General features: G+C 67.9%; 50 protein-coding genes, 1 tRNA gene and 1 rRNA gene (1 of these 52 only partly in view). 29 read left to right on the forward strand and 23 right to left on the reverse strand.

The features are described from left to right. Window positions 1-440, reverse strand: partial view of a nucleoid-associated protein gene (locus F464_RS0107415; protein ID WP_018989160.1) — the start only. Its footprint begins 583 nt before the window's first position; the window shows 440 of its 1,023 coding nt (coding positions 1-440); the start codon lies at window positions 438-440; its stop codon lies off the left edge, out of view. Between the two features lie 67 nt (window positions 441-507). Next, window positions 508-1,059, reverse strand: a complete 552-nt coding sequence (locus tag F464_RS0107420; protein ID WP_018989161.1) for a hypothetical protein — start codon at window positions 1,057-1,059, stop codon at window positions 508-510. 451 nt (window positions 1,060-1,510) lie between these two features. Between F464_RS0107420 and F464_RS0107430 the strand changes: the two genes are divergently transcribed. Further along, the gene (locus F464_RS0107430) at window positions 1,511-3,223 is read left to right on the forward strand and encodes a PAS domain S-box protein (protein ID WP_018989163.1); all 1,713 of its coding nucleotides are present in this window, start codon (window positions 1,511-1,513) and stop codon (window positions 3,221-3,223) included. Window positions 3,224-3,237: 14 nt separating this feature from the next. Here the strand turns inward: F464_RS0107430 and F464_RS0107435 are convergent, their stop codons facing one another. The 4 genes from F464_RS0107435 to ftsY form a co-directional block, all read right to left on the reverse strand. After that, complete coding sequence (locus tag F464_RS0107435) at window positions 3,238-4,368, reverse strand: radical SAM/SPASM domain-containing protein (protein ID WP_018989164.1); 1,131 nt, start codon at window positions 4,366-4,368, stop codon at window positions 3,238-3,240. A 62-nt stretch (window positions 4,369-4,430) separates the two neighbouring features. Further along, complete coding sequence (ftsX, locus tag F464_RS0107440) at window positions 4,431-5,333, reverse strand: permease-like cell division protein FtsX (RefSeq protein ID WP_018989165.1); 903 nt, start codon at window positions 5,331-5,333, stop codon at window positions 4,431-4,433. Then, window positions 5,330-5,992 carry a cell division ATP-binding protein FtsE gene (locus tag F464_RS0107445; protein WP_018989166.1) on the reverse strand — a complete coding sequence of 221 codons (663 nt, stop codon included), beginning with the start codon at window positions 5,990-5,992 and terminating at the stop codon, window positions 5,330-5,332. The genes ftsX and F464_RS0107445 overlap by 4 nt, the downstream gene beginning before the upstream one ends. Beyond that, complete coding sequence (ftsY, locus tag F464_RS0107450) at window positions 5,989-7,068, reverse strand: signal recognition particle-docking protein FtsY (protein ID WP_040394586.1); 1,080 nt, start codon at window positions 7,066-7,068, stop codon at window positions 5,989-5,991. Before ftsY ends, F464_RS0107445 begins: the two co-directional genes overlap by 4 nt. Window positions 7,069-7,209: 141 nt before the next feature. Between ftsY and F464_RS0107455 the strand changes: the two genes are divergently transcribed. From F464_RS0107455 to F464_RS0107475, 5 genes are read left to right on the forward strand one after another with little or no spacing between them, the layout of a single operon-like run. Further along, the gene (locus F464_RS0107455; RefSeq protein WP_026295828.1) at window positions 7,210-8,586 is read left to right on the forward strand and encodes a M16 family metallopeptidase; all 1,377 of its coding nucleotides are present in this window, start codon (window positions 7,210-7,212) and stop codon (window positions 8,584-8,586) included. A 1-nt stretch (window position 8,587) separates the two neighbouring features. Next, window positions 8,588-10,003, forward strand: a complete 1,416-nt coding sequence (locus F464_RS0107460) for a M16 family metallopeptidase (protein WP_018989169.1) — start codon at window positions 8,588-8,590, stop codon at window positions 10,001-10,003. Further along, the gene (gene rsmD, locus F464_RS0107465; protein ID WP_018989170.1) at window positions 10,000-10,539 is read left to right on the forward strand and encodes a 16S rRNA (guanine(966)-N(2))-methyltransferase RsmD; all 540 of its coding nucleotides are present in this window, start codon (window positions 10,000-10,002) and stop codon (window positions 10,537-10,539) included. Before F464_RS0107460 ends, rsmD begins: the two co-directional genes overlap by 4 nt. After that, window positions 10,536-11,024: a pantetheine-phosphate adenylyltransferase gene (gene coaD / locus F464_RS0107470; protein ID WP_018989171.1), complete on the forward strand. Its 489-nt coding sequence runs from the start codon at window positions 10,536-10,538 to the stop codon at window positions 11,022-11,024. Before rsmD ends, coaD begins: the two co-directional genes overlap by 4 nt. Window positions 11,025-11,041: 17 nt before the next feature. After that, window positions 11,042-11,296, forward strand: coding sequence for a YfhL family 4Fe-4S dicluster ferredoxin (locus F464_RS0107475; protein ID WP_018989172.1), 255 nt, complete (start codon window positions 11,042-11,044; stop codon window positions 11,294-11,296). 86 nt (window positions 11,297-11,382) lie between these two features. Here F464_RS0107475 and F464_RS0107480 read toward each other — a convergent pair whose 3' ends face one another. Both F464_RS0107480 and mutM read right to left on the reverse strand, forming a co-directional pair. After that, window positions 11,383-13,353 (reverse strand): dynamin family protein, encoded by a 1,971-nt coding sequence (locus F464_RS0107480; protein WP_018989173.1) that lies wholly within the window; start codon window positions 13,351-13,353, stop codon window positions 11,383-11,385. Window positions 13,354-13,529: 176 nt separating this feature from the next. Continuing rightward, window positions 13,530-14,345: a bifunctional DNA-formamidopyrimidine glycosylase/DNA-(apurinic or apyrimidinic site) lyase gene (gene mutM / locus F464_RS0107485; protein WP_018989174.1), complete on the reverse strand. Its 816-nt coding sequence runs from the start codon at window positions 14,343-14,345 to the stop codon at window positions 13,530-13,532. A gap of 215 nt (window positions 14,346-14,560) precedes the next feature. Between mutM and F464_RS0107490 the strand changes: the two genes are divergently transcribed. From F464_RS0107490 to ychF, 8 genes are all read left to right on the forward strand, one after another. Next, complete coding sequence (locus F464_RS0107490; RefSeq protein ID WP_018989175.1) at window positions 14,561-16,276, forward strand: tetratricopeptide repeat protein; 1,716 nt, start codon at window positions 14,561-14,563, stop codon at window positions 16,274-16,276. Next, on the forward strand, window positions 16,273-16,863 hold the full coding sequence (locus tag F464_RS0107495; RefSeq protein ID WP_018989176.1) for an outer membrane lipoprotein LolB: 591 nt from the start codon (window positions 16,273-16,275) through the stop codon (window positions 16,861-16,863). Before F464_RS0107490 ends, F464_RS0107495 begins: the two co-directional genes overlap by 4 nt. Continuing rightward, window positions 16,845-17,699, forward strand: coding sequence for a 4-(cytidine 5'-diphospho)-2-C-methyl-D-erythritol kinase (gene ispE, locus F464_RS0107500; protein WP_018989177.1), 855 nt, complete (start codon window positions 16,845-16,847; stop codon window positions 17,697-17,699). The genes F464_RS0107495 and ispE overlap by 19 nt, the downstream gene beginning before the upstream one ends. 19 nt (window positions 17,700-17,718) lie before the next feature. Continuing rightward, a tRNA-Gln gene (locus F464_RS0107505) sits at window positions 17,719-17,795 on the forward strand. Window positions 17,796-17,870: 75 nt separating this feature from the next. Then, window positions 17,871-18,821: a ribose-phosphate pyrophosphokinase gene (locus F464_RS0107510; protein ID WP_018989178.1), complete on the forward strand. Its 951-nt coding sequence runs from the start codon at window positions 17,871-17,873 to the stop codon at window positions 18,819-18,821. A gap of 76 nt (window positions 18,822-18,897) precedes the next feature. Further along, window positions 18,898-19,500 (forward strand): 50S ribosomal protein L25/general stress protein Ctc, encoded by a 603-nt coding sequence (locus F464_RS0107515; protein WP_018989179.1) that lies wholly within the window; start codon window positions 18,898-18,900, stop codon window positions 19,498-19,500. 48 nt (window positions 19,501-19,548) lie between these two features. Further along, on the forward strand, window positions 19,549-20,169 hold the full coding sequence (pth, locus tag F464_RS0107520; RefSeq protein WP_018989180.1) for an aminoacyl-tRNA hydrolase: 621 nt from the start codon (window positions 19,549-19,551) through the stop codon (window positions 20,167-20,169). Next, a complete protein-coding gene (gene ychF / locus F464_RS0107525) occupies window positions 20,166-21,257 on the forward strand; it encodes a redox-regulated ATPase YchF (protein WP_018989181.1) in 1,092 nt (363 codons plus the stop codon). The genes pth and ychF overlap by 4 nt, the downstream gene beginning before the upstream one ends. Before the next feature lie 58 nt (window positions 21,258-21,315). Here ychF and F464_RS0107530 read toward each other — a convergent pair whose 3' ends face one another. Genes F464_RS0107530 through F464_RS0107545 form a run of 4 tightly spaced genes read right to left on the reverse strand, consistent with a single transcriptional unit; the run spans window position 21,316 to window position 25,022 of the window. Then, entirely contained in the window at window positions 21,316-21,993 is a 678-nt protein-coding gene (locus F464_RS0107530) for an RluA family pseudouridine synthase (RefSeq protein WP_018989182.1), read from the reverse strand. Between the two features lie 37 nt (window positions 21,994-22,030). Further along, window positions 22,031-22,456 (reverse strand): GtrA family protein, encoded by a 426-nt coding sequence (locus F464_RS0107535; RefSeq protein WP_018989183.1) that lies wholly within the window; start codon window positions 22,454-22,456, stop codon window positions 22,031-22,033. After that, a complete protein-coding gene (locus F464_RS0107540; protein ID WP_018989184.1) occupies window positions 22,453-24,099 on the reverse strand; it encodes a glycosyltransferase family 39 protein in 1,647 nt (548 codons plus the stop codon). The genes F464_RS0107535 and F464_RS0107540 overlap by 4 nt, the downstream gene beginning before the upstream one ends. Continuing rightward, window positions 24,096-25,022, reverse strand: coding sequence for a glycosyltransferase family 2 protein (locus tag F464_RS0107545; protein ID WP_026295830.1), 927 nt, complete (start codon window positions 25,020-25,022; stop codon window positions 24,096-24,098). Before F464_RS0107545 ends, F464_RS0107540 begins: the two co-directional genes overlap by 4 nt. Before the next feature lie 171 nt (window positions 25,023-25,193). Between F464_RS0107545 and F464_RS0107550 the strand changes: the two genes are divergently transcribed. Both F464_RS0107550 and gluQRS read left to right on the forward strand, forming a co-directional pair. Further along, window positions 25,194-26,135 carry a ChbG/HpnK family deacetylase gene (locus F464_RS0107550; protein ID WP_018989186.1) on the forward strand — a complete coding sequence of 314 codons (942 nt, stop codon included), beginning with the start codon at window positions 25,194-25,196 and terminating at the stop codon, window positions 26,133-26,135. Window positions 26,136-26,188: 53 nt separating this feature from the next. After that, the gene (gene gluQRS, locus F464_RS0107555; protein WP_018989187.1) at window positions 26,189-27,115 is read left to right on the forward strand and encodes a tRNA glutamyl-Q(34) synthetase GluQRS; all 927 of its coding nucleotides are present in this window, start codon (window positions 26,189-26,191) and stop codon (window positions 27,113-27,115) included. Window positions 27,116-27,122: 7 nt separating this feature from the next. Here the strand turns inward: gluQRS and F464_RS0107560 are convergent, their stop codons facing one another. The 6 genes from F464_RS0107560 to F464_RS0107585 all read right to left on the reverse strand — a co-directional run bounded on the left by F464_RS0107560 (window position 27,123) and on the right by F464_RS0107585 (window position 31,786). Continuing rightward, entirely contained in the window at window positions 27,123-27,833 is a 711-nt protein-coding gene (locus F464_RS0107560) for an SDR family oxidoreductase (RefSeq protein ID WP_018989188.1), read from the reverse strand. A gap of 40 nt (window positions 27,834-27,873) precedes the next feature. Next, complete coding sequence (locus tag F464_RS0107565; protein WP_018989189.1) at window positions 27,874-28,107, reverse strand: DUF2789 domain-containing protein; 234 nt, start codon at window positions 28,105-28,107, stop codon at window positions 27,874-27,876. 102 nt (window positions 28,108-28,209) lie between these two features. After that, window positions 28,210-29,367 (reverse strand): cardiolipin synthase ClsB, encoded by a 1,158-nt coding sequence (gene clsB / locus F464_RS0107570; protein WP_018989190.1) that lies wholly within the window; start codon window positions 29,365-29,367, stop codon window positions 28,210-28,212. Further along, window positions 29,364-30,113, reverse strand: coding sequence for an endonuclease/exonuclease/phosphatase family protein (locus F464_RS0107575; protein WP_018989191.1), 750 nt, complete (start codon window positions 30,111-30,113; stop codon window positions 29,364-29,366). The genes clsB and F464_RS0107575 overlap by 4 nt, the downstream gene beginning before the upstream one ends. A gap of 22 nt (window positions 30,114-30,135) precedes the next feature. Then, the gene (nadA, locus tag F464_RS0107580) at window positions 30,136-31,236 is read right to left on the reverse strand and encodes a quinolinate synthase NadA (protein ID WP_018989192.1); all 1,101 of its coding nucleotides are present in this window, start codon (window positions 31,234-31,236) and stop codon (window positions 30,136-30,138) included. Window positions 31,237-31,333: 97 nt separating this feature from the next. Next, the gene (locus F464_RS0107585) at window positions 31,334-31,786 is read right to left on the reverse strand and encodes a rhodanese-like domain-containing protein (protein ID WP_018989193.1); all 453 of its coding nucleotides are present in this window, start codon (window positions 31,784-31,786) and stop codon (window positions 31,334-31,336) included. A gap of 60 nt (window positions 31,787-31,846) precedes the next feature. On the opposite strand from F464_RS0107585, the gene F464_RS0107590 reads away from it, so the two are divergent. The 12 genes from F464_RS0107590 to F464_RS0107645 all read left to right on the forward strand — a co-directional run bounded on the left by F464_RS0107590 (window position 31,847) and on the right by F464_RS0107645 (window position 43,542). After that, window positions 31,847-33,025 (forward strand): cation diffusion facilitator family transporter, encoded by a 1,179-nt coding sequence (locus F464_RS0107590; RefSeq protein WP_018989194.1) that lies wholly within the window; start codon window positions 31,847-31,849, stop codon window positions 33,023-33,025. A 276-nt stretch (window positions 33,026-33,301) separates the two neighbouring features. After that, the gene (glnA, locus tag F464_RS0107595) at window positions 33,302-34,711 is read left to right on the forward strand and encodes a type I glutamate--ammonia ligase (protein WP_026295831.1); all 1,410 of its coding nucleotides are present in this window, start codon (window positions 33,302-33,304) and stop codon (window positions 34,709-34,711) included. Between the two features lie 134 nt (window positions 34,712-34,845). Then, window positions 34,846-35,313: a DUF4124 domain-containing protein gene (locus tag F464_RS0107600; protein WP_018989196.1), complete on the forward strand. Its 468-nt coding sequence runs from the start codon at window positions 34,846-34,848 to the stop codon at window positions 35,311-35,313. Window positions 35,314-35,372: 59 nt separating this feature from the next. Then, entirely contained in the window at window positions 35,373-36,443 is a 1,071-nt protein-coding gene (gene glnL / locus F464_RS0107605; RefSeq protein WP_018989197.1) for a nitrogen regulation protein NR(II), read from the forward strand. Window positions 36,444-36,488: 45 nt separating this feature from the next. Further along, complete coding sequence (gene ntrC / locus F464_RS0107610; RefSeq protein ID WP_018989198.1) at window positions 36,489-37,904, forward strand: nitrogen regulation protein NR(I); 1,416 nt, start codon at window positions 36,489-36,491, stop codon at window positions 37,902-37,904. A gap of 185 nt (window positions 37,905-38,089) precedes the next feature. Continuing rightward, window positions 38,090-38,899, forward strand: coding sequence for a biotin--[acetyl-CoA-carboxylase] ligase (locus F464_RS0107615; RefSeq protein WP_018989199.1), 810 nt, complete (start codon window positions 38,090-38,092; stop codon window positions 38,897-38,899). Then, entirely contained in the window at window positions 38,896-39,624 is a 729-nt protein-coding gene (locus F464_RS0107620) for a type III pantothenate kinase (RefSeq protein ID WP_018989200.1), read from the forward strand. Before F464_RS0107615 ends, F464_RS0107620 begins: the two co-directional genes overlap by 4 nt. A gap of 48 nt (window positions 39,625-39,672) precedes the next feature. Then, window positions 39,673-41,040 (forward strand): TrpB-like pyridoxal phosphate-dependent enzyme, encoded by a 1,368-nt coding sequence (locus tag F464_RS0107625; protein WP_018989201.1) that lies wholly within the window; start codon window positions 39,673-39,675, stop codon window positions 41,038-41,040. Window positions 41,041-41,083: 43 nt separating this feature from the next. Next, complete coding sequence (locus F464_RS0107630; RefSeq protein ID WP_018989202.1) at window positions 41,084-41,833, forward strand: SPOR domain-containing protein; 750 nt, start codon at window positions 41,084-41,086, stop codon at window positions 41,831-41,833. Beyond that, window positions 41,830-42,447, forward strand: coding sequence for a dephospho-CoA kinase (gene coaE, locus F464_RS0107635; RefSeq protein ID WP_018989203.1), 618 nt, complete (start codon window positions 41,830-41,832; stop codon window positions 42,445-42,447). The genes F464_RS0107630 and coaE overlap by 4 nt, the downstream gene beginning before the upstream one ends. A 122-nt stretch (window positions 42,448-42,569) precedes the next feature. Then, window positions 42,570-43,325, forward strand: coding sequence for a cell division protein ZapD (gene zapD / locus F464_RS0107640; RefSeq protein ID WP_018989204.1), 756 nt, complete (start codon window positions 42,570-42,572; stop codon window positions 43,323-43,325). A 13-nt stretch (window positions 43,326-43,338) separates the two neighbouring features. Beyond that, a complete protein-coding gene (locus F464_RS0107645; protein ID WP_018989205.1) occupies window positions 43,339-43,542 on the forward strand; it encodes a DNA gyrase inhibitor YacG in 204 nt (67 codons plus the stop codon). Here F464_RS0107645 and F464_RS0107650 read toward each other — a convergent pair. Together F464_RS0107650 and F464_RS0107655 are read right to left on the reverse strand one after the other, a co-directional pair. After that, a complete protein-coding gene (locus tag F464_RS0107650; RefSeq protein WP_018989206.1) occupies window positions 43,533-44,486 on the reverse strand; it encodes a Nudix family hydrolase in 954 nt (317 codons plus the stop codon). The two genes, F464_RS0107645 and F464_RS0107650, sit on opposite strands and share 10 nt — an antisense overlap. Further along, complete coding sequence (locus F464_RS0107655; protein WP_026295832.1) at window positions 44,483-45,358, reverse strand: ATP-binding protein; 876 nt, start codon at window positions 45,356-45,358, stop codon at window positions 44,483-44,485. The genes F464_RS0107650 and F464_RS0107655 overlap by 4 nt, the downstream gene beginning before the upstream one ends. 207 nt (window positions 45,359-45,565) lie before the next feature. Between F464_RS0107655 and mltA the strand changes: the two genes are divergently transcribed. Next, window positions 45,566-46,834, forward strand: coding sequence for a murein transglycosylase A (mltA, locus tag F464_RS0107660; RefSeq protein ID WP_198292236.1), 1,269 nt, complete (start codon window positions 45,566-45,568; stop codon window positions 46,832-46,834). A gap of 52 nt (window positions 46,835-46,886) precedes the next feature. On the opposite strand, the gene F464_RS0107665 is transcribed toward mltA, so the two are convergent. The 3 genes from F464_RS0107665 to rrf form a co-directional block, all read right to left on the reverse strand. Beyond that, window positions 46,887-47,609, reverse strand: coding sequence for a DsbC family protein (locus tag F464_RS0107665; RefSeq protein WP_018989209.1), 723 nt, complete (start codon window positions 47,607-47,609; stop codon window positions 46,887-46,889). 16 nt (window positions 47,610-47,625) lie between these two features. Beyond that, entirely contained in the window at window positions 47,626-48,789 is a 1,164-nt protein-coding gene (locus F464_RS0107670) for a UbiH/UbiF family hydroxylase (RefSeq protein WP_018989210.1), read from the reverse strand. A 142-nt stretch (window positions 48,790-48,931) separates the two neighbouring features. After that, window positions 48,932-49,045 (reverse strand): 5S ribosomal RNA (rrf, locus tag F464_RS0107675). Window positions 49,046-49,166: the final 121 nt, after the last annotated feature.

The following is a 49,166-nucleotide window of genomic DNA, read 5'->3' on the forward strand; positions in this document are numbered from 1 at the left end:
TCCAGCGCCCCCGTGACGGCGCTGCCGACCGCCTCGCCGACCACGGCGATCCACAGGCAGTCGGTCGCACCTTCGAGGATGCGCGCGATCACGACGTAGCCGCTGACCTCGGCGCCTTCCTCGTCCGCGCACAGGCGCAGCGCGTCCATCATGCGATGCGACAGCGCGGCGAATTCGAGGCGCTTGTCGACGACGTGTTCGCGCACGAGACGCGGCAGCGGCGTGTCCGCCCCGGCCTCCCCCGCCCCGTCCTCCGCGAAGCGCCCGTAGCCCCTGCTGCTGCGGTCCGCGTAGTGGCCGCACAGGCGCTCGACCAGGCGCACCGCGGCATCGTCGACGCGGCAGGCGCCGTCGCGCAGCTCGGCGCTCGCGGGACTTTCGCCGGAGCGGTGGAGCTTGTGGACGACGAGGTGGGTGATGGTGTGCTGGATCGGGCTCATGGCGGCATCTCGTGCAGGCGGGGGCGCGATTCTCGCACGCCCCGGCCCGCGCGGGACCGCCTTCGCGTCACTGATGCCAGGCGTTGAAGCGCGCTTCGGCCTGTTCGAACAGGGCCTTCACCTTCTCCACCTCCCACGGCTCTTCGGCGAGCGTTTCGTGGTCCCACAGGCTGCGCGGCTGCGGCGGGGCGAAGAAATCGCCGCCATAAACGTGGATCGCGCAGGTCATCTTGCCGATCGGGTTGAGCACCGAATGGATCGCGTCGCGCTCGAGCGAAGTGACGTCCCCCGCACCCAGCGAGGCCGCGCCGACCGCTTCGATGCTGCCCGCCTTCCGGCGCCAGAAGACGTTGTCCTCCCGCCCGGCGTAGATCCCGACCACCGAGTACATGTGGTGGTCGTGCGGCATCAGGCTCATGCACGGCGCCCAGACGAAGTTGATGATCGTGAGTTCCGGCGAACGGTGCAGCGCGTTGATACCCGCATGCTTCGGCTCGCCGAGCGCGGCCATGACCTCCGCGCCATCCGACACCGCCTCCGCCACCAGCTCGCGCAGGGCCGCGGGCCCTTCGGCCACTGCTTTGGCGCAGTCCTCGATGAATTGCTCCCTGTCGAACATGATCGATGCTCCAGTCTCGATCCACGTTCCCCTGGCGCAGACGACCCGCCGCCCCGCCCCGTGAATCCGTTCCGTCCCTTGCCGCAGGCTCCGCCCTCATGCGGGCAGTCCGCGATTCATTATTAATAGGACACACCGGCGGGCCGGTCCAGCGACGTACGCGGCCCGTCTCACCTCGATGTCTTTTCCAGTTCGTCGAACAGCCAGTCCTGGAAGCTGCGGATCCTGGGCAACTCGGCGCGCGCTTCTCGGGCACTGATCGCCCGCCAGCCCCACACGCCGTCCGGTTGGCTTACGATGTCTCTCTCGGATGCAGCCCGCAGCCCCGCCCCGGGGAACCGATCGGCGCTGCGCCGGATCAACAACAGGCACACCACAAGAACAGGACGACGGAGCGGGCGCGCGGGTACGGAACACCCGCAGGTTCCGCTACTGCCGCGGAGGGGCCTCGATGGAAGGACTCGGCACGTCGCACGCAGCGGAAATCGCCCGCCTCAAGGAAGAGCTTGCCCGCTGCAAGGCGGGCGAAGAGCAGGCGCGCCAGCTCATCGAGACGGCCCCCGACGCGATCGTCGTCGTGGACAACGGCGGCCGCATCCTCCTCGTCAATGCGCAGACCGAGCGCCTCTTCGGCTATGCGCGTGAGGAACTCGTCGGCCAGTCGATCGAGGTGCTGGTCCCGCAGCAATTGCGCGGCACCCACGTCGGCAAGCGCGACGCCTACATCGGCAAACCCTCCGTGCGCCCGATGGGCACCGGGCTGGACCTCGCCGGCCAGCGCAAGGACGGCTCGCAGGTGCCGATCGAAATCAGCCTCAGCCCGCTCGGCAACGGCGACAACGTGCTCGTCTCCGCGGCGATCCGCGATATTTCGGAGCGCCGCGCCGCGCAGGAGGCGCTGCGCCTGGCGCACGACGAACTCGAACTGCGCGTGCGCGAGCGCACTGCGGAACTCGAGCAGGCCAATCGCGCACTGCAGTCCGAGATGGCGGACCGCGCCGCGGCCGAGCGCGCGCTCCATCAGGCACAGAAGATGGAGGCCGTAGGGCAACTCACCGGCGGCATCGCCCACGACTTCAACAACCTGCTGACGGTCGTGATGGGCAACCTGCAACTCCTCGCACGCCGCGTGCAGAACGACCCCACAGCGGTCGAGCTCATCAAGGGCGCGACGGACGCAGCCTGGCGCGGCGCCGAGCTCAACCGGCGCCTGCTCGCGTTCTCGCGCAAGCAGCGCCTGGCCCCCGTGCCGCTGGATCTCAACGATCTCATCGCAGGCATGACCAGCCTGCTGCGGCGCAGCCTCGGCGAGCATATCAACATCAAGTTCCATCCGGCCACGGACCTGCCGCCGGCCCTCGCCGACGTCACCCAACTCGAATCGGCGCTGCTGAACCTTGCGGTCAATGCGCGCGACGCGATGCCCGACGGGGGCACCCTGACGATCGAGTCGGACGCCGTGAGCCTCGACGAACACTACGCGGCGCTGGAGAACGACGTGAAGCCCGGCGCCTACGTGATGCTGGCCGTATCGGACACCGGCTGCGGCATGCCGTCAGAGGTTCTCCAGCGCGCCTTCGACCCCTTCTTCACGACCAAGGAAACCGGCAAGGGCAGCGGCCTCGGCCTCGCGATGGTGTACGGCTTCGTCAAGCAGTCGGGGGGCCACGTGAAGATCTACAGCGAACCGGGCACAGGGACCACGGTGAAGCTCTTCCTCCCGATCGTCACCCGCCCGGCAGGCACACTGCCCACCGACGCCCCCGCTCCCCGCCCCGACGCGTCGGGCTGCGAGACCATCCTCGTCGTCGAGGACGAGGACGACGTGCGCGAACTCGTGTGCCGCGTGCTGGGGGGCCTCGGCTACCGCATGCTTCAGGCCCCCGAAGGCAGGACGGCGCTCGCGCTCCTCTCGCAGCATCCCGGCATCGACCTGCTCCTCACCGACGTCATCCTGTCCGGCGGCATGAACGGCCCGGAGATCGCCCGGCAAGCGCGGCAACTGCGCCCGGACCTGAAGCTGCTCTATACCTCGGGCTACACCGGCAACGCCCTGCTGGAGCTGGAAGCCATTCCCGGCGAGTTCCGCATGATCAGCAAGCCCTACGTGATCGAGGATCTCGCGCAGATGGTGCGCGAAGTCCTCGATACCCGGCCCGTATAGGCTTCAGGGCATCCTCAGGGCATGACCTCGACGTACTCGTAGATCTCGCAGTCCGAGATCTCGCGCCGCACCGGCAGCGCGGCCCGCGCGTACCACGCATGCGGATCGCGCCGGTCGATCTCGGCGCCCATGAACTTCACGAGCTCGCAGATCGGCTCGACGACCTGCTCGCGGTAGGGCGCATCGTCGAGCACATAGCCCACGTACAGGTTCTTCATGCAGTTGCGGCGGCAAAAGGACAGCGCCTCGCAGCCCTCGCAGGGCATCTCCGGCGCCGGCTGCAGCGGGCTCGGCCTGAGCCAGTTCGCGTTCAGGTCGCCGCTCTGCAGCTCGGGCAGATGCGTGAGATCCGGGCAGGGGAAGATGCGCCCGTCCGGCAGGATGTTGAGGATGTGCGTCGACGAGCGGCACTGCGTATGCCCGCTGCACGCTTCGCGCGCACGCGAGGGCAGCACCATGTTGCGCACCGTGCCCATCAGCGGGATGAAGGGATAGAGCCCGTCGGTCGTGAAGAACCTGTCGATCAGCTGCACCAGCGCCGCCTTCTTGCGCCGCATGTTCTCCGCATCGTAGAAACCCTCGGCCTGCGCGAACTGCCAATACACGTAGTCGAAGGTCGGCAGCAGGCTGTCGAGTTCCTCGAAGCTGATGTCCTCGTGCCCCCAGGTCACGCGCGCGGTGAGCTTGCCGCCGAGCTTGGGGCGGATCTTCGCGATGTTCGAGGTCACCTTGCGATACACGCCGCGGCCGCGGTAGTGGTCGGTCGTATTCTCGGCGCCATCCACCGACACCAGCACGTTCGACAGCTTCGCCAGCACCGCGTCGGGTAGGCGGTGCAGCAGCGTGCCGTTGGTCTGCAGCTGGAAGCGCCAGGTCGGGTGACGCTCCATCAGGCCGACGATGAAGGGGATGTTGAGCGTCGGCTCGCCGCCGTAGAAGGTGACGTAGATCTCCTTGTCGGCGAGGTGCGTCGCGACGAAGGCATCCAGCGTATCGAGCGAATACTGCGCCTTGCCCTGCGAGCCGACGACGTCGCCGACCGCGATCGAGCAGTATGAGCACTTCAGGTTGCACGTCAGCGTCGTGAAGATGTTCAGCTCGACGCGGTTGCCGACGATGGGCGAACGCAGTTCCGGCGCATTCATGTGCGATCCCGATGAAAGATTTCCCCCCAACATTGGGGGCGGAGATTATAGCGGCGCCCGGCTCAGGTCAGGCGCTCGGCTAGGTGCCGGCGCACCGAGATCGCGCTGCCGAACCAGCCGAGGAAGGCCGCGAAGCCGAGGATCGCCGCGCTCTCCAGCGGCCCCGGCCCGGTCAGCGCAAATACCGCACCGTAGGTCTCAGCGAGGCTCGCGACCGGACGGCCCAGCGCCTGCACGGTCGCCCACACGGTCGCGAGCGCCACGCAGCCGCCGAGCAGGCCCTGCAGGCTGCCGAACCAGTAGAACGGACGGCGGATGAAGGGATCGGTCGCCCCCAGCAGGCGGCTCACGTCGATCTCGTGCCTTTGCGTGAGGATCTGCAGCCGGATCGTGTTGAAGGTGACGATCACCAGCGCAAAGCCCAGCAGCCCCGCGAGCAGCAGCACCGCCGAACGGCCCAGCCCCAGCAGCGCGTGCAGGCGCTTCACCCACGCGGAATCGAGCTGCACGTGCGCGACCCCCGGCCAGGCGGCGAAACGCGCGTACAGGCCGTCGTAGACCGCGGGATCCTCGCCGCGCGGCGTGACGATGAAGGCATCCGGCAGCGGATTGGCGGTGAGTCCGCCGAGCACGTCGCCCAGCCCGCTCTTCTCGAGCTGGCGCAAGGCCTCGTCCTTCGTCACATGGCGGTAGCCCGCAAGCTGCGCATCGCCACGCAGTCGCTTTTCGGCCGCGGCGATGTCCTCGGCGGACGCGTCCTGCGCCATGAAGACGCTGATCTCGGGGGCCCCCGACACGCCGCGCGCCAGCGAGGCGACATTGTCGATCAGCAAATAGCCCGCGGCCGGCAGCGACAGCGCGATGCCCACGACCAGCGCCGACAGCAAGGTGCCCAGCGGCTGCGAGGCGAGGCGCTGCAGCGCCTGCATAAAGGCCCGGCCGTGCAGGTAGAACCAGTTCATCATGCCCCCGCCCCCTGCAGCAACCCCTTGCTCAGCACCAGGCGGCGCGGGCTGTGCTGCGCGAACAGGCGCTCGTCGTGCGTCGACACCAGCACCGTGACCCCCGCAGCGTTGAAGGACTTGAACAGGCTCGCGATCTCGTCCGCGTAGGCGGTGTCGAGGTGGGCCGTCGGTTCGTCGGCGATCAGGATGGACGGGCGATTCACGATCGCCCGCGCAATCGCGACGCGCTGCTGCTCGCCGCCCGACAGCCCCGCCGGCAGCTCGCGGCCGCGCCCGGCCAGCCCGACGCGCTCGAGCGCCGCCGCCACGCGCTTCACCGCATCGCGCGGCGGATGCCCGGTGATCACCAGCGGCAGCATCACGTTGTCGTGCACGCTGCGGTCGTACAGCAGGCGGTGCTCCTGCAGCACCAGGCCCAGGTTGCGGCGCAGGTAGGGAATCGCGCGCGGGCGCAACGCAGAGACGTCCTGCCCGTTGATGCTTACGCTGCCCGAACTCGGCCGCTCGATCGCGGCGATCAGCTTCAGCAGCGTGCTCTTGCCCGCCCCCGAGTGGCCCGACAGCACCGCCAGCTCGCCGTGGCGGATCTCGAAGCTGACCCCGGCCAGCGCCGTATAGCCGCCGGGATACTGCTTCACGACTTCATTGAAGACGATCATGCCGCGCCGCCGGCTCCTGCGACGGGTTCGAACAGCGCATCGACGAACTCGCGCGCCTTGAACGGCTGCAGGTCGTCGATGCCCTCGCCGACGCCGATGAAGCGCAGCGGACGCGGATACTGGCGCGCGATCGCCGCGACAACGCCGCCCTTCGCAGTGCCGTCGAGCTTCGTGACGACCAGCCCGGTGACGCCGATCGACGCATCGAAAGCCTTCACCTGCGCCAGCGCGTTCTGGCCGATGTTCGCATCCAGCACCAGCAGCACCTCGTGCGGGCCCGAAGGCTCGGCCTTCGCGATCACGCGGCGTACCTTGGCGATCTCCTCCATCAGGTGGAGCTGCGTCGGCAGCCGCCCCGCGGTGTCCGCCAGCACGACGTCGATGCCGCGCGCCTTGGCAGCGTTGATCGCGTCGAAGATCACCGCCGCCGCGTCGCCGCCTTCCTGCGCGATCACCGTCACGTTGTTGCGCTCGCCCCAGGTCGTCAGCTGCTCGCGCGCCGCCGCACGGAAGGTGTCGCCGGCCGCGAGCAGCACGCTCTTGCCCTGCAACTGGAAGTATTTCGCCAGCTTGCCGATCGAAGTCGTCTTCCCGGAGCCATTCACGCCCGCGATCATGATGATGTAGGGCGAATGCCCGGAAACCTCCAGCGGCTGCTCGAGCGGGGCAAGGATCGCGAGGAGTTCCTCGGCCAGCGCCCCCTGCAACTGGTCCGCGGTCTCGAGCTTGTCGCGCTTCCAGCGCTTGCGCAGCGCGTCCAGCAGGTGCTGGGTCGCATCCACGCCGCAGTCGGCCATCAACAGCGTCGCTTCGAGCTCTTCGAGCAGATCCTCGTCGATCTTGCGCCGACCGAACAGGCTCGCGAGCCCGCCGCCGATCTGCAGCCGCGTGCGGGACAGGCCCGCCTTGAGGCGGTCCGTCCACGAACGCTTAACCGCCGGCTCCGCCGCGGGCGCCGGAATCGACGCCGCCATCGACGCCGATGAGGGGGCCTCGACTGCGGCCGGGGGCGCGGGCTCGGCCTGCGGCTGCGCCGCCGGTTCGGGCTTCGGGGACTTCTTCAGGAAACCAAACATGCTCACTTGGGTCTCTTGTGAGGTTTTAACGACGGCGGACGCCAGGCCGCCAATAACGCTAAGATGCGGCTTCGCGCCGAATCGGATGCCCGGATCGCGGGTCACGTGAACCGCAAATTCTACCAGATGCAGGACATGTCCATGTTTCGCCAGACCTTTCCACGCGCAGCATTTGTGGCCGCCGCACTCACGGTGGCGGCCGGCCCGCTGCAAGCCAATCCTTACGAGACCACGCTTGCAAACGGCATGAAAATCATCGTCAAAGAGGACCGCCGCGCCCCGTCCGTCGTCCATATGGTGTGGTACGGCGTGGGGTCGATGGACGAACCCGCCGGCGTCTCCGGCATCGCCCACCTGCTCGAACACATGATGTTCAAGGGCACCGACAAGGTCGGCCCGGGCGAATTCAACAAGCGCGTCGCCGCGATCGGCGGCCGCGACAACGCCTTCACCTCGCACGACTACACGGCCTACTTCCAGCAGATCCCGTCCTCGCGCCTATCGGACGTGATGCAGCTCGAAGCCGACCGCATGAGCAACCTGAAGATCAACGACGCCAACTTCAAGCCCGAGCTCGAGGTCGTCAAGGAAGAGCGCCGCCTGCGCACCGACGACCAGCCCCGCTCGCTCGTCGGCGAGCAGCTGATGGCGACCGCCTTCCAGGCCAATCCCTACGGCCGCCCGATCATCGGCTGGATGACCGACCTCGACACGATGACCGCGGAAGATGCGCGCAAGTGGCACAGGACCTGGTACACGCCGGGCAACGCGCGCCTGGTCGTCGTCGGCGACGTCGACCACAAGGCCGTGTTCGACATGGCGCGCAAGTACTACGGCCCCATCAAGCCGCACGCGCTGCCGCCGCGGCGCATCACCGCCGAACCCGAGCAGCTCGGTCCGCGCGAGACTGTCGTAAAAGCGCCGGCGGAGCTGCCCTACATCGCGCTCGCGTGGCGCGCGCCGACCCTGCGCGACCCCGAGAACGACCGCGACGTGCACGCCCTGAAGGTGCTCGCGGCGATCCTCGACGGCTACGACGGCGCCCGCCTGCCGCGCCGCCTCGTGCGCGAAAGCCAGGTCGCCGTATCCGCCGGCGCGGGCTACGACGGCTCCGGGCGCGGCCCGCAGCTCTTCACCCTCGACGGCTCGCCGGCCGCCGGCAAGACCGTCGCCGACGTCGAGGCCGCGCTGCGCGCCGAGATCGAGCGCATCCAGAAGGAAGGCGTCGCCGAGGACGAACTGCGCCGGGTCAAGACGCAGACGGTCGCCGGCCAGGTCTACAAGCGCGACTCGCTGATGGGGCAAGCGATGGAGATCGGCTTCCTCGAAGCCACCGGCCTGTCCTGGCGCGACGACGACAAGCTCCTCGAAGGCATCCGCAAGGTCACCGCCGAGGACGTCCAGGCCGTCGCCCGCAAGTACTTCACCGACAACACCCTCACCCGCGCCCGCCTCGATCCGCTGCCGCTGCCCGCCGACGCGAAGCCGCACGCAGGCGTTCCGGGAGCGAGACACTGACATGCAGACGAAGCCCATGACCGCGTTGCGCCTCCTCCGCCCGAACTTCCGCAGCTTCCGCACCCTGCTCACCTTTGCCGGCCTCGCCGCCCTGCTCGGCCCGCTCGCGAGCCCGCACGCCGCCGCCGGCCCGGACATCAAGCACTGGAACGCCACGACCGGCGCGCGCGTGTATTTCGTCGAAAGCCGCGCGCTGCCGCTCATCGACATCCAGATCTCCTTCCCCGCCGGCAGCGCCTACGAACCCGAAGGCGGCACCGGCATCGCCGGCCTCACGCGCGGCCTGCTCGACGCCGGCACCGAAGGCCTGAACGAACAGGAGATCGCCGAACGCATTGCGGACACCGGCGCGCGCATCGGCGGCGGCGCCGACACCGACATGGCAACACTGTCGGTGCGCACGCTGTCGAGCGCCACCGAACGCGACGCCGCGATCGCGCTCGCCGCCCGCCTGCTCGCGAAGCCGACCTTCCCCGCGGACATCCTCGAACGCGAGCGCGCCCGCGCGATCGCCGGGCTGAAGGAAGCGCTCACCCAGCCCGACACCCTCGCGTCGCGCCGCTTCATGGCGATGATCTACGGCAGCCACCCCTACGGGCGCTCGGCCACCGTCGAGTCGCTGCAGGGCATCACGCGCGAGCAGCTGCAAGCCTTCCACCGCACGCACTACACCGCCCGCAGCGCCGCGGTGACCATCGTCGGCGACGTCAGCCGCGATGACGCCGACGCTATCGCGCGCCAGCTCACCGAAGGACTGCCCGCCGGCGCCGCGCCCGCGCCGATCGCCGCGCCGCAACTGCCCGCGCGCAGCACCGAGAACATCGCCCACCCGTCGGCGCAGGCCCACATCCTGATGGGCATGCCCGGCATGAGCCGCGACGACCCGGACTACTTCCCCCTGCTCGTCGGCAACTACGTGCTCGGCGGCGGCGGCTTCGTGTCGCGCCTGACCAAGGAGGTGCGCGAGAAGCGCGGCTTCGCCTACAGCGTGTCGAGCTACTTCATGCCGCTGCGCGTCGCCGGCCCCTTCGAGATCGGCCTGCAGACCCGCGGCAGCCAGGCCGAGGAAGCGCTCAAGGTCACCAATGGCGTGCTCCAGGACTTCGTCGCCAAGGGCCCGACGCCCGGCGAACTCAAGGCCGCGCGCGACAACCTCGTGAACGGCTTCGGGCTGCGCCTCGACTCCAACCGCAAGATCCTCGACTACGTCGGCATGATCGCGTTCTACCAGCTGCCGCTCGACTGGCTTGAGACCTACCCGAAGAAGGTCGCGGCGGTCACGGTCGAATCGGTGCGCGACGCCTTCGCCCGGCGCGTGAAAACGGAGAACCTCGTCACGGTGGTCGCCGGCGGCGACGGCGACAACGGCGCGGGCAGCGCAGCGCCGGCGGCAAAGAAGGCAGGCCACGGCAAGTGAGCCGGGTTCGCATCGTCGGCGGCGAATGGCGCTCGCGCCTGCTCGAAGTCGCCAACGTCCCCGGCCTGCGGCCGACGCCCGACCGCGTGCGAGAGACGCTGTTCAACTGGCTGGGGCAGGAGCTCGACGGCATGAGCTGCCTCGACCTCTTCGGCGGCTCGGGCATCCTCGGCTTCGAGGCAGCCTCGCGCGGCGCGGAACGCGTCGTGATCGTCGAGTCGGACGCCCGCGCATTCACCGCCCTGCGCCAGGCCGCAACGAGCCTGCAGGCGTCACAGGTGGAGCTGATTCGCGGCGATGCGCTAAAATTCGCGCAAACCACCTCCGACAGGTTCGACGTGGTGTTCCTCGACCCGCCCTACAACAAGGGCTGGCTCGAGCGGCTGGAGCCCTTGCTCGGCCGGCTGCTGAAGCCGGACGGCTGGATTTACGCCGAATCTGAAGCCGCAGTAACTGAACTGGCAGGATTGAGCACGGTCAAGGCGAGCCGTGCCGGCCAGGTGCATTTTCATCTTCTGCATGGGAGACAGGAATGAAGGAAGGGGTGGCGATCTATCCGGGGACCTTCGACCCCTTCACGCGCGGACACGAGGATCTCGTGCGGCGCGCGTCGCTGCTGTTCAACAAGGTCGTCGTCGCCGTCGCCGAAAGCCGCGGCAAGGGCCCGATCTTCACGCTGGAAGAGCGCGTGCAGATCGCCAGCGACGTCGTGGCCCCGTTCGGCAACGTCGAGGTCGTCGGCTTCGACGGCCTGCTCATGGATTTCCTGCGCGCCCAGAACGCGCGCCTGATCCTGCGCGGCCTGCGGGCCGTGTCGGACTTCGAGTACGAATTCCAGATGGCCGGAATGAACCGGAAGCTCTTTCCCGACGTCGAAACGGTATTCTTGACGCCGGCGGAGGAATACATGTTCATCTCGGCCACGATGGTGCGCGAAATCGCCCGCATGGGTGGCGATGTCAGCAAGTTCGTGCAGCCCGCCGTCTACCAGCGGCTGCTGCAGAAAGTTTCAGTGAAGTGAATACGAGGAATTGAAAGATGGCTTTGATGATTACGGACGAATGCATCAACTGCGATGTGTGCGAGCCGGAATGTCCCAACGGCGCGATCTCGCAGGGTGACGAGATCTACGAGATCGATCCGAACAAGTGCACCGAGTGCGTCGGCCATTTCGACGAACCGCAGTGCCAGCAGGTCTGCCCGGTCGACTGTATCCCGCTCAACCCGGATGTCGTCGAGACCAAGGAACAGCTCATGGAGAAATTCGTGCGCCTGACCGCTGCGAAGGCCTGAGCACCCCCGGCCGGCGCCGGAGGATTCAAAAGAAAGCGGACCGCAACGGTCCGCTTTTTCGTTCACGCGCACCCACCCCGGGAACCTCAGGCCGCGCGCCCCTGCGCGATGTCAGCCGCAGTCCCGGCTTGTACAGGGGCCCCCATCGCCGCGCGGATGTCGCCCGCGATCTCCTTCAGTTCTGCAAGCTGCGCGAAGGCCGCAGCCTCGGCCTGCTCCAGCTCCGCGACACGCTCCTCCAGCGTGTCGGTCGCCTGGTGGATGCGCTTGACGCTTTCGAGACGGCGCTTCAACTGCAGCTGGTACTCGCGCACCTGGGTCTCCAGCGGCGACATCACCGCGCGCAACCACTGCTCGACGTCGCGGTTTGCGACCTCGAAGGTCCGCCGCGCCTCGACGGCGACGGTCTCGAAGAATTTCTGCGTCAGCGTGTGCTTCTCGGTCGTCACGAGCGCCAGCGCGGAATTGATCTGGCGGTTGAACGCCGACTCCAGCCGGTCGAGTTCGCGCTCGTAGCGCAGCGTCGAAAAGGCCTCGGGCGCGGCGAGCTTGAGCCCGTGCTCGACGCTGAAGCGCTTGTACATGCTGTCGAGCATGTGCGTGATCTCGGCGATCTCGTCGGCCGAACGCGAGAGATTTCCGCGCAGGGACTGGAAGAAGCTCTCCATCGCCTGGCGCAGCCCCTTCGTGAAGGTCGACTCCAGCATCGCCTCGCGCGTGCGGCGCGTCTCGTCGCGCAGCGTGTCCATGCCCAGATGGCCGAGCAGGTTGTTCGTCAGGGTCGAGAACACGCTGCGCACCGCGTAATACTTCTGCAGACCCTGCTCGAACTCGGTCTTCTCGCTGCGGATCTTGCGCATCATGTACTCGATGACGCTCTGGTTCTTGCCGCGCAGGTCGGTCAACTCCTGCAGCTGCTCGCGCAGGCTGGCAAGTCGCGCCCCGAGCAGCGTATCGGTCTGGCTCGCCAGGTCGTTGATCTCCGAGAGCGCGCTTTCCCGCACGATCTCCTGCTTGGTCGGCAGCAGATCCTCGGCCAGTGCCCGCTCCAGCTCGCCCAGGCGGCTGCGCTCGACGAGCGCGGCATCGCCGGAAATCCGCCCGACCAACCCTTTCTGCGCGGACACCGGGAACACCGTCGCCTCGGGAACCTCCAGTGTTTCCGCGACCGAGCTCACCTGGCGCGCGATCTCCGCGTCGATCTGCGCCGCATCGCGCAAACCGTCCCACAGGCCGTCGATCTTGTTCAACACCACGAGGCGGCCCTTGCGCCGGCTCTGCCCGCCCTGCACATACTCGCGCCACACGGCCATGTCGCTCTGCGTGACGCCGGTGTCGGCCGCCAGCACGAAAAGCACCGCATGGGCGTTGGGCAGCAGCGACAGCGTCAGCTCCGGCTCCGCGCCGATCGCGTTGAGCCCCGGCGTGTCGAGCACCACCAGCCCCTGTTCGAGCAGCGGATGCGGGAACTGGATCACCGCGTGGCGCCAACTCGGAATCTCGAACATGCCGTCGGCGCCCGGCTTGAGGCCGGTTTCGCCCTTCTCGTCGATGTCGAAGCCCAGGCGCGTCGCCAGCTCGCTCGACACCCGCTCGGTTTCGCCGACGCGCGCGAAGGCCTGCTGCAGATCCGTGAGCGACTCCGCGTCAAGCCGCAGCACCATCCACTCTTCCGGAAACTGCTTGAGTTCGCTCACGCTCGCGTGCGTCGCACGCGAGCGGATCGGCAGCATGCGGATCTCGGCCCGCGCGCCGGGCGTCCATTGCAGCTCGGTCGGGCACATCGTCGTGCGGCCGGCGCTCGACGGCAGGACGCGATCGCCGTGCCCGGAGAAGAAGATCGCATTGATCAGCTCGGACTTCCCGCGCGAGAACTCGGCGACGAAGGCCACCGTCAGCTTGTCGTCGCGCAGGCGGTCGAGAACGTACTGCAGCCGCAGGTCGGCCTGCACGTCGCCGAGTTCGTTGCGCGACAGCCATTGCCGCAGGCGCGCGACCGCCCTCGCCGCATCGGCACGCCACTGGCTGTAAGCGGAAAATTGATCCACGAGGGTCATGAATGTCTCGCTTGCGCAGTCCCGCAGTCGGGGCGCGCACAGGTTTCAGATCGCGGGAGCATAACGCCGAATCGGGCGCCGTCCAATCCGTGGAAGCGCGAGCTCGACCGGCGGCATGCCGACGCCGACGAACGACGCCCCTGGCAGGCGCCGCACCCTCACCACCACCATTACGGTCACATGCGCTGGCAGCGCGGGCAGAAGAAGGTCGAGCGCTGGCCGACGACCACCCGCTGCACGCTCGTCCCGCACACGCGGCACGGCAGCCCCTCGCGGCCGTAGACGAAATACTCCTGCTGGAAGTAGCCCTTCTTCCCATCGCCGCCGACGAAATCGCGCAAGGTGCTGCCGCCCGCGGCGATCGCCGCCTGCAGCGTCTCGCGCACCGCCTCCACGAGCCGCCCGATGCGCCGCGGCCCGACGCTGCCGGCCGGCGCCAGCGGATGGATGCGCGCCCGGAACAGGCTCTCGGACGCGTAGATATTGCCGACCCCGACGAGGCGGTGGCCGTCCATCAGCGCCTGCTTGATCGGCGCCCGCACGCCCTGGAAAGCGCGGCGCAGCCACGGCCCGGTGAACGCGTCCCCGAGCGGCTCGATGCCGAGGCGCGCGAGCAGCGGATGCGCCAGCGCGTCGCCCGGCTGCCACACCACCAATCCGAAACGCCGCGGATCGCGCAGACGCAGCGCCCGGTCGCCGAAGACCAGGTCCACATGGTCATGCACACCCGGCGGCTGGTCGGCATCGACCACCCTCAGGCTGCCCGACATGCCCAGATGCACGATCACGCTGCCAGCGGGAAAATCGAGCAGCAGGTACTTCGCCCGTCGCCTCACGCCCTGCAGCGGCGCACCGACCGCGCGCTCGGCCAGGTCCGGCGGAACGGGCACGCGCAGGCGGCCGTTACGCACGCTCACGCCGGTCATGGTCCGACCGTCGACCGCCGGGCGTATGCCGCGGCAGGTCGTTTCGACTTCAGGCAATTCAGGCATTAACGACACTCGAAAGCAAGGGGGACGCACCCCGGAAACCGGCCCGCATAACCGCCGCGCTTGCCCGCAAACGAAGAAACTGCATAACATCGGGCGAACGCATCCGCATTCGGGCCTTCTAACGGACGACTGCCGACGCACCGCGGCAACAGCATACGTCAGACACGACCGCAGGGCCGGTTTGAAGTTCGTGCAATTCCCTCTGGGCCAAGTACATGAATCGCCTCATCTCCTTGTTTGCATCCGGTCTGGGACTGGCCATCGCACTGGCCTCCCCGGCCCCTGCGCAGGCCGCGCCCGTCCCTGACGAGGCGGCAACCGCTTCCTCGCTACCCGCTCAGGACCTCAGCGCCCGCATCCTGTACACCTTCCTGCTGGCCGAAATCGCCGGCGCACGCGGCGAAATCAGCATCGCGGTGCAGGCCTACGCCGACCTCGCGCAGCGCACCCGCGACCCGCGCATCGCGCGCCGGGCGATGGAAATCGCGCTGTTCGCGCGCGACATGCCCGCGGCGATCGAAGCCGCCCGCATCTGGTCCGACGCCGACCCGAGCTCCGACGAAGCACGCCGCATCCTCGCGGGCCTGCTCGCGGGCGGCGACGGCCAGCTCGAACAGGTGCAGACCCAGCTCGCCCGCCTGCTCGCACAGTCACCCGAAAACGTCGGCAACCACCTGATGGGACTCAACCGCGCCCTCTCGCGCGTGCAGGACAAGGAAGCCGTCAAGGGCATCGTGATGCGCCTGACGGAGCCCTACACGAGCCAACCGGAAGCCCATTTCGCACGCGCCCAGGCCGCCGTCGGGGCCGGCGACATGATGGAATCCGTCGCCTCGATCGACACCGCGCTGCGCCTGCGCCCGGACTGGGAACCGGCCATCCTGTTCAAGGCGCAGCTCCTGTCGCAGTCCGGCGCGATGCAGGAGGCCACGAAGCTCGTCCGTGAATACCTCGAACGCCACCCCGACAGCCGCAACGCCCGCCTCGCCCACGCGCGCGCGCTGGTATCGACGCGGCAGTTCGAGGCTGCGCGCAAGGAATTCCGCCAGCTCCTCGACGGCGCTCCCGACGACCGCGAACTGATGTACGCCGTGGGCCTGCTGTCGGCCCAGCTGGAAGACTACGACGCCGCGACGACCCAGCTCGAACGCGCGCTGAACGCCGGCCACCCCGACGGCGACAGCATCCGCCTCAACCTCGGCCAGGTCGCCGAACGGCGCAAGGACAGCGAAACGGCCCTGCGCTGGTATCGCGCCGTCGAACCGGGACCGCAGCACTTCGACGCCCAGCTGCGCATCGCCTCGGTGCTCGCACGCGACGGCAAGCTCAAGGAAGCCCGCGAGCACCTGCGCGGCGTCAAGGTCGAAGAGTCCGAGCGCAAGCGCCTGCTGCTCGCCGAAGCGCAGCTCCTGCGCGGCGCCGGGAAAGAGGCCGAAGCCTTCGAACTCATCGACGGCGCCCTGCGCGACAACGCCGAGGACACCGACCTGCTGTACGAATCGTCGATGCTCGCCGAGAGCCTCGGCAAGCTCGATATCATGGAAGGGCGGCTGCGCAAGCTGATCGCGCTGCGTCCGGACTTCTCGCACGCCTACAACGCGCTGGGCTATTCCCTCGCCGATCGCGGCGTGCGCCTGGACGAGGCCGAAGCGCTGATCGTACGCGCGCTCGAACTCACTCCCGACGACCCCTTCATTCTCGACAGCATGGGCTGGGTACGCTTCCGGCGCAACGACGTGGACGGAGCCCTCGCCCATCTCGAAAAGGCCTACGGCCTGCGCCAGGACCCCGAGATCGCGGCCCACCTCGGCGAAGTGCTGTGGTCCCTCAAGCGCCAGTCCGACGCGTCGCGCGTCTGGGATGAGGCGCTGAAGAACAACCCCGACAACGATGCGCTGAAGTCCGTCGTCAAGCGCCTGCGCGGCCAATGAAGCGCACCGCCTGCCGGACAGCCGGACGGGCTGTCGCCGCGGCGCTCGTCGCGCTGCTCCTGGCCGCCTGCGCGAGCCCGGCGACCCGCGGCCTCACGGCCGTCCCGCGCCCCGTCGCCACCGCGTTCGAACTCGAAGGGCGCCTCGCCGCGAGCGACGGCGAACGCGCCGCGAACGGCTCCCTGACCTGGTCGCATACCCCGGTCGCCGACGAATGGACCGTGTACAGCCCCCTCGGCCAGATCGTGGGCCAGCTCGTGCGCACCCCGCGCGGCGCGATGCTGCTCACCGCCGACGGCCGCACCGAACAGGCCGACGACGCCGATGCCATCCTGCCGCGCCTGCTGGGCGTTCCGGCACCAATCGACGGGCTCCAGCACTGGGTGCAGGCCTCGACCCGGCCCGGCGCGCGCGTGCTGAGCCTGGACGAGGCGGGCCGCCCGGCACGCATCGCCGACGCCGGCTGGATCATCGACTACCCCGAGTACGCCGGCCCCGCGGCCGACGCCGCGCCGCGCCGCATCGACGCCGCCTGGGGCGACGCCCGCATCCGGCTCGTCATCGACCAATGGACGCCCCGCCGTTGACCCGCCTCGAACACTGTCCCGCCCCGGCCAAGCTGAACCTCTTCCTGCACGTCGTCGGCCGCCGCGCCGACGGCTACCACCTGCTGCAGACCGCCTTCCGCCTGCTCGACTGGAGCGACCGCCTCAGCTTCGCACTGCGCGAGGACGGCGCCGTGCACCGCACGACGGAGGTCGCGGGCGTGCCCGAGGAGCAGGATCTCGTGGTGCGTGCGGGCCGGCTCCTGCAGCAGGCGAGCGGCTGCCGCCTCGGCGCCGACATCTCGATCGACAAGCGCCTGCCGATGGGCGGCGGCCTGGGCGGCGGCAGCTCGGACGCCGCGACGACCCTGATCGCCCTGAACCGCCTGTGGGGAACCGGCCTAAGCCGCGCCGCGCTGGCCAAACTCGGACTACAGCTCGGCGCCGACGTCCCCTTCTTCATCTTCGGGCGCGATGCCTTCGCCGAGGGCGTGGGCGAGGAATTGCAGCCGCTGACGCTGCCCCCGGCGTGGTACGTGGTCGTCGCACCGCCGGTGCTGGTGCCCACGGCAGAAATTTTCCGCGCGGGGGAGTTGACGCGCGATACGGAACCAATCAGAATTATGGACTTCGCAGCAAGCACCACCCGTAACGATCTGCAGGCAGTAGCATGCAATCGATACCCAGCGGTAGGTGCTGCAATCGAGTGGCTGGCGCAGTTTGCGCCCGCGCGGATGACCGGATCAGGCGCCTGCGTGTTTGCCGAGGTTGGCGGCGAGATGGAAGCGAACGACATCGTGAATAAATGCCCGGCGCCGATGCGGGCATGGAAGACGAAGAGTCTGGCGAGACATCCGCTGAGCGACTGGCTCGATTGAGCAGGCGAAAAGGTTTCATTGGGGAGTCGCCAAGTTGGTCAAGGCACCGGATTTTGATTCCGGCATTCGAAGGTTCGAATCCTTCTTCCCCAGCCAATTTATCCGGGCAGGCCTCGCGCCTGCCCGAGTCGTTTTTACCCTCGCCATTCTAGCGGCATCGGAGATTCGGACATGGCCTACGGCAGCCTGATGGTCTTCACCGGCAACGCCAACCCCAAACTCGCGGCGGATGTCGTTCGGAGACTGGGCATTTCCATCGGCTCGGCCACGGTGGGCCGCTTCTCCGACGGCGAGGTCAACGTCGAACTGCTCGAAAACGTGCGCGGCAAGGATGTCTTCATCCTCCAGCCGACCTGCACGCCGACGAATGAAAACCTGATGGAGCTGATGGTCCTCGTCGACGGCCTCAAGCGCGCGTCGGCCGGCCGCATCACCGCCGCCATCCCCTACTTCGGCTATGCCCGCCAAGACCGCCGCCCCCGCTCCGCGCGCGTGGCGATCACCGCCAAGGTCGTCGCCAACATGCTGCAGGCCGTCGGTGTCCAGCGCCTGCTGACGATGGACCTGCACGCCGACCAGATCCAGGGCTTCTTCGACATCCCGGTCGACAACGTCTACGCCGCACCGGTTCTGCTCGCCGATCTCGACAAGCAGAAGTACGACGACCTCCTGGTCGTGTCGCCGGACGTCGGCGGCGTCGTGCGCGCCCGAGCCTTCGCGAAGCGCATGGAATGCGACCTCGCGATCATCGACAAGCGCCGTCCGAAAGCCAACGTCTCCGAAGTGATGAACATCATCGGCGAGGTCAAGGACCGCACCTGCGTGATCATGGACGACATCGTCGACACCGCCGGTACGCTGTGCAAGGCCGCCACCGCGCTGAAGGAACACGGCGCCCGTCGGGTGCTCGCCTACTGCACGCATGCCGTGCTGTCCGGCCCCGCGGTTTCGCGCATCTCCGACTCCGACCTGGACGAGCTCGTCGTCACCGACACGATCCCGCTGCGCGACGACGCCAAGGCCTGTCCGCGCATCCGCCAGGTCTCGGTCGCTTCGCTGCTCGCCGACACGATGCTGCGCATCAGCAACGAAGAGTCGGTCAGCTCGCTGTTCATGGAATGAATTTCGTCCCCGGCACCGCCGGGGACTCAACCCATCCGTCTGGTCGCGGACGGATCGTTTCAACCAGGAGTATCCAATGCAAATCGAATTCAAGGCCACCAAGCGCGTTGAACAGGGCACGGGTGCGAGCCGCCGCCTGCGTCGCGCCGGCCAGATCCCGGGCATCATCTACGGTTCGGGCGAAGTCGAGACCATCTCGATGGACCACAACGAGCTGTACCACCTGCTGCGCAAGGAAGCCTTCCACGCTTCGATCCTGTCGGTCGACGTCGAAGGCGCGAAGCAGGCCGTCCTGCTGCGTGACACCCAATGGCATCCGTTCCGCCAGCAGATCCTGCACCTGGACTTCCAGCGCGTCGATGCGAGCCAGAAGATCCACCTCAAGGTGCCGCTGCACTTCGTCAATGGCGACCTGAGCCCGGCCGTCAAGCTCGGCGGTAGCATGATCTCGCACACCATCACCGAAGTCGACGTGGAGTGCCTGCCGGGCAACCTGCCCGAGTTCATCGCAGTCGACCTGGCAAACCTGCAGTCCGGCGAGTCGATCCACGTCTCGCAACTGCCGCTGCCGGCAGGCGTCGAGCTGGTCGCCCACGGCGAAGGTGATCCGGTTGTCGCGACCGCGCTCACCGTCAAGGGCGCCGCTGCTGAAGAAGGCACCGAAGGCGAAGCTGCCTGAGGCTGACGCCTCGGGACGCACGACCGGAATGACGCAGGAACCGACACGATGAGCGCCGCAGCACCGCGTCTCATCGTCGGCCTCGGCAATCCCGGCGCCGAATACATCGAGACCCGGCACAATGCCGGGTTTTGGTTTTGTGAGCGCCTCGCCGAGCAGCTCGGCGTACGCTTCAATCACGAATCCCGCTTCCACGGTCTGGTCGCCAATGCCCGCGACGCCGGCGTCTGGCTGCTGATGCCGCAGACCTTCATGAACCGCTCGGGCCAGGCCATCGGGGCGCTCGCGCGCTTCTACCGCATTGCCCCGGCCGAGATCCTCGTCGTGCATGACGAACTCGACATCCCCCCCGGCCAGCTGCGCCTGAAATTCGGCGGTGGCCTCGGCGGACACAACGGCCTGAAGGACACGTCGGCCCACCTCGGCACGAACGACTACTGGCGCCTGCGCATCGGCATCGGCCACCCGGGCGACCGCAACGAGGTCGTCAACTTCGTGCTGAAAGCTGCGCGGCGCGAGGAACAGACGCTGATCGACGAAGCCATGGAACGCGCCCTCGCGACCTGGCCGATGATCGCCCGCGGCGAGTGGAACACCGCCAGCACCCGACTGAATGCCCGCCCGGCCGCGCCGAAGCCGGCCAAACCCAAGGACGAATCGCGCCCATGAGCCTCAAATGCGGAATCGTCGGCCTGCCCAACGTCGGCAAGTCGACCCTCTTCAACGCCCTCACGAAAGCCGGCATCGAAGCGGCCAACTACCCCTTCTGCACGATCGAGCCCAACGTCGGCATCGTCGAGGTGCCCGACCCGCGCCTCGTCGCGCTGTCCGGGATCGTCAAGCCGCAGAAGGTGCAGCCCGCGATCGTCGAGTTCGTCGACATCGCCGGCCTGGTTGCCGGCGCATCCAAGGGTGAGGGCCTCGGCAACCAGTTCCTCGCCAACATCCGCGAGACCGACGCGATCGTGCACGTCGTGCGCTGTTTCGCCGACGACAACGTCGTGCACGTCTCCGGCACCATCGATCCGATCCGCGACATCGAGGTCATCGACACCGAACTCGCGCTCGCCGACATGGCCACCGTCGAGAAGGCCGTTAACCGCTACAAGCGCCCCGCCGCGGCCGGTGACAAGGAAGCCAAGATGCTCGTCGCGGTGCTGGAGAAGTGCCTCGCCCAGTTGAACCAAGCGAAGCCGGTGCGCGCGCTGGACCTCGGCAAGGAGGAGTGGGCGAGCATCAAGCCCTTGTGCCTGATCACCGCGAAGCCCGTGCTGTACGCGGCCAACGTCGCCGAGGACGGCTTCGTGAACAACCCGCATCTCGACGCCGTGCGGGCCCACGCGAAGGCCGAAGGGGCCGAAGTCGTCGCGCTGTGCGCCGCGATCGAGGCCGAGATCGCCGACCTCGACGACGCCGACAAGAAGGACTTCCTCGAATCGATGGGCCTCGAGGAACCGGGCCTGGATCGCCTGATCCGCGCCGGCTATACGCTGCTGGGCCTGCAGACCTACTTCACCGCGGGCGTCAAGGAAGTGCGCGCGTGGACGATCCACGTCGGCGACACCGCCCCGCAGGCCGCGGGCGTGATCCACACCGACTTCGAACGCGGCTTCATCCGCGCGCAGACCATCGCCTATGACGACTTCATCGCCTACAAGGGCGAAGCGGGCGCAAAGGAAGCCGGCAAGATGCGAGCCGAAGGCAAGGAATACGTCGTCAAGGACGGAGACGTGCTGAACTTCCTGTTCAACGTCTAAGCTCCAGACGACTCCCCCGAAAAGCCCGGTCCGCCGGGCTTTTTCATTGGTGCCGCACTCAGAACGGCACGGGGCTGACGAACTTCATCCGCTGTTTCGTTTCCGGGTGGTCGAAGGAGAGCATCGCCGCGTGCAGGTGCAGCCGCGCGTGGTGCACGGCGCTTTCGGGCGGGGCGTAGAGCGAGTCGCCGAGGATCGCGTGGCCGATCGTCATCATGTGCACGCGCAACTGGTGCGAACGCCCGGTGACAGGTTCGAGTTCTACGCGCGAAACGGCGTCCGTGCCCATGCCGCTGCGCTCGAGGACGCGGTAGTTCGTGAGCGCGCGCCGGCCATTCACGGGGTCGACCATCTGGCGCGGACGGTTCGGCCAGTCGACGATCAGCGGCAGATCTACTTCGCCGTCCTGCGACAGCACGTGGCCGTGCACGAGCGCGAAATAGCGCTTGTCCACCTCGCGCTTCTCGAAGGCCATGCTGAGCCGGCGGTGCATCTCCGCCCCGCGCGCGAGGACGATCAGGCCCGAGGTGTCGAAGTCGAGCCGGTGCACGATGCGCGCGTCGGGCCAGGTCTTCTGGATGCGGGCGATCAGGCAATCCTGCTTGTGCTCGCCACGCCCGGGCACGGACAGCAGGCCGGCGGGCTTTTCGGCGACGATGATGTAGTCGTCGACATGGACGATCCGGGGTTCGAGATGCGGCACGATGGCGGAGATGCGAAAAAAACGGCGCGGCACGCGGAGTGCCGACGGCGGTGGAAAGGAAGCGGGTATTTTACTGCTCGTTGCGCGTGCCGGCGGGGCGCTTGCGGAAGGTCCACAGCGCGTGGCCGACGTAGTGCCAGCCGAGCAGGATAGCGGTCGTGACGATCTGGGCGATCAGGTAGTGCACGCCGGCGAGGTCGACGAACAGATACATCAACAGCGCATTCCAGCACAGGCCCATGCCCGCAACCGCGAGGAAACGCGGCAGCGCCTCGGCGTGGGCGCGGTCGGAGCGGAAGACGAGCCTGCGGTTCATCGTGTAGTTGACGAGCGCGCCGACCAGGAAGCCCGCGACGGACCCGGCAACCGGGGCCATGCCCGCAGCTTCGACCAGCGAGACGAGCACGGCGTAGTGTGCGCCCGTCCCGACCGCACCGACGGCGGCAAAGCGCACGATGCGGGCGAGGTGCCCGCGTAGATGACCGGTCTCGCTCATTGCGGCGGGCGCGGCTCGCGATCGGCACCGGCGAGCATGCGGCGGTCGCGCACGACGGCAAGAACGACGCCTTCACGCGCGACCTCGCCGATGATCTTGCCTTTCACCGCCGTATCGCAGTCCATGTGCGTGGGCGAAAGGAAGAAGTCCGCCACACGCCAGTCACGCGTCACCTCCAGCCCGGGCGCGAGCCAGGCCGTGCCCTGCACCGACTCGGCGCACACGGCCACCGTCCAGGTCCCCTGCGCCGTCCCTTCGGCCGCGACGTAGGCGTTGAGCATAACGGCCGCCTCGCGTAGCGCATCACCCCAGTAATCCTGCTCCCAGCGCCCTTCGGTGCCGCGCAGGCCACCGGTAAAACCGTTGTAGGCCACGTACTCGTATGGATGCAGGCGCACGAGGGTCACGAGGTGGGTCACGGCCAGCAGTCCGCAGCCAGAAAGTGCGACGAGCCGCGCCTTCGGCCAGCGCGACGCGCGCTTGATCGTCGCACACAGCCCGGCAGCCGCGAGCACCGCAAGCGGCGGCAGCAGGAAGGTGAAATGCCGGATGCCGTTATACAGCGGTGGTGCGGCAAACAGCGTGTAGGCGAGCGGGAAGCCGGCTGCGAGCGTCACGGGAAGCCAGCGTAGCGCCTGTGCACGACTCTCCGTCGACACAACCACAGCCGGCAGCAACCGCAAGGCGCTCAGCACGGCGAGCGCGACGCCGAGCAGGAACAGTTCCGGCAGGCGCACGAGCAGGTAGCTCGCAAGGTAACGGCCGGGCACATCGCCGTTCTTCATCACCGCGCCGTCGAGGATCGTGTACAGCTCGAACGAGAAACGCGAGAAGGTCGTCATCGCCTTCACGAGGTTGCCGCCCGACTGGACCGCCCACGGCCAGAAGAGGCCCAGGAACGCGAACGCGAGCGCCGCCGCGGGCAGCAGTGCAAGGACCGCGCGGCGCAGCACGGCAAGGCGGCCGCGCAGATCCTCGCCGTTCAGCCAGGCGGCGGCGAGCACGGCGACGCCGAGATAGAACACCGCGAACACGGCGCCGACGCGCAGGCCGAAGGCGCAGCCGATCGCGATGCCGAGTCCCACGAGATCGCCTGCCTTCACCGCCGGCAGGCGCATCGCGAATCGCGTCGTGAAATACAGCGACCACACCATCGTCGTCGCGAAAGGCACGTCCTTGGTGTGTGTGAACATCGCCCCTGACCATGCGCCGGTCAGCGCCAGCAGCACGAGGGCGACCAGTCCCGCGACCTCGCCCATCAGCAGGCGCGCGAGCAGCCAGGTTCCCGCCAGCCCCAGCAGGCCGAAACCCGCGGACAACAGGTGACGCAGATCCCACACGTTCATCGGCACGAGGGGCTCGAGAGCCGCGGCGATCAGGTCGAAGAGGCCACCGTAGAGATAGAGGTTCTTGTAGGCGAAGGCGCTGCGGTCGGCAAAACCCGAGGCATAGAAATCGAGCAGCAGGCGCCCGTAGACGTGCTGCACCTCTTCGTCGTTGCTGATGCCGTGCTGGTCGAACGCAATCAGCACGTAGGCGCCGAGGATGGCGAAGACAACTATGGCGAGGCGGAAGGCGAGCCGGGACGTGCGCAGGCCTGCGGGCGCGGTCGACGCGCCCGGAACTGCGGCGGGAGTGCTCACTTCGCCGCCTCGTCGAAACCGATGCGTTCGGACACGAGGTACAACGGACGCTGCTTGACCTCGGTGAAGATGCGCCCGACGTATTCGCCGAGCACCCCCAGGCTGATGAGCTGGATGCCGGACAGGAACAGCACCGAGACGATGATCGACGCGTAGCCCGGAACGTCGATGCCGAAGATCGCGGTACGCACGACCAGCCAGCCGCCGTACAGCACCGACAGGCCGGAAATGCAGATGCCGGCCATCGACCACACGCGCAACGGCAGCGTGCTGAAGGCCGACAGGCCGTCGATCGCGTAGCGCAGCAGGCGCATCAAGGACCACGCGGACGCGCCGGCGGCGCGCTCGGCCGGCTCGAAATCGATCGTCTCCTGGCGGAAGCCCACCCAGCTCGTGATGCCCTTCATGAAGCGGGTGCGCTCGGGCAGGCTGTTGATCGCATCGACGACCGCGCGATCGAAGAGGCGGAAGTCGCCTCCGCCCTCCTCCAGCGCGACTTCCGACACCCGCTTGAAGAGCCTGTAGAAACCGCGCGAGAGCTGGCGCCGCAACCACGGGTCGGTGTCGCGCGAGCGGCGCACGGCCGTGACCATCTTCGCGCCCTGGTGCCAGCGCGCGAGCATTTCGGGAATCAGCTCGGGCGGATGCTGCAGGTCGCCGTCCATCAACACCACGATGTCACCGCGCGCCGCACGCAGGCCGGCCGCCATCGCCGCCTCTTTGCCGAAGTTGCGCGCGAAGCGGATCGCCCGGATCGCCGGGTCGATCGCCGCCAGCGCCGCGACCTCGTCGAAGGTCGTGTCGCGACTGCCGTCGTCGACGAAGACGAACTCATGACCGGCCAGCGGCAGGTTCCCGACGACCGCCTTCAGGCGCTCGTGCAGGGCCCCGAGCGAACCGCTTTCGTTGTAAAGCGGGATCACGACCGACAGCAGCGGCGTAAAGGCGGGGAACGGAGCGGCGCGCACGGCGGCGCGGGGGGTGGGAGCAGGCACGTTATTCCGGCGGATGATGAATGGGCGAGGCGCCAAACCTCGGAGGATAAACGCAAACAGGCGCTGGCGCGTTGACGTGAGAGCCGCTATAAGGGGGCGATGAACGAACAGCCCTCCTCCGACCGCCGACATACCCGCCCGATCATCGTCTGCGCCGACGACTACGGCATCGCGCCGGGCGTCAGCGAAGCGATCGCCGGGCTGATCGCGGCCGGACGGCTGTCCGCGACGAGCTGCATGACGCCGCTACCGGACTGGAAACGGCATGCGGGCCTGCTGCGTGAAACCGTCGCGGCGCATCCGGCCGACGTCGGCCTGCACCTCACGCTGACCGATCACGCCCCGCTCACCGCTGCGGCCGGGCTCGCTCTGGCAGGACGGCTACCGTCGATGGGTCGGCTGCTTCCGCGCGCGCTCGCACGGTCGCTGCCGCGGCAGGCGATCCGCGACGAACTGCGTGCCCAGCTCGACGCCTTCGAGGACGCCTGGAACGCACCGCCCGCCTACATCGACGGGCACCAGCATGCGCACGTGCTGCCGGGCATCCGTGAAGTGCTGGTCGCGGAACTGCTGGCACGTTACCCGTCCGGGTCCGTGTGGGTGCGCGACTGCCGGGAGCCGCTCGCGCGCTGCGTGCGCCGTCGCACAGCCCTGCCGAAGGCCTTGCTGATTTCCTCGCTCGGCCTCGGCCTGCACCGGCTGCTGCGCCGCCACAGCCTGCCGGCGAACGACGGCTTCGCCGGTCTGCACGACTTTTCCGGGCGAGTCCCGTTCCGCACCCTGATGCAGTCATTCCTTGCCGGCAGCGGCCCCCGACCGCTCGTGCATGTGCACCCGGGCCGCGTCGATGACGAACTGCGTGCCTGCGACGTGCTCACGACGCCACGCGAGACCGAACTCGCCTACCTCGCGTCGCCCGAGTTCGCCGAGGACCTGGCCTCAGCCGGGCTGCACCCGGCGCGTTTTGCCGATTTCCGCCACCAGGAGCCTGCAATGAGCAGTGGCAATCCGACCGACACGGGCAGCGAATCGATCAGGTAAGCCCGCAGCGTCCCGACTCGAGCAACCGCCGGTCCGCATCCACGACACTTCCCATGCCGCCAGCACCGCCCCCCTACATCGGCCGCTTCGCGCCCTCCCCGACCGGGCCGCTACATTTCGGCTCACTCGTCGCAGCAATCGGCAGCTATCTGGAGGCGCGCAGCCGCCGCGGCAGCTGGCTGCTGCGCATCGAGGACGTCGACGCACCCCGCACCGTGCCGGGCGCAGCGGAAGGCATCATCGCGACGCTCGCGCGTTTCGGCTTCGAGTGGGACGGCGAGATCGTCTGGCAAAGCCGGCGGCTGGACGCCTACCGCGCCGCCTTCGAACAGCTCACGGCCGCCGGCCATATCTTTCCCTGCGCCTGCACGCGCCGCGAAATGGCCGATTCCGCGCTCGCGCGCGACGGCTCGCGCATCTATCCCGGCACCTGCCGCAACGGCCTGCCGCCCGGCCGCAGCGCCCATGCGTGGCGGGTGCGCGCGGAAGGGACGGTCGCATTCGACGACCGCATCCAGGGCCTGCAGGAAGAGGATCTCGTACGGGACGTCGGCGACTTCGTCGTGCTGCGCGGCGACGGGCAGTTCGCCTACCAGCTCGCGGTCGTCGTCGATGACGCGGCCGCGGGCGTCACCGACGTTGTGCGCGGCGCCGACCTCCTCGGCTCCACCGGCCGCCAGATCCACCTGCAGCATCTGCTGGGCGTGGCCACACCCGGCTATGCGCACCTGCCGGTAGTCGTCAATACGGCGGGCGAAAAGCTCTCCAAGCAGACGCTCGCCGCGCCGATCGACGCCCTGCCGGCCAGCGCCGCCCTGGCAGCCGGACTGGAATTCCTCGGCCACACGCCACCGGCCGAACTCGCGCACGGGCCGCTGGCCGCGTTGTGGGCCTGGGCGACCGCGCACTGGCAGCTCGATCGCGTGCCCCGCCGCGCCCACGCGCAGGCACCCGCCGGCCTCGCCGCCACCGGGTCCTGACGCCGTCCTACCACGGGATCGGCTGGCAATCGCGGAAGAAGCCGCCGCTCGGCCCGTCCTCGGGCAGCGTCGCTGCCCACACCACGCATTCGACGCCCTCCTCGGGCAGACGCGGCGCCTCCGGCCCGCCGAGATCCGTGCGGCACCAGCCGGGGCACACCGAATTGACCTTGATCGGGGTTCCCGCAAGTTCGGCCGCCAGGATGCGCGTCAGCGCATTGAGCGCAGTCTTCGACATGCGGTAGGCGGGCGTGCCCGCGTCCATTTCCGCCAGCTGCCCCATGCTCGACGCGAGATTGACGACCCGCCCCGCGCGGCTCGTGCGCATCAGTGGCACCAGCGCCTGCGTGAGGCGCAGCGTCCCGATCAGGTTCGTCTCCAGCGTCTCACGCACCTGCTCGAGCGGCAGCTCGAGGATGCTGGTCGAATGGCGATCGACGAGGATGCCGGCGTTGTTGATGAGGACGTCGACGCGCCCGAAGCGCCCGGCGATCCAGTCCCGCAGCGCCTTCACCGAGGCGTCGTCGGTGATGTCGAGCTGGCGCGGCTCGACGACGTGGCCGCTGATGGCGAGCTTCGAGCGCAGCGGCTCCAGGTCGTCAGGGTTGCGTGCGGTGGCGATGACCCGGTAGCCGTCCATCGTTGCGAGCCGGTGCGCCGCCGCGCGCCCGAGCCCGCGGCTCGCCCCGCTGACGACCGAGATGATGCGGTCTTCCATGATGGATCTCCCCGCCGCGGCCGAACCGCGGGAACGGGCTTCAGGAGCGCAGGCGTGCGCTGAGCTGGTCGACGATCTCCGCCCAGTCCGCGTCTTCCGTCAGCTCCTCGCTGAGGAAGGCCGCCTGCTGCGGCGACCAGAACGGTGCCTTGGCGAGTTCCACGCCGCACGGCAGGGGTGCGTGCGCGGCGATGAAGCGCTCGATCGCGGATTCCTCGGACGGCAGCCCGAGCTGGGCAAACAGATTGCTCATCGTGTGGAGCGGCTGTTCCATCGCACACCTCCTGGAGATGGCGGCACCCGGGCGACACGCACCGCACGGCGCCGAACAAACCTTCGACTTTGCCGCACCGATCGAGTTCAGCCCGGCACGGCCTCAGTTGTGCCGGCCGTAGCCCGCCACGCCGATTGCCAGACGCACGACCTGATACGCTGCCCAGCTCGCCGCCCTGCGCAGCGGTGACACGCGCACCCAGTCCCCGCTGCGCAGCTCGTGCGCGCCGTTCGCCCGCGCCCGCGCGAGGCTGCCTCGCAGATCCGCGGCAAAGCCGGCATCGTCGATCACGACATTCGCCTCGCGCGCGAGCAGCAGGCTGAAGGGATCGATGTTGCTCGAACCGACCGTCGCCCACTGCGCATCGACCACGGCGACCTTGGCGTGCAGGACGCTCTGTCGGTACTCGAACAGGCGGATGCCGCGGGCGAGGAAGAAGGGGTACAACGCGCGCGTCGCGTACTGCAGCATCGGATGATCCGACACCCCCTGCAGCAGCAGGACCACCTCCACGCCGCGTCCGGCGGCATCGACCAGCGCCTGGCGAAAGCGCCGCCCGGGGAAGAAATACGCACAGGCGATCACCACCTCGCGCCGCGCCGCGCCGACCGCGTCGAGATAGGCCTCCTCGATGTCGCGACGATGGCGCAGGTTGTCCCGGATCAGGAAGCACGCACGCACGCTGCCCGCCGCCTCGGTGCGCGCCGGCGCAACAAGCGGCTGCGGACGCCGCCGCCGCAGCCCGGCCCACGCGACCAGCCGCCACACGTGATGCATCGAGTGCAGGATCGGCTCCACCAGCGGCCCCTCGACCCGCACCGCGTAGTCGTAGCGCGGATGGGGCGGTCCGTCGTGCGTCAGGTCGTCGACGATGTTGATGCCGCCGACGAAGGCCACGCGCCCATCGACGACCGCGAGCTTGCGATGCAGGCGGCGCAGGCGGTGGCGGCGCATCGCCAACACGCGCAGCTCGCGGCGGTAGATCTGCACGCCGACGCCGCCGGCGACGAGCCCAGGCATCACCGAACGCACGAAGGCGCGGCCGCCGAAGCCATCCACCAGCACCCGCACCGCGACGCCGCGCTCTGCCGCACGCGCCAGGGCTGCCGCTACCCGGGTTCCGGCCCCGTCGTTTTCGAAGATATAGGTTTCCAGGAAGATCTCGCGCTCGGCGCCTTCGAGCGCCTGCAGCAAGGCGGGAAAAAAGTCGGCGCCGTTCTCCAGCAGGGTGATCGCATTGCCGCCGACGAAGGCGCTCACCCCGTGGGACCCAGCTCGGCCGTCAAGGCTGCGTGATCGGAGATCCGCGACCAGGGCGGGCCGGAATGCACGTCGGCCTGCTTCACCGAAAACCCCCGCACGTAGATGCGATCGAGCCGGAACAGCGGCATCTTGCTCGGGAAGCTCCGCGGCGGACGGCCGCGCCCGGCCTCGAACGCATCGCGAACGCCCAGCCGCTCGACCAGCAGGTCCTGCGCCCGGTTGCGCCAGTCGTTGAAATCGCCCGCGATGATCAGCGGCGCCCCGTCGGGCGCCAGGCGCTCCATGCGCCCGGCCAGCGCCTCCATCTGCCTCCGCCGGCTACCCGCGAAAAGACCGAGGTGCGCGCACACGCAGTGCACCGGCGACTCGATCTCGGGCACCTGCACCTCGCAATGCAGCAGCCCGCGGCGCTCGAAACGGTGGTCCGAGACGTCCTGGTTGCTCGTCGAGACGATAGGAAAACGGCTCAGGATCGCATTGCCGTGGTGTCCGTGGTCATACACCGCGTTGCCGCCGTAGGCGGTCTGGTGCCACACGTCCTCAGCGAGGAACTCATGCTGCGGCGGCTCGGGCCAGTTCGGGTGGCGGCTCGCATGCCCCATATGAAGGCCCTGCACTTCCTGCAGGAACACGAGGTCGACGTCGAGGCTGCGCAGGCGGTCGCGCAGTTCGTGAATCACCATGCGGCGATTGAACTGCGAGAACCCCTTGTGGATGTTGTAGGTGCAGATGCGCAGCTTCATGGTCTGGCCTCCGCACCGTTCGTCAGGACACCGCGAGCATCCGGTCCAGCGCCACCTTCGCGAGTTCGGCCTCGTGCGGGGGCACCTGGATGTGATTGACGACCTTGCCGTCGGCGAGGTTCTCCAGCGTCCACGCCAGATGCTGCGGGTCGATGCGCTGCATCGTCGAGCACATGCACACCGTCGGCGCCATGAACTGCACGATCTTGCCTTCCGGCTTCACTTCCTCGGCCAGGCGGTTGACCAGGTTCAGCTCCGTGCCGACCAGCCAGCGCGTATTCGGCGCAGCGTTCTTGATCACGTTGATGATGTACTCGGTCGAACCGACGTAGTCCGAGTTAATGCACACGTCGAGGCTGCTCTCCGGGTGCGAGATCACGAGCCCCTCCGGATGCTGCATGCGCCAGCGGCGGATATGGGTCTCCTGGAACATCTGGTGCACCGAGCAATGCCCCTTCCACAGCAGGATCTTCGCGTTGCGGATCTGCTCCGGCGTCAGGCCGCCGTATTCGAGGTCGGGATCCCACACCACCATCTGATCGACCGGAATACCCTTCTTGTAGCCCGTCCAGCGCCCGAGATGCTGGTCGGGGAAGAACAGTACCTTCTCGCGCTGCGCGAACGCCCAGTCGAGGATCACCGGCGCATTCGTCGAGGTGCACACGATGCCGCCGTGCTCGCCGCAGAAGGCCTTCAGGTCCGCCGCCGAGTTGATGTAGGTCACCGGCGTAATCAGCGCATCGGGCGTGCCCAGCACTTCGCGCAATTCGCGCCAGCAGCGCTCCACTTTCGCCAGGTTGGCCATGTCCGCCATCGAGCAGCCGGCCGCCAGGTCAGGCAGGATCGCCTTCTGGTGCGGCTGCGACATGATGTCCGCGACCTCGGCCATGAAATGCACGCCGCAGAACACGATGAACTCCGCATCCGTCTGCGACGCAAGGCGGGACAGCTTGAGCGAGTCACCGGTCAGGTCCGCGTGCTGATACACGTCGGCGCGCTGGTAATGGTGGCACAACAGCACGGCGCGCTCGCCGAGGCGCGCGCGCGCGGCGTGGATGCGCTCCTGGGCCTCGTCGTCGCGCAAGGCATTGAATCGGTCGAAACTGATGGTGGCGGTCTGCATCGTCTTCGGTACTTCGGTCGCAAGATTCGTCAATCAAACCGGCTCTGCGCCGGCGTGTCAAATGGGCGAAGGGGGCAAACGGGGCGAATGGGCGCGCTCAGCCCTGCTGCCACGGCAGCCCGGCATGGCGCCAGCCGCCGATGCGGTTGCGCTGGCCGTTCGCGTCGCGGTCACCCTCGAAACCCTCGAGCACGTTGTAGCAGCTCCGGCAGCCGGCCTCCGTGACGGCCCGTGCCGCCTTGTCGGAGCGTGCGCCCGAACGGCACATGAACATCACGAGCGCCTCGGGATCGACCTCGCGCCTGAATTGCGCAAGGAAGTGCGAATTGGGCACGTTGCCCGGATAGCCCATCCACTCGATCTCCACGGCACCCGGGATGCGGCCGACCCAATCCCATTCGGCACGCGTGCGCACGTCGACGAGCTTCGCGCCCGGCGCGAGCTGCCACACTTCGTAGGCCTCGCCCGGCGTGAGCGCACCCGCATACGGGAGCTTCATCTCCTGCGCGCGCTGCTGGGCGAGGCGGAGCAGGTCGGTCAACTTTCCCATTGCATCCATCCGGATAGAATTGCTCGATCGGAACCCGAGTATACCCATACCGCAGGCGCCATGGACCACCCGACATCAGGCAAGTCGCGCCGCAGCGGCGCAGCCGAGGCACGCAGCCGCGGCATACAGCGCGTCGCGCTCGTGGCGATCGCCACGAACATGGTGCTGTCCGTCGGCCAGATCGCAGTCGGACTGTACGCCCACGCGTTCAGCCTCGTCGCCGATTCCGCACACACGCTCTCCGATCTTTTTACCGACCTGCTCGTCCTTATGGCCGGGCGGCGCGGTGGCGAGCCGGCCGACCGCGACCACCCCTACGGCCACGGCCGCATCGAGACCGCCGCCTCGCTGCTGCTGGGGCTCGTGCTCACCGGAGTCGGCACGGGCTTCCTGTGGAGTTCGGGCCTGCGCCTGCAGCACATGGACGCCGCGCTGCCGCTGCACCCCGTCGCCCTCGGCATGGCCGTCATGACGCTCTTCGCGAAGGAACTTCTGTTCCGCTACACGCTCGCCGCCAGCCGACGCCTGAAGGCCCCCGTACTGGAGGCCAACGCCTGGCATGCACGCTCGGACGCCGCGTCCTCGCTGGTCGTCGCCGTCGGCATCGGCGGCAGCCTGGCCGGCTACCCCTTTCTCGAACCGCTCGCGGCCGCCCTCGTCGGCTTCCTGATCCTGCACATGGGCCTGCGTCTGGCCTGGAAGGCCGTGCGCGAACTCATCGATACCGGCCTCTCCGAGCAGGACGTCGCACGCATCCGCAACACCATCCGGGCAACTCCGGGCGTCATCGGCCTGCACGACCTGCGCACCCGCCGCATGGCCGATCGGGTGCTGTGCGACGCCCACATCCAGGTCGACCCGCGCATCACCGTGTCCGAAGGCCATCAGATTTCCGATGCGGTGTACTTCCGCGTACACGCAGCCCACCCCGAAGTGCGCGAGGTGCTGGTGCATGTCGACGCCGAAAACGATGCGACCCTGCAGGGCGCCGGACTCGCCCCCCTGCCCGAACGCACCGAAATCGTGCATACCCTCGAAACCCTGTTCGACCGCCCCCTCGCGACACCGCCGCGCGTGCTGATCCACTACCTCGGCGACCGCATCGAAGCCGAGGTGATCCTCGGGGCCGCCGACCTCGGCGAAATCCCCCCCGACGAGTTGCGCCTGCGCATTGACACCCTGCTCGCGGAACGGCCTCACTACCGGGCCATCACCATCCTGGGCCGGATTGCACCATGACGGTGCATCTACGAACCAACGCGCACACTTTCGGTGCGCTCACGCCCCTCTCGCCGCTTCGCGCGCACTCGCCGCGCCTTCCTCCCGGCATTCCACCGCTTCGGCCGCCAATTTACTCGCCCCGTTCGCGCGCGTCCGCGATACGCGCAGTCGCCCTTGTGGCAAAATGCCCGGCAAAGTCGAACTTACGTATGGCACGGATACTGCTTACCTTCGCTCCATCGGAAGTTTTCCGTTACCAACAACCGCTTTCGCCTCTTCTCATCAGGAGTGAATATGAACGCTCAAGACGTCATGAAGATGATCCAGGAAAACGAAGTCCGCTTCGTCGACCTGCGTTTTACTGATACGCGTGGCAAGGAACACCACGTCGGCCTGCCCGTTTCGGCGTTCGAGGAAGATCACTTCGAGCACGGCCACCCCTTCGACGGCTCCTCGCTGGCCGGCTGGAAGGGCATCCAGGCCTCCGACATGATCCTGCTGCCGGAAGCCCGCACCGCCTACATCGACCCGTTCTTCGACGAGACCACGCTGGTCCTGACCTGCGACGTCATCGAGCCGTCCGACGGCAAGGGCTATGACCGCGACCCGCGCTCGATCGCCAAGCGCGCCGAAGCCTACCTGAAGAGCACCGGCCTGGGCGACACCGCCTTCTTCGGCCCGGAGCCCGAATTCTTCATCTTCGACTCCGTCGAGTGGTCCGTCGACATGTCGGGCGTGTACAGCAAGATCATCTCGGAAGAAGCCGCGTGGTCGACCGCCGACAAGTTCGAAGGCGGCAACACCGGCCACCGTCCGCGCGTCAAGGGCGGCTACTTCCCGGTTCCCCCGGTCGACAGCCTGAACGACGTGCGCGCCGCCATGGTGCTCGCGCTCGAAGCTGCCGGCGTGCCGGTCGAAGTGCATCACCACGAAGTCGCGAACGCCGGCCAGTGCGAAATCGGCACCAAGTTCAGCACGCTGACCCAGCGCGCCGACTGGACGCAGATCCTGAAGTACATCGTCCATAACGTCGCGCACCAGTACGGCAAGACCGCCACCTTCATGCCGAAGCCGATCGTCGGCGACAACGGCTCGGGCATGCACGTGCACCAGTCGATCTGGAAGGACGGCCAGAACCTGTTCGCCGGCAACGGCTACGCCGGCCTGTCGGAAATCGCGCTGTACTACATCGGCGGCATCATCAAGCACGCCCGCGCGCTGAACGCGATCACCAACCCCGGCACCAACTCGTACAAGCGCCTCGTGCCGCACTACGAGGCCCCGACCAAGCTGGCCTACTCGGCCCGCAACCGTTCGGCCTCGATCCGCATCCCGTACGTCGCGAACCCGAAGGGCCGCCGCATCGAAGCGCGCTTCCCGGATCCCCTGGCCAACCCCTACCTGTGCTTCGCCGCGCTGATGATGGCCGGCCTGGACGGCATCCAGAACAAGATCCACCCGGGCGACCCCGCCGACAAGAACCTGTACGACCTGCCGCCGGAAGAGGATGCAAAGATCCCGACCGTGTGCACCAGCCTCGAACAGGCACTCGAGTACCTCGACAAGGACCGCGAGTTCCTGACCCGCGGCGGCGTGTTCTCGAACGATTTCATCGACGCCTACATCGCGTTGAAGATGGAAGAAGTCGACCGCATGCGCATCACCACCCACCCGGTGGAATTCGACATGTACTACAGCCTGTAATCTCCGGATTACGCCAAGGTAGAAAAGGGACGGGCATTGCCCGTCCCTTTTTTATGGGGTCTAATGCCCCACGTATGCATTGCGGGAGGCCCTCCGCGGCACCGGATGCATCCCTGACCTTCCGACTGACGGACATGCGAACACTTCCGGTACTGCTCCTTCTGCTCGTGCCACCCCTGGCCCAGGCCCAGGTTTTCAAATGCGTGGACGCCAACGGCGGCGTGACCTACACCAACGACCGCAACCAAGGGCGCGGTTGCAAGCAGCTCAGCGAGGACCAGGCCGTGTCCTCGGTTCCCGCTCCGCCGAGGCGCTCATCTTCCGCATCGCAACCGACTCCGACGAATTTCCCGCGCGTCGCTCCCGATGCACAGCGCGCCCGCGACGACACCCGCCGCCAGGTGCTGGACAAGGAACTCGCCACCGAGGAAGCCGCGCTAGCCGAAGCCGAAAAGGCCGTCGCCGAGCAGGAGGGCCACTACCAGGGCGCCGAGCGCCGGCTGCCCGTCGTCCAGAACCGCCTGCAGCCGCTACGTGAAGCGGTCGAACTGCACCAGCGCAACGTCGAAGCCCTCAAGAAGGAACTCGGCAACCTGAAGTAGGGGCAAATACGAGCTGGCGTGTTTTTTGCGAGACCAAAAGGGATTCCGAGAACACACCCATGCCCAACACGCCCAAATCCCCCGGTCTCGCGGGCCCCTTCGCCGGGCTCGACCTGCTCTCATCGGCCGTGGTCGTCGTCGACGACCATCTGCTGATCCGCTACCTCAACGCCGGCGCCGAAAACCTCTTCGCCGTCAGCCACCGGCGCCTGATCGGCGCCCCGCTGCCGCAACTCCTCGGCGAACCCGCCGGCCTCGCCGCCGCACTCGACAACGCACTGCGAAAGAACTGGAGCTACACCGGCCAGGATCTCAAGATCGCCCGCCCCGACGCCGACCCGCTGCACGTCGACTGCACAGTGAGCCCGGCCGAAGCGGCGGGTTTGGGTCTGCTCCTCGAATTCCGCCCGATCGACGCCCAACTGCGCGTCGCACGCGAGGAACAGCTGCTGCAGCAGCAGCAGGCGAACCGCGAACTGATCCGCAACCTCGCCCACGAGATCAAGAACCCGCTCGGCGGCATCCGCGGCTCGGCGCAGCTGCTGGAACGGGAACTCGCCGACCCGCAGCTGCGCGAATATACCGAAGTGATCATCGCCGAAGCCGACCGCCTGCAGGACCTGATGAACCGGCTGCTGACCTCGCACTGCATGATGCGGCCCGACCAGCTCAACATCCACGACGTGCTGGAACGCGTGCGCCGCCTGATCCTCGCCGAGTTCCCGGAGATCGCGATCCGCCGCGACTACGACACCAGCCTGCCCGAACTCACCGCCGACCGCGAACAGCTCATCCAGGCCATCCTCAACATCGTGCGCAACGCCGCGCAGGCGATGGAAGGCCGCGGCGAGATCCGCCTGCGCACGCGCGTCGCCCGCCAGGTCACGCTCGCCAAGCGCCGCTACAAGCTGGCACTGGAATTGCAAGTGATCGACAACGGCCCCGGCATCCCGGACGAGATCCGCGACAAGATCTTCTATCCGCTGGTCTCGGGGCGCGAAGGGGGCAGCGGCCTCGGTCTCTCGCTGGCACAGAGCTTCGTCGAGCAACATCAGGGCATGATCGAAGTCGAAAGCCGCAAGGGCCGCACCTGCTTCACCATCCTGTTGCCGATCATCGACCGTGCCTGACGCCCCAGGGAACGGCACGATCGCACCAAAAAGGTGCATTAAACAATGAACACCGTCTGGATCGTTGATGATGACCGCTCCATCCGCTGGGTGCTCGAAAAAGCACTCGGGCGCGAGGACATCCCGCACCGCAGCTTCTCGTCCGCAAACGAGGCGCTGTCCGCGCTAGAAATCGAACCGGTCCCGCCCAAGGTACTGATTTCAGACATCCGCATGCCGGGCGAGTCCGGCCTCGGCCTGCTCAAGCGGGTGAAGACGCTGCATCCGCAGCTGCCGGTCATCATCATGACCGCATACTCGGACCTGGAGAGCGCCGTGTCGGCCTTCCAGGGCGGCGCCTTCGAATACCTGCCCAAGCCCTTCGACGTCGATCAGGCCGTTGCACTGGTTCAGCGCGCGATCGCGCAGAGCGCGCACCAGAAAGGTGCGTCCGAGAGCACCGCGCTCGCCCCCGAGATCCTCGGCCAGGCGCCGGCGATGCAGGAAGTCTTCCGCGCGATCGGCCGCCTCGCCCAGTCGCACGCGACCGTGCTGATCAACGGCGAATCGGGCTCCGGCAAGGAACTCGTCGCGCGCGCCCTGCACCGCCACAGCCCGCGCTCGGACGCCCCTTTCATCGCCATCAACACCGCGGCGATCCCGCGCGACCTGCTGGAGTCCGAGCTCTTCGGCCACGAGCGCGGCGCCTTCACGGGCGCAGCCGCACAGCGGCGCGGGCGCTTCGAGCAGGCCGACGGCGGCACGCTCTTCCTCGACGAGATCGGCGACATGCCCGCCGAACTGCAGACGCGCCTGCTGCGCGTGCTCTCGGACAACCATTTCTACCGCGTAGGCGGCCAGCAGCCGATCCGCGCCAACGTGCGCGTCATCGCCGCGACCCACCAGAACCTTGAGGACCGCGTGCGCCAGGGCCTGTTCCGCGAGGACCTGTTCCACCGCCTCAACGTGATCCGCCTGCGCCTGCCGCCGATGCGCGAGCGCCGCGAGGACATCCCGCTGCTCGTCCGCCACTTCCTGCAGAAGAGCGCGCACGACCTCGGCGTCGAGACCAAGCGCGTCTCGGACGCCGCGATCAAGTACCTGCAGGCCTTGCCCTTCCCCGGCAACGTGCGTCAGCTCGAGAACCTGTGCCACTGGCTCACCGTGATGGCGCCCGGCCAGGTCGTCGAAATCGCCGACTTGCCGCCCGACATGAAGGCCCAGCCCGACCGCGAGGCGCCGATCAGCTGGTCCGACGGCCTCGCCCTCGAAGCCGACCGCCTGATCGCGACCTCGCCGGGCGAAGTATTCGAGCGCCTCACGCGCGACTTCGAACGCACGCTGATCCGCCGCGCGCTGGGCGCCACCGGCGGCCGCCGCATCGAGGCCGCCCAGCTGCTGGGAATCGGGCGTAACACCATCACGCGCAAGATCCAGGAACTCGGCATGGACGACGAACGCCCGGCGGCGCCCGCCGCATAGCTATCCGTCCACTACTCAGTTCGCCCTGAGCCGAGTCGGTCAAATTCTCCGTTCGCACTGAGCCTGTCGAAGGGCGCTGCCTGGGCCTTCGACATTCTCGGCCTCACCGGCTGCGCACCGCACTCGTGCATGCGCATGCAATGACGGATAATGCAGGTTTTCACGTACCGCACGGGAAGACCGGCTTGAGTGCATCCACCTCCGGCGCGCCGCTGAACGCCGCAGCCATCCACCAGCAACTCGGCGAGCTCGCCGGCACCTTCGACCTCCGGGTGCTCGAAGAGTGCGCCTCCACGAACAGCGTACTCATGGACGCGACGCCCGCCGACGACGGGCGCATCCACGTCGTCGTTGCCGAACGCCAGACCGCGGGGCGCGGCCGGCGCGGTCGCCAGTGGCAGTCGTGGGCAGGCGGCAGTCTGACCTTCTCGACGCTGTGGCGCTTCATGCCCGGCGCCCCCGTGCCGGCCGGCCTGTCGCTCGTCGCCGGCCTCGCGGTCGTGCGCGCGCTGGAGACGCTAGGCGTGCCGGGCCTGCAGCTCAAATGGCCCAACGACGTGCTCGTGAATGGCCACAAGCTCGCCGGCATCCTCGTCGAACTGCTGCCCGGTCGCGGACGCACCCCGGCTGCGGTGGTCGGCATCGGCATCAACCTGCACCTGCCCGCAGGAGCACGAATCCCCGATCAGCCCGCGGTCACCGACCTGGGCGAACACCTCCCGGCGCTGCCCGACCGCAACCGGCTCCTGGCGGCAGTCCTGACCGAGCTCCACGTCCTGTTCGACACCTACGCCGCCGCCGGCTTCCCCGCGCTGCGCGGTGCATGGCAGCAGCGCAACGCCTTCGCCGACCTGCCCGTGCGCATCACCGGCGACGGGACCGAGCTCAGCGGCATCTGTGCTGGCGTCGACGACGACGGCGCTCTGCTCCTGCGCACCGACGCGGGCCTGACCCGCATCCTCACCGGCGAGGTCTCGCTGAGGGCCGCACAGTGATCCTGCTGATCGACGCCGGCAACACGCGCGTCAAGTGGGGCCTTTTCGGCAACGGCGCGTGGCAGGACGAAGGCGCGCTCGAACACGCGCGCGTCGGCGAGCTCAACGCTATCGCACAAGGCCGCGCGGGCATAACCCGGGTTTTCGGTTCCAACGTCGCTGGCGCCGGCATCGCCGCCGCGATCGCGCACGCCCTGCACGGCCACGCCCCCGCCCCGGAATGGCTGCGCTCCTCGGCCGCATGCTGCGGCGTGCGCAACGCCTACGACGAGCCCGACCAGCTCGGCACCGACCGCTGGGCCGCGCTGATCGGCGCACGCGCCCTGCACCCTGCCGCCTGCCTCGTCATCAACGCCGGCACGGCCACCACGATAGACATCCTCGACGCCGACGGCCTCTTCCGCGGCGGCCTGATCCTGCCCGGCGAGCACCTGATGCGCCGCTCGCTCGCCCGCGACACCGCCCAGCTTCCCTTCGCCGAGGGCCGCTACGTCGAAGCGCCGCGCAACACCGCCGACGCCATCGTGTCCGGCTGCCGCAACGCGCAGGCCGGCGCCGTCGAGCGCATGTTCCGGCAGATTGCCGACGAGCCGCGGGCCGTGTGCCTGCTGAGCGGCGGCGGCGCCGACGCGCTCGCCGAACTGCTCGCCATCCCGTTCCGCCGCGTCGACAACCTGGTCCTCAAGGGCCTCGCCGTCGCCGCCACACAGCCCGACACGCCGTAGCACGGGCCAATCGCCACACTGCCGCAAGACACCGAGGGAGACTACAAGATGACCGAACCCACCCGTATCCTGCTCGACGAGAACGAGATCCCGACGCACTGGTACAACGTCGTCGCCGACATGCCCAATCCGCCCAGCCCTTCGCTCGGAGCCGACGGCAAGCCGGTGAGTCCCGAGCAGATGATGGCGATCTTCCCCGGCCAGATCCTCGAGCAGGAGATGAGCGCCGAGCGCTGGATCGCGATCCCGGACGAAGTTCGCGAGATCTACAAGATCTGGCGCCCCAGCCCGCTGATGCGCGCCGTGCGCCTCGAACGGGCGCTCGGCACCCCGGCGAAGATCTTCTTCAAGCACGAAGGCGTCTCGCCGGCCGGCTCGCACAAGCCCAACTCCGCCGTGCCACAGGCCTTCTACAACAAGCAGGCCGGCATCAAGCGCCTCGCCACCGAGACCGGCGCAGGCCAGTGGGGCTCGTCGATCTCCTTCGCCGGCCAGATGTTCGGCCTCGACGTGCGCGTCTACATGGTCAAGGTCAGCTACCATCAGAAGCCCTACCGCCGCCTGATGATGCAGACTTGGGGCGCCGAAGTGTTCGCGAGCCCGTCCGAGATCACCCAGACCGGCCGCGACGCGCTCGCCAAGGATGCGGACAACCCCGGCTCGCTCGGCCTCGCGATCTCCGAAGCCGTCGAGGAGGCCGCGAGCCGCGCCGACACCAACTACACCCTGGGCTCGGTGCTCAACCACGTGCTGCTGCACCAGACCATCATCGGCCTCGAGGCGAAGAAGCAGTTCGACAAGATCGGCCTCTACCCCGACGTCGTCCTGGGCCCTTGCGGTGGCGGCTCGAGCTTCGGCGGCATCGCCTTCCCCTTCCTCGCCGACAAGGCCTCGGGGGACAAGCGCGCCGAGAAGCTGCGTTGCGTCGCCGTCGAGCCGACCTCCTGCCCGACGCTCACCAAGGGCCAGTACGCCTACGACTTCGGCGACGCCTCGGGCTTCACGCCGCTGATGAAGATGTACACGCTGGGCCACGACTTCATGCCACCCGGCATCCACGCCGGCGGCCTGCGCTACCACGGCGACTCGCCGCTGGTGTCGCAGCTCTTCCACGAAGGCCTGCTCGAAGCGGTCGCCGTGCCGCAGCTCGCCACCTTCGAGGCCGGCGTCATGTTCGCGCGCAGCGAAGGCATCATCCCTGCACCCGAATCCTGCCACGCGATCCGCGCCGCCATCGACGAGGCGCTCGCCTGCAAGGTCACGGGCGAACCGAAGGTGATCCTCTTCAACCTCACCGGCCACGGCCACTTCGACATGAGTTCCTACGACCGCTACTTCTCCGGCCAGCTCGAGAACTACGACTATCCGGCCGAAGCCGTCGCCGCATCGCTCGCCCACCTGCCGAAGTTCGGCTGAACGGCTGCGCATGCATCGGTCGCCTATCCGGTAAAGTTCGCCCATGCGCATCGTGCTGGTCATTCTCGTACTACTCAACCTGCTCGCCCTGGCGTCGATCCGGGGCTGGCTGGGCAGCTCCGTGCCCGAGGGCGAACCCGAGCGCCTGAGCAACCAACTCAACCCGGACCGCATCATGCTGCGCCCCGGCAGCAATGCTCCGCCGCGCGAAGTCGAAGCGCCACCCCAGGCACTTCCCGCGGAACAGACCGCCTCCGCAGCCGAATCCGGCGACGGCCGCGATGCGGCGACGGCCCGCGCACCCGCGGCACCTTCTGCCACCATCGCACCGGTATCGCCGCAGGCCTGCACCGTTATCGGCGGACTCGCCGAAAGCGAAGCCGATGCGCTCATGCAGACCGCGATCGCGGGCAAACCCGGCCTGCGCAGCGAACGCAAGACCAGCAGCACCCCCACCGCATGGTGGGTGCGCATCCCGCCCGGTGGCGGACGCGATTCCGCCGAACGGCGCGTCGCCGAGCTGCGCGGACAAGGGATCTCGGAGCTCTTCATCGTCAACGATCCCGGCCCCAACCAGTACGCAATCTCGCTCGGCCTCTTCAAGACCGAAGCCAAGGCCCAGCAACACCTCGCCAACCTGCAGGCGAAGCAGGTGCGCGGCGCCGGCATCGCCTCGCGCACGACGACCGTTCACCGCATCGAGGTGCATGGTCCGGCGAGCGCACTCAAGACCCTCACCAGTTCGCCGGCCGTGCGTCGGTCGGGCGCAACCATCAGCGGATGCACACCATGAGCAACAGCCCCTACGTCGTCGGCCTCACCGGCGGCATCGGCAGCGGCAAGAGCGCAGCGGCCGACCGCTTTGCCGAACTCGGCGCCGCCATCGTCGACACCGATGCCATCGCGCATGCCCTCACCGGGCCGGGCGGACAGGCGATTCCCGCGATCCGCGCGGCCTTCGGCGACACGGTGATCACGCCCGACGGCGCCCTTGACCGCAAGGTCATGCGCGACCGCGCCTTCGCCGACCCGAACGAACGGCGCCGGCTCGAAGCGATCCTGCACCCGGCAATCGGCGCGGAAAGCGCGCGTCAGGTGAGCGAAGCCCGCGCCCCCTATGTCGTGTTGGTCGTGCCCTTGCTGGTCGAATCCGGCAAGTATCGCGAACGCTGCCACAGCCTGTGCGTCGTCGACTGCCCCGTCGAGGTCCAGATCGCGCGGGTCATGACGCGCAGCCGCCTGCCAGAAGAGCAGGTGCGCGCCATCATGGCGACCCAGGCAAGCCGCGAACAACGCCTCGCCGCTGCGGATGACGTCATCGACAACGGCGGCGACCTCGCCACGCTCCTCGCCCAGGTGGAGCGCCTGCACGAGAAGTACCTCGCCGCCGCCCGCGCTGTCGCCTGAAAACGCCCACGGACAAAGGCTTTTCGGGCGATCCGGCGCTGCAAACGGTCAGGCCGCGCCATATCCCCTGTGCTATCATCCTCGCACTAACGGGAGATCCGGTTTTTTCAGGCGCAAATGCGGTGATCAGCTACGAATATCCTCTTAACGAGCGTATCCGCACCCTTCTGCGCCTGGAAGACCTTTACAGCAAACTTGCCCACTTTTCACGTGGCGATGCTCCGCAGGATCACCACGTCACGCTGCTCACCCTGTTCGAAGTCCTCGAAGTCGCCGGCCGCGCCGACCTCAAGGTCGACCTCGTCCAGGAACTCGAACGCCAGCGCCAGATCCTGATCTCCTTCCGCAACAATCCGGAGATCTCCGAGGAAGCCCTGTCCGGGGCGCTGTACGAAATCGAACAGGCCTCGTCCTCGCTGCTCGCGATGGCCGGCAAGATCGGCCAGTACCTGCGCGAGAACGAATGGCTGATGGCGATCCGCAGCCGCGCGTCGATTCCCGGCGGCGTCTGCCAGTTCGACCTACCCTCGTATCATTTCTGGCTGCAGCGCGACGCCGACCAGCGCCGGCACGATCTGTCCAACTGGGTGCACCCGATGCTGCCGATCCGCGACGGCCTCTCGATCGTCCTGCGCCTGCTGCGCGCAAGCGGCCGCCCCGAGACGCAACTTGCCCGCGGCGGCACCTACCAGCTCATGATGGCCGGCCGCAGCGCACAGATGCTGCGCCTGCGCCTGTCGCCGAGCGACGCGGTCGTGCCCGAGATCAGCGCCAACAAATACGCGCTCAACGTCCGTTTCATGCTCTCCGAGACGGTGATCCGCCCGCGGCTCGCCGAGCGCGACGTCAATTTCGAACTCACTTTCTGCAGCCTCTGAGGCTACCCGCAGCATGGCACATGTCCGCACCGTCAAGTGTCCGCAATGCGGCGCCCCCGTACGCTGGGTGCCCGAGAACCGCTTCCGCCCGTTCTGCTCCGAACGCTGCAAGCAGATCGACCTCGGTGCCTGGGCATCCGAGGACTACCGCGTCCCCACCTCCGACGAGGGCGATCCGGGCGAGCAAAGCCCCCCCGGACGGTCGTCTCAGGACTGAACCCAACTCCCGCGTATCGCCGCAATGCCGTGCGCACCGGCGGCCCGCGCGCGCTCCATGTCGGCCGGTTGCAGCCCGCCGAGCGCCAGCACCGGCATCGGCAGCCCGCGGACCAGTTCGGAGAACCGCTCCCACCCCAGCGCCGCCTGCCCGGGATGCGTTGCCGTCGGCTGCACCGCGCCCAGCACCACATAGTCCAGGCCAAGGCCGGCCGCACGCTCGAGCTCCTCGCGCGTATGGCAGGATGCGCCGACCCACTCCAGCGCCGGGCGTTGCCCCGTGAGCGCAAGCAGGGCCGCCGACAGATGCACGCCATCGGCGCCGACCTCGGCTGCGAGCTCGGGGCTGCCATTCACAACCACCGACGCCCCGCACGCGCGCGCACGCTTCACGACCTCGACGGCGAAAGCACGCAGCTCGGACATCGCCATCCCCGGCTCGCGCAGCTGTACGAGGCGCAGCCCTCCAACCAGCGCCGCGTCCAGCTGCGCCAGCTGGCGTTCTACCCCGATCCCGGTCGCGTGCGTGATCCCCATCCAGCGCGGCAGGCGCAAGGCCTTCAGGATCGGCCCGTTCGCCGGCAGCATCGGCCCCACCTCCGGCGCTTCCACCCGCTCCCAGGAAAGTGCGCTATGCACGTGATCGTGCAGCTCGCCTTCCCAATCGGCGACCTCGAAGAAATGCAGCCGCACGTGCGCATGTTCGTACAGATGCTCCCGCGTGATCCATGGCCGCACGGCATGCACGCGGATTCCCAGCTCCTCGTCGAGCTCGCGGATCAGCGCATCGGCCGGCGACTCCCCCGGCTCGACCTTTCCGCCGGGGAATTCCCAGTAGCCCGCATAGAAGGTATCGGGCGCCCGCTGCCCGAGCAGGAAGCGCCCGTCCCGGCGAAAGATCACGCCCGCAGCCACCTCCACGCGCTTCGTCTCGCGCTTCGTCATCTCGCGTTTCCCGTCTCGAAGCGCCCCGCCCAGTCGCGCGCGAACTGCCAGGCGACGCGCCCGGAACGGGAGCCGCGCATCAGCGCCCACTGCAACGCCTCCTGCCGCGCCGCTTCGATTGCCTTGCGCTCCAGCCCGAAACTCTTTAGCCAGTACGCGACAATCTCCAGATACTCGTCCTGGCTGAACGGGTAAAAGGAGACCCACAGACCGAAGCGTTCGGAGAGCGAAATCTTCTCCTCGACCGCCTCGCCGGGATGGATCTCGCCATCCACGTGCTTCGCCTGCAGGTTCTCGTCGTGGTACTCCGGCATCAGGTGGCGCCGGTTCGAGGTCGCGTAGATCAGCACGTTGTCGGGAACCGCCGCCACCGATCCGTCGAGCACGCTCTTCAGCGCCTTGTAGGCGGGCTCCGCGTCCTCGAAGGACAGATCGTCGCAGAACAGGATGAAGCGCTCCGGGCGCCCCTGGACGAGTTCGATGATGTCGGGCAGATCCATCAGGTCGTCGCGATCGACCTCGATCAGACGCAAGCCCTTCCCTGCGTAGGCATTCAGCAAGGCCTTCACGAGCGACGACTTGCCGGTGCCCCGTGCGCCCGTCAGCAGCACGTTATTCGCGCGCCTTCCCGCGAGGAACTGCCGCGTGTTGAGATCGATGCGCTCCTTCTGATCGTCGATGTCGCGCAGGTCCTTGAGCCGGATCCCGTGAGGACGCGTCACAGGCACGAGGTGCGCATGGCCGTTCCGCCTGCGCCACAGGAAGGCCGGCGCTGCAGCCCAGTCCGGCGCCTCCGCCGGACGCGGCAGCAGTTGCTCTAGGCGCCCGATCAGCTGCTCAGCGCGTGTCACCAATTGCACTAGATCATTCATCTCGATTCGTTCTTCCTTCATTCGCTTCGCCGTCGCGCCGCCTCGGCCACGTGGCCCACACGATCACCAGTAACAGCGCGAGCGCAACGCCCGCCTCCAGAAAGATCACCCACATTGTGCTCTCCCACGGGAATGGCGATTCGGGCCGCACCGGACAAGCCGGTATACTGGGATCCCTTGATTCTACGAGTCTACCCGATCCTCCCAATGAACCGGCGCGCCCCAACATCGCCCCCGCAGCGCCTGCTGTGTCTCCTCCCCTTCGTCCTACTCGCCGCCTGTGCCAGCCAGCCGCCGGCGCCTGCGACCGCGACCGCCCCCTGCACGGCGACGAAACCCTGCCCGCCATGCCCGAACTGCGCCGCCCCGTCGGCACCGGCTCAATCGACGCCTCCGGCGGCACCGTCCCCCGCTCCGACGCCCTCAGCGGAAGCCCTGCAGCGCGCAAGCTGGAGCGAACTGCCCGACTGGCGCAGTGACGACGTCGGACAAGCCTGGCCCGCCCTGCGCCAGTCGTGCAAGGCGCTCGCCAAGCAGCCTCGCTGGCAGCGCGTGTGCGACGACGCCCAGCGCCTCGGCGACACCCCGGGTGCGAGCGCCGTACGCCAGTTCATCGAAAGCCGCTTCACGCCGTGGGCCGTCCGCAACCCCGACGGCACCGCCGAAGGCCTGATCACGGGTTACTACGAGCCCATCATCAAGGGCAGCCGTTCGCGCTCGGAACGCTATCCCTGGCCCGTCCACGGCGTGCCGGGCGACATGCTCACGATCGAGTTCGGCGACCTCTATCCCGACATGCGCAACCTTCGCCTGCGCGGCCGACTGGTCGGCAACAAGGTCGTACCGTACTGGACGCGCGCCGAACTCGACGGCATGCAGGACCGCTCCCCCGCCCCCACCCTGCTGTGGGCAGCCGATCCGATCGACCTCTTCTTCCTCCAGGTGCAAGGTTCCGGACGCGTGGAACTGCCCGACGGCAGCCAGGTCCGCATCGGCTACGCCGACCAGAACGGCCACCCCTACCAGTCGATCGGCCGCTGGCTCGTAAACCAGGGCCAACTTCCGCTCGAGAAGGCGTCCATGGACGGCATCAAGAACTGGGCGCGCAGCAACCCTCACCGCCTTGCCGAAATGCTGCACAGCAACCCGAGCTACGTCTTTTTCAAGGAAACGCCGGCCTCGACCGGCGGTCCCACCGGTGCGCTGGGCGTCCCCCTCACGGCGGGACGCAGCCTGGCCGTCGACCCCCGCACCATCCCGCTGGGCGCTCCCGTATTCCTCGCGACGACCGCACCGAACAGCGACCGACCGCTGCGCAGGCTGATGCTCGCCCAGGACACCGGCGGCGCCATCAAGGGCGCGGTCAGGGCGGACTTCTTCTGGGGGCTCGGCGCGGATGCCGGCGTACAGGCCGGACGTATGCGCCAGCAGGGTCAGCTGTGGGTCCTGCTGCCGAGTGAAACCGGCGCCCTCTGAGAGGGCACGGCACTAAAGCGAACGGCGCCTGCAGGCGCCGTCGTTCGTCGCCTTACTTCGCGACGCTCGCGAGCTGCTGCTCGAGTTCCGCGGCCGGCACATAGCCGCCCAGGCGGCGCCCGTCGGCGAGGAAGATCGTCGGCGTACCGTTGATGCGCAGCTTCTGGCCGAGCGCCACGTTGCGGTCGACGGCCGCACTGTCGCACTTCGCCACAGCCGGGGTCTTCGCCTCGAGGATCCACTCGTTCCACGCCTTCGCACGATCCTTCGCGCACCAGATGTTGCGCGACTTCTCGGTCGAGTCCGGACTCAGGATCGGGAACAGGAAGGTGTACAGCGTCACGTCCTTCATCTGCGAGAGCTCCTTGTTGAGCCGCTTGCAGTACGTGCAGTTCGGATCCTCGAACGTCACCAGCACCCGCGAACCGTTGCCGCGAACCTGCTTGATCGCGTGGTCGAGCGGCAGCGACGCGAAGTCGACCGACGACAGCTGCGCCATGCGCGCCGCGGTGACGTCCTTCCGCGTCTTCGTGTCGATCAGGCGTCCGTCGAGGAAGAAACTCGTCTTATCATCCGTGTAGATCAACTCCCCGCTCTTCATCACGACTTCGTAGAGGCCGGCATACGGCAGCTTCGCGACAGACTCGACCGCCGGAGCGCCGACGAAGGCCTCCACCGCCTTCTTCACGTCGGCCTCGTCGGCGCGCGCGGCACCCTGAGTCAGCAGCACCAGTCCCAGCGCCGCGACCAGCGGACGAATTACCTTCTTAAGCATCAGCATCTCCAGGAAATCAAAATCGGCCGCTCACGGCATAACGCACGAGCGCGTTCCGTACGACCGGCAAACGGCCGGTGAGGTTCAAACCAGCGTTGCGCACCGCTGCGAGCAGCGGATTGCGCGAGCCAAACAGGCGGTTGAGTCCGTGTGTCGCGTATTGAACCAGAAAGGGCTCTTCAGCGCGCACGCGGGCATAGCCGCGCAGCACCGCAATCTCGCCGGGATCCCGCCATGCGGGAAGCTTCCGCAGCACATCGGCAAGTGCCCGTGCATCCTGGAATCCGAGATTGATGCCGTGGCCCGAAAGCGGATGGATGGCATGCGCGGCATCGCCGACCAAGGCGATACGCTCCTTCACGACCGAAGCGACACGCATGAACCGCAGCGGAAAGGCCTGCGCCGGCGTGATCAGATCGAGCGCACCAAGCGCGCCGCCCGCAGCGTCTGCGACTCGCCGGCACAGCGCCCCGCTCTCCAGCGCACGCAGCGAATCGGCGAAGTCGTCAGCACACGACCAGACCATGGACACCATCCGCCCAGGCAGGGGGAGCAGCGCCAGGATGCCGTCGTCGCGGAACCACTGGAACGCCCGGTTGCAGTGGTCCTTCTCGCAATTGAAATTCGCGACGACGCCGCGCTCGCCGTAGGGGCTAATCTCTGCGTCGATTCCCGCCTGCTCACGCACCCAGGAATTGACCCCATCCGCACCCACGACGAGCCGACCGAAAATCGGTTTCCTGCCGGGAAGCGTGAGCGACACGCTACCCCTGTCCACCGTTATCGCCTCCGGCGTACCACCGACCAGCATCGTCACGTTGTGCTGGCGCTTGACGGTTTCCCACAACTCGCGCTGCATCCGACCGGACTCGACGATCCAGGCCAGTTCCGAGAGGCCGCTGTCGTAGGACGAAAACTCGAGTTCGCCCTCCGCGTCACCACGGATCGACATCGAATGCACCGGCGCAATCCGCCCCGGATCGAGATGCTGCCAGATCCCGATGTCACGAAGGAAATTCGCGCATGACGGACTGATAGCATATACGCGCGAATCCCAGCCCTCGACGAAGGCGGGCGCTCGCGCCTCCACGAGCGCAATGCGGTAGCGGGTTCCCTGCAGAGCGGCCGCGAGGCTTGCACCGGCGAGCCCCCCGCCCACGATGATCAGATCGAAATCCATGAAACGCCAATCCGGTGAGGAGTGGCGATTCTGCACGATGCGCCGGCGCAAGTCACGGGCGCAAGAGACGCTTCGGGGCGAGCGTAGGCGTAAAAAAGCCGCTCATCCTGTGTTTGGAGAGCGGCTTTTTTGGCGTGGGGTAGTCTGACGATGACCTACTTTCGCACTCACGAAGAGCACTATCATCGGCGCGGACCTGTTTCACTGTCCTGTTCGGGATGGGAAGGAGTGGTTCCAGGACGCTATGGTCGTCAGACTGTAAAGGGTCACAAAGGGGAGAAGTAGAGTGTGTGGGGAGTGTGATTGTTGTGTAGCGTGTTGAGTTCGCTGAGATCCAGGGTTATAGGATCAAGCCTCACGGGCAATTAGTATCGGTT

The organism is Aromatoleum toluclasticum ATCC 700605, from assembly GCF_000378245.1.
Lineage (GTDB): Bacteria > Pseudomonadota > Gammaproteobacteria > Burkholderiales > Rhodocyclaceae > Aromatoleum > Aromatoleum toluclasticum.

What these genes read in the sequence shown, in the direction of transcription:
- F464_RS0107630 (WP_018989202.1), top strand. Translation starts at nt 41,084, where the DNA reads ATGCGCATCGTGCTGGTCATTCTCGTACTACTCAACCTGCTCGCCCTG.
- F464_RS0107495 (WP_018989176.1), top strand. Translation starts at nt 16,273, where the DNA reads ATGAAGCGCACCGCCTGCCGGACAGCCGGACGGGCTGTCGCCGCGGCG.
- F464_RS0107475 (WP_018989172.1), top strand. Translation starts at nt 11,042, where the DNA reads ATGGCTTTGATGATTACGGACGAATGCATCAACTGCGATGTGTGCGAG.
- glnL (WP_018989197.1), top strand. Translation starts at nt 35,373, where the DNA reads ATGCCCAACACGCCCAAATCCCCCGGTCTCGCGGGCCCCTTCGCCGGG.
- F464_RS0107600 (WP_018989196.1), top strand. Translation starts at nt 34,846, where the DNA reads ATGCGAACACTTCCGGTACTGCTCCTTCTGCTCGTGCCACCCCTGGCC.
- F464_RS0107575 (WP_018989191.1), bottom strand. Translation starts at nt 30,113, where the DNA reads ATGAAGCTGCGCATCTGCACCTACAACATCCACAAGGGGTTCTCGCAG.
- F464_RS0107565 (WP_018989189.1), bottom strand. Translation starts at nt 28,107, where the DNA reads ATGGAACAGCCGCTCCACACGATGAGCAATCTGTTTGCCCAGCTCGGG.
- F464_RS0107585 (WP_018989193.1), bottom strand. Translation starts at nt 31,786, where the DNA reads ATGGGAAAGTTGACCGACCTGCTCCGCCTCGCCCAGCAGCGCGCGCAG.
- F464_RS0107625 (WP_018989201.1), top strand. Translation starts at nt 39,673, where the DNA reads ATGACCGAACCCACCCGTATCCTGCTCGACGAGAACGAGATCCCGACG.
- mltA (WP_198292236.1), top strand. Translation starts at nt 45,566, where the DNA reads ATGAACCGGCGCGCCCCAACATCGCCCCCGCAGCGCCTGCTGTGTCTC.
- F464_RS0107665 (WP_018989209.1), bottom strand. Translation starts at nt 47,609, where the DNA reads ATGCTTAAGAAGGTAATTCGTCCGCTGGTCGCGGCGCTGGGACTGGTG.
- F464_RS0107670 (WP_018989210.1), bottom strand. Translation starts at nt 48,789, where the DNA reads ATGGATTTCGATCTGATCATCGTGGGCGGGGGGCTCGCCGGTGCAAGC.
- ftsX (WP_018989165.1), bottom strand. Translation starts at nt 5,333, where the DNA reads ATGATGAACTGGTTCTACCTGCACGGCCGGGCCTTTATGCAGGCGCTG.
- F464_RS0107655 (WP_026295832.1), bottom strand. Translation starts at nt 45,358, where the DNA reads ATGAATGATCTAGTGCAATTGGTGACACGCGCTGAGCAGCTGATCGGG.
- gluQRS (WP_018989187.1), top strand. Translation starts at nt 26,189, where the DNA reads ATGCCGCCAGCACCGCCCCCCTACATCGGCCGCTTCGCGCCCTCCCCG.
- ntrC (WP_018989198.1), top strand. Translation starts at nt 36,489, where the DNA reads ATGAACACCGTCTGGATCGTTGATGATGACCGCTCCATCCGCTGGGTG.
- F464_RS0107550 (WP_018989186.1), top strand. Translation starts at nt 25,194, where the DNA reads ATGAACGAACAGCCCTCCTCCGACCGCCGACATACCCGCCCGATCATC.
- F464_RS0107515 (WP_018989179.1), top strand. Translation starts at nt 18,898, where the DNA reads ATGCAAATCGAATTCAAGGCCACCAAGCGCGTTGAACAGGGCACGGGT.
- nadA (WP_018989192.1), bottom strand. Translation starts at nt 31,236, where the DNA reads ATGCAGACCGCCACCATCAGTTTCGACCGATTCAATGCCTTGCGCGAC.
- F464_RS0107645 (WP_018989205.1), top strand. Translation starts at nt 43,339, where the DNA reads ATGGCACATGTCCGCACCGTCAAGTGTCCGCAATGCGGCGCCCCCGTA.
- mutM (WP_018989174.1), bottom strand. Translation starts at nt 14,345, where the DNA reads ATGCCTGAATTGCCTGAAGTCGAAACGACCTGCCGCGGCATACGCCCG.
- ychF (WP_018989181.1), top strand. Translation starts at nt 20,166, where the DNA reads ATGAGCCTCAAATGCGGAATCGTCGGCCTGCCCAACGTCGGCAAGTCG.
- F464_RS0107535 (WP_018989183.1), bottom strand. Translation starts at nt 22,456, where the DNA reads ATGAGCGAGACCGGTCATCTACGCGGGCACCTCGCCCGCATCGTGCGC.
- F464_RS0107560 (WP_018989188.1), bottom strand. Translation starts at nt 27,833, where the DNA reads ATGGAAGACCGCATCATCTCGGTCGTCAGCGGGGCGAGCCGCGGGCTC.
- ispE (WP_018989177.1), top strand. Translation starts at nt 16,845, where the DNA reads ATGGACGCCCCGCCGTTGACCCGCCTCGAACACTGTCCCGCCCCGGCC.
- F464_RS0107420 (WP_018989161.1), bottom strand. Translation starts at nt 1,059, where the DNA reads ATGTTCGACAGGGAGCAATTCATCGAGGACTGCGCCAAAGCAGTGGCC.
- F464_RS0107650 (WP_018989206.1), bottom strand. Translation starts at nt 44,486, where the DNA reads ATGACGAAGCGCGAGACGAAGCGCGTGGAGGTGGCTGCGGGCGTGATC.
- coaE (WP_018989203.1), top strand. Translation starts at nt 41,830, where the DNA reads ATGAGCAACAGCCCCTACGTCGTCGGCCTCACCGGCGGCATCGGCAGC.
- F464_RS0107460 (WP_018989169.1), top strand. Translation starts at nt 8,588, where the DNA reads ATGCAGACGAAGCCCATGACCGCGTTGCGCCTCCTCCGCCCGAACTTC.
- F464_RS0107480 (WP_018989173.1), bottom strand. Translation starts at nt 13,353, where the DNA reads ATGACCCTCGTGGATCAATTTTCCGCTTACAGCCAGTGGCGTGCCGAT.
- F464_RS0107510 (WP_018989178.1), top strand. Translation starts at nt 17,871, where the DNA reads ATGGCCTACGGCAGCCTGATGGTCTTCACCGGCAACGCCAACCCCAAA.
- glnA (WP_026295831.1), top strand. Translation starts at nt 33,302, where the DNA reads ATGAACGCTCAAGACGTCATGAAGATGATCCAGGAAAACGAAGTCCGC.
- F464_RS0107490 (WP_018989175.1), top strand. Translation starts at nt 14,561, where the DNA reads ATGAATCGCCTCATCTCCTTGTTTGCATCCGGTCTGGGACTGGCCATC.
- F464_RS0107430 (WP_018989163.1), top strand. Translation starts at nt 1,511, where the DNA reads ATGGAAGGACTCGGCACGTCGCACGCAGCGGAAATCGCCCGCCTCAAG.
- coaD (WP_018989171.1), top strand. Translation starts at nt 10,536, where the DNA reads ATGAAGGAAGGGGTGGCGATCTATCCGGGGACCTTCGACCCCTTCACG.
- F464_RS0107445 (WP_018989166.1), bottom strand. Translation starts at nt 5,992, where the DNA reads ATGATCGTCTTCAATGAAGTCGTGAAGCAGTATCCCGGCGGCTATACG.
- F464_RS0107590 (WP_018989194.1), top strand. Translation starts at nt 31,847, where the DNA reads ATGGACCACCCGACATCAGGCAAGTCGCGCCGCAGCGGCGCAGCCGAG.
- F464_RS0107455 (WP_026295828.1), top strand. Translation starts at nt 7,210, where the DNA reads ATGTTTCGCCAGACCTTTCCACGCGCAGCATTTGTGGCCGCCGCACTC.
- F464_RS0107435 (WP_018989164.1), bottom strand. Translation starts at nt 4,368, where the DNA reads ATGAATGCGCCGGAACTGCGTTCGCCCATCGTCGGCAACCGCGTCGAG.
- ftsY (WP_040394586.1), bottom strand. Translation starts at nt 7,068, where the DNA reads ATGTTTGGTTTCCTGAAGAAGTCCCCGAAGCCCGAACCGGCGGCGCAG.
- pth (WP_018989180.1), top strand. Translation starts at nt 19,549, where the DNA reads ATGAGCGCCGCAGCACCGCGTCTCATCGTCGGCCTCGGCAATCCCGGC.